The organism is Mucilaginibacter lacusdianchii (assembly GCF_009770985.1).
Classification (GTDB): Bacteria; Bacteroidota; Bacteroidia; order Sphingobacteriales; family Sphingobacteriaceae; genus Mucilaginibacter; species Mucilaginibacter lacusdianchii.
In genome coordinates, this window is sequence record NZ_WSRW01000004.1 from 57,672 (window position 1) to 115,342 (window position 57,671).

The following is a 57,671-nucleotide window of genomic DNA, read 5'->3' on the forward strand; positions in this document are numbered from 1 at the left end:
CACCTGCTAACAGCAGCACCAAAATAATAGAGCTGGCTAAAGAAATGCCCTCACCGGTATAGTACGAGGTTGGGTGGAAGGTGAATTCTATTTTGTGATTACCCACCGGTATTTGTGCGGCACGTAAAACGTAATCTACTCTGAAGAAAGGTTGCTCTACACCATCAATGGTCATCTTCCAGCCTTTATCATAAAAAATTTCAGAAAACACTGCCGTTTGCTTGGCACGTGTGCCGGCTTCATAAACCAAATGTTCGGGGTTGTAGGTTACCAGCTTAATTGTTGCTGCATCATCAAAGTCAGTTGCCTTGGCATCAATTAAGTTAGTATAACGCTTGTCTACAATGGCTTCGTTTTTCGGGTCAAAGCTGCTGATGGCCTGCATCTCCTCGTCGGCGTTTTTAGCTACTTTTAAGCTTTTAACAAACCATGCATTACCGCAGGCGGTAGGGTTGGCTTGCATACGGGCCGATTGTGTTTTAGGGTCGGCAGTGATGATATACTTAGTGTTCAGCATATCTAATACATCCTGATTAACGCTTTTGCTGAATTGATTTTCAATCAATTCCTGGAAACGTTTAAGCTTGGCCGCATGGTAACCACCAACTGTTTTGTGGAAATAAGAAGCTGTAGCATCCGAGAAGGTTCCGCCACCCAAAGTGGTATCAAACACGCGGAAGTCAGGGTCAGTATCACGCATAATAAACTGATCAACCTCACGAGGTTTGAAGGGCTGCTCCAGGTCTTCTTTCGCAATAAAGTTGTCATCTTTTAGGTAGCGTTTATCAATGCCCCACATGTCAACCAAGGTAAGCGCAAACAGGATCACCGAAGCGATGGTAATGTTAATCTTTTGTTTAGTGTATGCCCAAAGTACTCCGAATGCTAATATGATAAATACTAAAGTCCTTATAGCATCAGTGCGTTCAAGGTTAGTTCGGTCTTTTACAATGGCGTTGGCTACATTGTTAGCTAATGTATTATCACCCTGAAAAGCTTGGGTCAAGTAGTTAATCCCTTCCTGTGAGTTTTGTGTTCTAAAACTCAATAATGCACTAGGTAAAACAATCATTAATAATGTAAGTCCTCCTGTGATGTAAAGTGACAATAAAAGCTTTTTTGTAATGGTTGTTCTGTCGGTAGCTGTTAACACTTCTTGTACAGCAAGGAAAGCTAATATGGGAAAGCATAGGCCTGCTATCACTAGAGTTGACTCAACTGCCCGGAATTTATTATAAAGTGGGAAATAATTAAAGAATAAGTCTGATATGAAAGGAAAATTCTTACCAAATGACAGGAATATGCTTAAAAGGGATGCTGCTAATAACCACCACTTAATCCGGTTTTTAACTATAAGTAATCCCAACACAAATAAAAAACATACAATTGCACCAAAGTACCATGGGCCTCCAGTGCCTGGTTTATCACCCCAGTAAGTAGAGAATCCTGGAATACTGCCGATTTGATTAGCATATGCAACAGCTTGATCTTCTGGTAGCTGCTTGTCTAAGAATACTTGTGCTGTTGCTGATGTTTTATCTAATCTTTCCGTACCACTACCGCCGCCGTAAGCATTTGGCACTAAAAAGGTAATACACTCGCCAACACCCTGGCTCCAGTTGTAGGCATAATCGCGGTCAACACCGGTTGATTGTGGTGCACCGGTAGTAGAATGCTGGGTTAAGTTAGATTTACCACGGATACTTTCTTGGCCATATTCATAAGTTGTCCACAGCATGGCAGCATTTACCGCAACGGCTAAAAGTGTAGCAGCGCTCAGGTAGCCAACTGATTTTAAAAAGCCGGCTGTTTGCTTGGCTTTGATAGCATGGTACAACTCGATACCTATAAAAATCAATATAGCCAACAACAGGTAATAGGTCATTTGGATGTGGTTTGACCGTATTTCCATCGACAAAAAGAACGCTGTTAGCGCAGTACCCAGCAAGTAGCGTCCGCGTAGCGTTAAAATGATGCTGGCAATAATAGGGGCAAAAAAGGCAATAGCGTATGCCTTGTTGCTGTGGCCGGCACCAATAATAATAAAATTGTATGATGAAAAAGCAAAGGCAATAGCACCTGCGGCAGCCAACCATGGGTTAAGCTTTAGTACGCAAAACAGCAGGTAGGCACCTAGTAAATAAAGTAAAACCGTATCTACCGGGTTAGGAAAAATGGTTTTCATCACATCAACAACATAAGTAGTGATGTTGTATTGATACTTAACCCATATTTGGTAAGATGGCATACCGCCAAACATACTGTTGGTCCATAAAGGAGCTTTGCCGGTTTTCTCCTTTACATCCATAATCTCTTTTTGCATGGCCCGGGCCTGCACCACATCACCCTGATACAAAGCCTGACCTTTGAATACAGGGGTGAAATAAACAAATGAGATTGCTACAAAAATCCCGATAATGGCCAAGTGAATGCCATTGCGCTTAAACCAGTTGCTCATTTAATTCTATTGGAGTCAAAAATATTTCCCCAAAAATAGAAAAATGGCCGATAATAGAAACGATTAGTTTATAAGGTGTTGGGTGTATTGCAATGCAATGCTGCCACGCCCAGCAAGTAGTATATAATGCCCAGCCCTAATATGCTTACTACGTAAATAACTTGTGTTTTACGTTCTGCAAATTCATCTAAGTTACGACGTATGGTAAAATAATTATAAGCTGCCAGTCCGGCCAGTATAACCCAAAAAAACCAATGAAGGCCTGTGCAAGATGAACACATTTGTACCCCGAGGGCAAAAACAATGTAATTGGAAATAATGATGGTGCTTAGCGCCTGTGTGCTGTAATTGCGGTCTTTAAAAACGTTTCCGGGTATCATGGCTGGTTATTTTACTTCTTCGTAATCAATAAAGTCGCCTTCAGAATCGGGTACGCTGTTCTTTTTAGTCGGCGGAATATAATCCACTTTAACTTTACCATCGGGCTGATTATAGCGCTGCTGGTATTGTTGACGACCTTGTTGTTGTTGTTGTTGCTGCTGTGCTTTGTTCACCATGTTTTGAAACAGCATGGGTAAAAAAATACGGGCCAGGCTGCGGATGATGTATAATACACAAATAGATATAATCAGAAAACGTATTAAAATCATGTATTTAAAAATTCTTTAGGCTACAAATATAATCTTATAACGATGAAAATGTTTGCTTATGATAGGGCTGCCTGTTAACTGGTTGTCACAAAAAAGTAGCCCGGTATGGAAAAAAAAGTCGTAAAGCGTCCTGAAATAAAAAGGCAATAGCCTATTTGCGTACATCTTATTATTAAATAATCTGAATTTATTGGGCTAACAGCTTTAAATTTTTATTACTTATTTTTTGATATCATGCTGATAATCAATATTCATTTGCAGAAAATGCTTAAAAAATAATATAGTGGCTTCTGGCTTAATAGCGGCACTACTTAATTGTTTACATATTGCATAGCGGTTTACAATCAACCGCTTAACCCAATTTAAACCAATACCAAAATTTTGTTTACAATGCCTTAATTACGGCGCCTGTTTCGCCGCGGTAGTAGCTGATTGTACAGGCAAAATACAAATGTGGTGCTGGTTATAAAAGCGATAAACTTAAAGTATGCGATTCAAATTTTTACATCTCTTACCATTTGTGCTGTTGGTATTTTGCTCAACCGCCTGCAAAAAGAGCGGCGTTGCAGAAACAACAGAAGTTACCAGTATCAATAAAGATATACCTGCCAATGCGGGCGACGGTGTTACTTTTATCAATTCGGGCAAATCGGCTATTTTTAACCTGTATGCACCGAGCAAAACTTCGGTTAGTTTAATTGGCGAGTTTAACAACTGGCAACCTGCTGCCATGAATAAAACGGCCGACGGAACCCGTTGGTGGATACAGGTAGATAATCTCGACCCCGCCAAAGAATATTCTTATCAGTATTACATCAACAATAGCATCAAAGTTGCCGACCCTTACACGGAGAAAGTGTTGGACCCGGATAACGATAAATATATTTCGTCGGATACTTACCCTAATTTGAAAGCTTACCCTACGGGTTCAACCACAGGTATTGTAAGCACAATGCAAGCCAATGCCGCTACTTACAACTGGAAAACTAGCACGTTTACTCGCCCCGAGCCTAAAAACTTAGTGGTTTATGAATTGCTGATTCGCGACTTTGTAGCTACCCATAATTATAAAACTTTAACCGATACGTTGAATTACCTGGTTAACTTAGGTGTCAATGCCGTTGAACTACTGCCGGTTAACGAATTTGAAGGAAATGAATCGTGGGGGTATAACACCAATTATGAGTTTGCACTGGACAAATACTACGGCACAAAAAACGAATACAAAGCCTTTATAGATGCATGCCATGCTAAAGGTATTGCCGTTATTCAGGATATTGTTTTGGAAGATCAGTTTGGCTCATCGCCTATGGTACAGATGTATGCTACAGCCGCAGGCAGCCCGGCTGCTGATAATCCTTGGTTTAATACGCAGAACATGCATCCTTATGCAGTTGGTTATCAGCTCAACCAACAATCGGCTGCCACGCAATATTATGTCAAAAATGTGCTAAAGTACTGGTTGCAGGAGTATCATATCGACGGATTTAGGTTTGATCAGTCAAAAGCATTTACGCAAGTCAATTCCACTACCGATGCAGCATGGTCGGCTTATGACGCCAGCAGGGTGACTATTCTGAAAAATTACAACAACTACATTAAAAGCATCGACCCTGGTGCTTACCTGATACTGGAGCATTTTGCCGTGAATCAGGAAGAGGCCGAACTGGCCAACCAAGGCATGATTATGTGGAGCAACATGAACTACAATGCTAACCAAGCCACCATGGGTTACAATACCGACTGGAACCTGGCCGGTTTATTCTACGACCAATATGGCTTTACGCAGCCCTATAACCGGATAGCTTACTTTGAAAGCCATGACGAAGAACGCCTGATGTTTAAAAATGAGCAGTACGGTAACAGCTACAACGGTTACAATGTAAAAGACCTGCCCACCGGTTTAGCCCGGCAAGAAATGGCAGCTGCTTTTCTGTTAACGCCTCCTGGTCCTAAAATGCTTTGGCAATTTGGTGAACGCGGTTATGATATCAGTATTGACAATGGCGGAAGGCTAGGCAATAAAGATCCGCATTGGGAATACATGAGCAATGCAAGCCGCAAGCATTTGTACAGTACCTATGCCAAGCTGATAAAAATGAAAATTAACAACCCGGTGTTTACGACCACTAATTTTAAATACAATTTAAATGGGAATGTCAAAACCATTCAATTGAGTGGCACGGATGGCACGCAGGTGCTGGTGGCCGGTAATTTTGATGTGGCTGCACAAACCGCTACTGTTACCATGCCATCAACTGGGGTTTGGTACGATTACCTGACGGGCGCTACTGTTAATGTTTCTGCAGCTAACTACAACTTATCCTTACAGCCCGGCGAGTTTCATATTTATAGCTCGGTTAAACTAAAATAACAGCGTTAATATAAGTGCACAAAAAAAGCGTGAACCACTCGGGTCACGCTTTCTTTTTTATATGTATACTGAAATTAAGGGCTTATTAAGATGCCTGACGCAGCAAGGTTTGTACCTTTTGTACCGGGCGGGCAATGCCACCACGCAAGCTTTGCGAATTTAGGCGTAATTGTTTTCTGAGGCGTGCGCGCATGTACAGTATCACACGTTCTTTTTGCACTTCTCCTTGTTCTTTTACTCTGGCTAGTAGTTTTAATGAAGCTAAAGCCATCAGCGCACCAATAATAAATAAAAAGCTCCAACTGTGGATGTTGATTAATTGCAGGGTATGCATGCCATTAATCCCTTTCAACTGAAAATCCCAAACCAATTGGTAAGTAGAAAAGAAGTCGGCCAGCAAGCCACCAATAATTGGTGATATAGCTGAGAAGAATGCCACTACCATGTTTAATGACGACATGTAAGCCATGGCCTCGCGGCGTGGAGCAAGCTTCATACCTATGTTGTTTAATGCTAATCCAATTCCGCCGGTAGCCATGCCGCTAACGGCACTAATTACAGCTAAAATAGCAATGCTATATATTTTGCTTTCGGGCATAGCTGCATAAGTCCAAGCCAAAATACAAACTACATAAATAGGGGCACAAATATGGATGATGGTTTTGTTGCTGTAGCGGTCGCTTAAACGGCCCAGTTTTTTAATGGTCAGGATGTTGGCCATCTGTGCTATCATGGTAAAGCCAATTACGTATGATAATGATAAGCCAATGGTTTTCATCAAAAATACGGTAAAGAAAGGTGTAGCTAAATTTAAAGCGAAGGCCCATGCTGCGTTAAATTTTAGCAGATGACGGAAGTTTTTATCTTTTAAAGGCTTTTTGAACTGAGCAAATACATTCTCATTTACGGTTAACGGCATCGGCTCTGATGCGCGTGATAACCAGTAAACGCCAACCAAGCCAACGATGCCGCCTAATACAAAAATAGCATAGTAAGTAAGCGTCAGGCTATCGGCATAATGGGCTTTTACATAATCAATAGTAAATGATACGCCTAAGCTTAAAATGGCACTTAATAAAGTAACCATACGGGTACGGTGCGAAAAGAAAGAACCAAGGTTTTTTTCCGGAATTAAGTCTTTTACCCAGGCATTCCAGCTGGCTCCGGCAATAGAACCGAAAAAATAGTGAACAAATAAAATAACCAACAGCAATTTTAAACCCATTGCTGTTGAAAACATAAATGGTAAAAACGCCGCAAACAACATTGGCAAGCGGCCTAAAAAAGAACCGATTACTGCTACTGCACGGCGGTTGTTATAACGCTGTACCAGCCATATAGATAACAACTGGAAAATATTAGTCAATATAGGTAAGCTGGCTAATAACCCAATTTGAAAATTGGATGCACCTAAATGCAAAGCCATGGCTGTGATAAATGCACCACCCGAAAGATTTACCATAGCCTCGCCAGCTAAACTATCTTTAAGGATATATTTTTGCCCCGATTGTATTTGTTTGTCGGTTAATAATTCAGAAGGGCGTAAGTTCATTATACTGATTATTTGAAAATATTTTAACTTTATTATAAAACTGGCACGATTTTATTTTTATTTATCGAAATCGTCAAGTTTTTATACTTGGCTCGCTTTGATATCTGCCTTTTTTACACTTATACTCGCTTTTTTCTTTAATGTTGCACAAAAGTAGAATTTTGTGACTGATATTTTATGCAAGGATTAAAATATTTTCATCTAAAAAATGTCATCTTAATTGTACAGTAATGTATGGTTAAGTGTACATGTGTTTTAAAATAGGTACAGCTTACAGTGTGGGAGTTTAAAATGCCAAGTTAATGTGTTTTAAGTCAGTAAGTTGGCGATTAAGCAGTAGTGTGTGGTAAGTTTTTCAGAAATGAAAAAGCCTGGCGAAGATTTTTCGTCAGGCTTTAATAAACATTAAATGCTGGTTTATTTTTCAGCCAACATTTTCTCGAGGGCAAACATTTCGTCGCGCAATTTAGCGGCCTGTAAAAAGTCCATGTCTTTGGCAGCAGCCAGCATATCTTTCTTGGTATTGTCGATAGCTTTTTTCAAGTCGGCTTTCGTCATATATTGCACAATCGGGTCGGCAGCAACGGTAATTTCTTCACTTTCGATGTATGGTTTCTGAACACCGCCTTTAAAGTCAACCACCGAGGTTTGCTCAATAATGGCTTCTTTGGTTTTGCCTACCGTTTTAGGAACAATGTCATGCTCTTCATTATAGGCAATCTGTTTTTCACGACGGCGGGTAGTTTCATCAATGGTGATACGCATAGATTCGGTAATAGTATCGGCATACATAATTACCCGGCCACGATCATTACGGGCTGCCCGACCGATGGTTTGAATCAACGAACGCTCCGAACGAAGGAAACCTTCTTTATCTGCATCTAATATAGCTACCAACGATACTTCAGGTAAGTCCAAACCTTCACGCAATAAGTTAATACCAATCAGTACATCAAATTCTCCTAAACGCAAACCGCGTAAAATCTCTACCCGTTCTAATGTTTTTACTTCAGAGTGAATGTAGCGGCATTTTATACCCAGGCGGTCCATGTATTTGGCCAGTTCTTCGCTCATGCGTTTGGTAAGGGTGGTTACCAGTATGCGGTCACCCATTTTGATGGTTTTATCTACCTCGTCCAGTAAATCATCCACCTGGTTAATTACCGGCCTGATCTCAATCAACGGATCCAGTAATCCGGTTGGGCGAATTACCTGTTCAACCACTACACCGCCCGATTTTTCCAATTCAAAGTCGCCGGGGGTAGCACTTACATAAATAGTTTGCGGCGCCAGTCGTTCAAACTCTTGGAAATTAAGAGGGCGGTTATCCATAGCAGCTGGTAGTCGGAAACCATATTCTACTAACGATACCTTGCGTGAGCGGTCTCCACCGTACATAGCCCGTATTTGCGGCACGGTCACGTGACTCTCGTCAATTACCATCAGGTAATCATCCGGAAAATAGTCCAGCAAACAGAAAGGACGCATGCCCGGCTTGCGGCCGTCAAAAAAGCGCGAGTAGTTTTCGATGCCGGAGCAGTAGCCTAGCTCGCGAATCATTTCTAAATCATAATTCACCCTCTCTTCCAGTCGCTTAGCTTCCAGAAAGCGTTGCTCGTCTATAAACTGCTTTTTGCGTATCTCTAGTTCTTCCTGAATGGCCCAGATAGATTGGGTAAACCTATCGCGTGGTGCTACATACAGGTTAGCCGGAAATAATACCATATTCGGGAACTTTTCAATGGTTTTACCGGTTTGCGGGTCAAAGCTGCTTAGCTCTTCAATATCATCGCCATAAAAAGAAATGCGGTAAGCATAATCCAGATAAGCCGGATAAATATCTACCGTATCGCCTTTTACCCTGAATGTACCGCGTTTAAAATCGGCTGTGGTGCGCGAGTATAAAATTTCGACCAGGCGGTGTAAAAAAGCATTACGGCTAATACGTGTGCCTACAGCAAACTTAAATACCGAGTTGGCAAAATCTTCGGGGTTACCCATACCGTAAATGCACGAGATAGACGAAACTACCACCACATCGCGCCGCCCCGACATTAATGACGAAGTTGTACGTAAACGCAGTTTTTCAATCTCGTCGTTTATCTGTAAGTCCTTTTCTATATAAGTATTGGTAGTAGGAATGAAAGCCTCGGGCTGGTAGTAATCGTAATACGATACAAAGTAGTTTACCGCGTTTTCCGGAAAAAACTGTTTAAACTCGCCGTATAACTGGGCGGCCAGCGTTTTGTTGTGACTTAATACCAAGGTAGGGCGTTGGGTTTGCTCAATTACGTTAGCAACAGTAAAAGTTTTACCTGAGCCCGTTACCCCCAATAAAGTCTGATATTGCTCACCAGCTTCAACGCCGGTAACCAGTTGCTCTATGGCTCCGGGCTGGTCGCCGGTAGGTTTATAATGAGAATTAAGTTTAAAATCCATCTATGTAAAAATACGAAAAATTTTAGCAAAATTAAAGATCCCGCCAGTTATCTTTCTATGTAGATTGTTGTTGCTGAGTAAAAACTACCAGCCAGTAAGTAACGTTTATTCAGAATAAATGGTTTAATTTACATGGTGTTAAAACAGATTTGCCGTTAACTGATTAAGTTATAAACCACAGCCAATATGCTTTTTATACTCAACGAAACCAATACCATCTGTAACCAGTTTTTAGCCGAGTTGCGCGACGCCGATTTGCAGCAAGACCGGATGCGGTTCCGCAAAAACCAGGAACGTATTGGCGAGGTGCTGGCTTACGAGATTAGCAAAAGTTTTGCTTATAAAGCTGTTGAGGTACAAACACCATTGGGTATTGCCCCTATTAACATACCCGATGAGCAGCCGGTATTAGGCACCATTTTGCGGGCTGGCTTACCCTTGCATCAGGGATTTATGAATGTCTTTGATCAATCACTATCGGCTTTTATTACCGCGCACCGTAAAGTGCATAAAACCGGCGACTTTATCATCGAAATTCAGCATATATCAGCACCCGATCTGGAAGGTAAAACTTTGATTTTGTGCGATACTATGCTAGCCACGGGGCAAAGCGTAGTGCAGGTTTGTAAGGAAATACTGGATCAGTACCAGCTAAAAGCTCTTCATATTGCTGCCGTGATTGCCAGTACTGAGGGTGTAGAACATGTGCGTGCGCATCTACCGATGGCTAACCTATGGATTGGTGCAGTAGATGAGGAAATGACCACCAAATCGTACATTGTACCCGGTTTGGGCGATGCAGGTGATCTGGCATTTGGAGATAAGATTTAGTGATATTGAACATCGAACTTATCTTTGTAGGAATATTTAAAAGTTTGTCATTGCAAGAAGGTACGACGAAGCAATTCCCTTGCGTTATTAGCAAGCGAAGGGATTGCCACACTATCGCTCGCAACGACAATAGTTTACATGCTGAATGAAAAAATACACCCACCTTTTCTTCGACCTTGACCATACCATTTGGGACTTTGATAAAAACGCAGAAGAGACCTTGCAAGAGTTATATGAACTGCACAACCTGCAGGCTTTAGGTGTGGCATCCGCCGTGGCGTTTATTGAAACCTATACCCGCAACAATCACCAGCTTTGGGCCGATTATCATTTAGGTAAAATTACTAAAGATGTGTTGCGGCATTTGCGTTTTAATAAAACCTTTACCGATTTAGGCATGCAGCCAGATTTGATACCCGCTGGTTTTGAGGATGCTTATGTACAACTGTGTCCTACCAAAACCAACCTGTTTCCGCACGCCCATGAAACGCTAAGTTATCTGCAATCTAAATATACCTTGCACCTTATCTCCAATGGTTTCCGGGAATCAACGGAAACTAAAGTAGCTGGTACTGATTTAGCCAAATATTTTGACAATGTTATTATTTCGGAAGTGGTAGGCGTAAACAAACCACACCCGGATATATTTAAACATGCGCTGGAATTGGCCGGTGCCATTAAAGAAGAGAGCCTGATGATTGGTGATAGTTTGGAAGCCGATATTTATGGTGCGCTTAATTTTGGAATGGATGCCATTTTCTTCAACCCGTTAAATGCGCCCAAACCGGATGACGTACCCATGCAGATACAAAGTTTAGACGAATTAACCCAAATGTTATGAGCCCAGCCGCCGAGCATAAAGCTATTAATACTGCCTTAGACGTATACCGCCAGCGCTTAGATGAAATATCGGAAGATCAGTTTACTGAAACACCGCCTGATGGCGGTTGGTCGTACGCCGAGGTGTATTCACATATCTTGCAGGCCGACTTGGGTTCGTCTATAGCAGCCGAAAAATGTTGTAATAAAACGGGTGTTTGTACCGATAAGGGCTTGAATTGGAAAGGGCGAATGGTTTTTCTGCTGGGCAGCATCCCGCCCGGCAAGCGCCAGGCACCGCCTGAAGTGGCCAGGCTCACCAAAAAGATATCTAAAGAAGAAGCCCGTAATCTGATTGTGCGCTTGCGCAAGCGGGTGGATGAAATTATGCCTTTGGTAAGCCATGCGCCGTCTAACTACAAAATCAGCCATCCGGGTTTGGGCATGTTAAATGCCGGGCAATGGATGAAGTTTTTACGCATGCATACCCAGCACCACATTAAGCAGCTCGATCGGATAAAAAAAAGTTTTCCACAAGTGTAATCCTTTGATATTTAATACAGTCTTAACGTTAAAATAATTTTTAACCACGACTTTTATCCAGTTATCAAAAATGAATATCGAGTTACCTTACCTGATTGTTTCGGGGTTGCTGGTACTGCTGGCCGCCTTCTACGTTAGTCCGTACGAACTGAGCGTTCTGGAAGACGACGATGATGAGTAGGCCTTAGGCTGGTTGTATCAGTTGCTTTGTATTTGTTTGGGCAGGCTCCGGTCTGTAATAACGCTGTATTTTTTAGCTAGTGAATGGCAAAGCGCGAAATTGATATACTGGTAATATCGGATGTGCATTTGGGTACTTATGGCTGTCATGCCCAGGAGTTGCTCCGTTACCTTAAAAGCATCCGTCCCAAAATTGTAGTCCTCAATGGCGATATTATCGACATCTGGCAGTTCAGTAAATCGTACTGGCCCGAGTCGCATATGAAAGTGGTGCGCCGCATCCTCAAATTTGTAACCGATGGCATACCGGTTTATTACCTTACCGGTAACCATGATGAGATGCTGCGCAAGTTTGCCGATTTTAACCTGGGCAAATTTCAACTCATCAATAAGCTTATATTAAATATCGACGGCAAAAAAGCATGGATTTTTCACGGCGACGTATTCGATGTTACTATGCAGCACTCCAAATGGCTGGCTAAGCTCGGTGCTGTGGGGTATGATACTTTAATTGTGCTTAACAGTTTTGTAAACTGGGGCCTTACGGCTATTGGTCGGCAAAAAATGAGCTTTTCGCAAAAAATAAAAGGTAAAGTAAAAGAAGCTGTTAAATTCATCAATCACTTTGAGCAAACCGCAGCCGATCTGGCTGTAGATAAGAAATACGATTATGTAATCTGCGGCCACATTCATCACGCCGACATCCGCGAAATCATTTCAACTGAACAGCAGGGTTCAGTACTTTATCTGAATTCGGGCGATTGGGTAGAAAGCCTAACTTCATTAGAATATGTAAACGGCAACTGGACCATCTTCAAATACCGCCCCGAAGATTTTGCCGCCGAGCTTGATGAGGAAGATTATGCTGATACAGAAGATCTAGATGCTAAATTGGATGTAAAGAATTTGTTAGAGAAGTTTAAGGTTGGGTAGTAGATGTGTTTTTAGTTTTCTTAAATTGTTAGTGCTTTGACTTTTGATTGTGCCTTGTTAGGATAAGGATGTGATTTAACCACAGCCAGTGGAAGTTACTTTTCTTTTTTACCGCAAAAAAGAAAAGTAACCAAAAGAAAAAGGCTCCCGGCCGCACCTTCTTTCTACTCAAGACAGTGCTTATACTTAGAGCAGTAGCTGCCGAAAGAAGCTGAATGCCGATTCTTTTTAGAGGGCTTGTTCTATCAATTCTTTAATTCGATAAATTCCGGTTCAGACAAAAAAAAGCGCAGAGGCCCGCTATCGCGCCCGGGACGGCGGCTGCCTGTAGCGTTGGGTAGGGATCGCGAGAGCTAGGCCTTTTTGGATACTTTTGTGGCTATGACAAAAGTATCTAGCCCCTGCGGCAATGAGCAGACGAAGTAAGTTAACAACCACTGAAGAAAGTTAAGCTAATAGCACTAACTTTATTAAACAGCAAAACCTAAGGCAAATAAATAAACGCCTAGATTGCTACAACATACCCACGCAATAAAAAAACCTTTTCACCATCCATTAATATACATTTAACAGTAAACTATTATTCAATATAAACGCTTTATACTAAAAGCCGTTTATATTTGCGCACCCACCATCTGCTATCTGTATGAAAATTTTGTTCGGTATTCAGGGAACAGGAAACGGTCATATCAGCCGTGCACGCGAAATTGTGCCTTTACTGCAACAATACGGTGAGGTGGATCTGTTGATTAGCGGTACTGAAGCCGAGGTGGGTTTGTCGCAACCGTTGGCCTACAAATTTCATGGCTTTAGCTTTGTGTTTGGTACCAAGGGTGGGGTAGATAAATGGCAAACCTTTAAGCGCATGAACTTGCGGCAGTTGAAGCGCGATATGCATAACCTGCCGCTCAAACAGTATGATTTAATTGTAAATGATTTTGAGCCGGTAAGTGCCTGGGCCTGCCGCCTGCAAAAGATTCCATCGGTATCATTGAGTCATCAGTGCTCGTTTGTGTCGCCCAATACGCCACGACCTGCCCGCTGGAATTATGCTGAATGGCTGTTCAAATACTATTCGCCAACTACCCATCACATCGGTTTCCATTTTGACCGGTATGATGATTTTATACATACACCGGTTATTCGTAGTGAAATACGCCAGTTAGAGCCATCCAATCAAGGACATTACGCGGTTTATTTACCGGCTTATCATGATAAAACACTGGTTAAATATTTGAGCCAGGTTAAAGAGGTTAAGTGGCAGATTTTTTCGAAGCGACAAAAAACACCGTACGAAACCGATAATATTCAAATATTTCCGGTTAACAACGAGGCTTTTAATCAAAGCCTGGCCGGATGCGAAGGTTTGCTGACCGGTGGGGGATTTGAAGGACCAGCCGAAGCGATGTATCTGCAAAAAAAGGTAATGATGATACCCATGTCCGACCAGTATGAGCAGCAATGTAATGCCCTGGCGGCATCCAAGCTTGGGGCCGAGGTGGTGCACGGTATCAACAGCAACTTTGTAAGCCGTTTAAAACAGTGGATTGCGGACGACCGCCGCATATTGGTTGACTTTCCGAATGAGACGGCGCAGATTGTAGATACTATGGTAAAACAGTATGCCCGCACACAGGCTGTATTAGCTTAAACATTTTGCGTAATATTGCCTCCTTGAAACTGCGGCAGGCATGATTAATATTTTTCGCAACTACAATCCGCTTACTATTTTCTGGTTGGTTATCCTGCTGTTCATCATGCGCACTGGTTACCTTATCTATGCACCCGAGAATGTTCAGCTGATGCTGGCCGAACCTTTTATGCGCTCTATACTGCCGGTTAGCTACGCCAAAAGCTTTTCGCCGGCTTTAAGCATGATGCTGGCTGGTATAGTAGTACTATCGCAGGCCTTACTTTTAAATTACCTGATTAATCAGCATAACCTGCTGGGTAAGCCCAGTTTTTTGCCGGCGCTTATGTATGTGGTAGTGTCGGGTATATTTACTTCGTTTTTGGTGCTAAGTGCGCCCCTGTTGTGTAACTATTTGGTTATATGGATGGTAGCTAAGCTGTTAAACTTGTACAAAGACGAAGACGCCAAGTCCACCGGCTTCGATTTGGGGATGATTGCCGCCGTTGGTACGCTTATCTATTTGCCGTTTGTATATCAGGTATTGGTGGTGTGGGCTGCATTGGTTGTTTTCAGACCGTTTGACTGGCGCGATTATGCAGCCAGCCTAATTGGCTATGCTACCGTTTTCTTTTTTATTGCGGTGTATTACTATTTGCATGATAGCCTGAATAACTTTCATAAAATATGGCTTCCGCTGGGCACCCCGTTAAAAGATTTTACGGCGTTTGATAAATACGATTATTTTTTGCTAATCCCGGTTGCCTTGATCTTAGTATTAGGCTTGTTCCGACTGCAGGAGAACTTTTTTAAAAGCTATGTGCTGGTGCGTAAAACTTTTCAGTTGCTGCTGCTTATATTTATCATAGCGGCGCTGTCATTTTATGTGCGGCCCGAGTTTGGCAGTACGCACTTTTTGCTGTGTGTTGTGCCTATCGCTATCTTTTTTGCTTATTATTTTTTGTACGCCGGCAAGCGGTGGTTTTACGAAACATTGTTTCTTTTACTGCTTGTAGGCATAATTTATTTTCAGTTTAACACTTTTTAACTTTTACATTCGTTCAGGTTCAAGGTGTTGTATTAGTTTTGTAACATGAAATTTGGTGTAGTAATTTTTCCCGGCTCCAACTGCGACGAAGACATTATTTACGTGCTTGAGCAAGTAATGGGGCAACAGGTGGTACGCCTGTGGCACAAAGACCATGATTTACAGGGTGTAGATGTTGTAATTCTGCCCGGTGGTTTTTCATTTGGCGATTACCTCCGTTCCGGAGCCATTGCCCGTTTTTCGCCTATTATGCAAGAGGTTATCCAGTTTGCAGGCAAAGGCGGTTATGTAATGGGTATTTGTAACGGTTTCCAAATACTGGCCGAGGCTGGCCTGGTACCGGGAGCGCTGCTGCATAACGAATCACGTAAATTTATTTGCCGCAACACCTTCATTAAGCCGCAAACCACCAACTCTCTGCTTACTTCGCAAATAGATGCTGATAAAGTATTAAAAATTCCTATCGCCCATGGCGAGGGTAATTACTTTGCCGATGCAGATACTTTGAAAGCGCTAAACGATAACGATCAGATTTTATTCCGCTACACCGACGAATCGGGCAATATCACCAATGAAGCCAACCCTAATGGTTCGGCCGAAAATATTGCAGGTGTGTGCAACATCAAACGCAATGTATTTGCCATGATGCCTCACCCAGAGCGTGCTGCTGATACCCTGCTGGCTAACGAAGATGGCTTGGCTATTTTCGAGTCTATCCTGAACATGGCTAAGGCCTGAGATGGCACAACTGGTAATTGATATTGGCAATACCTTTACTAAACTGGCCGTTTTTAATGGCAACGAATTAGTTTGGACCAACCATTATCAACAGGCAAGCAGTGATTTACTGTTGGAAATAGTTAGCAAACATGCTATACAAAAAGCCATCTTGTCATCTGTAAAAACAGAAAGTGAAGTTTGGCTGGCGGCTTTGGAAAAAAAGGTTAAGGTTGTTCACTTTAACCGCAATATGGCATCGGGCGTAAAAAACCATTACCGCACGCCGCATACTTTAGGGCTCGACAGGCTAATTGGGGTGATGGCAGTAAAACATTTATACCCTAATGGCTATAACCTGGTTATTGATGCCGGTACCTGTATTACTTATGATGGTATAGATGCTGATGGGAATTACCTGGGCGGCAGTATATCGCCAGGGCTAAGTATGCGTTACCGCGCGTTAAACCACTTTACCGCCGGCTTGCCGCTGGTACAAGCTAACCTGCAGTTTAACAACATGTATGGTGATGATACCACAACAGCTATACAATCGGGTGTGCAAAATGGTATCCGGTACGAAGTGCAGGGGTTTATACAAAGCTACTTAAATCAGGCTGTAAGCCTGAATATTATACTAACCGGCGGCGATACTGTTTTTTTGGATACTGTGCTGAAAAATAGCATCTTTGCCGGCTATATTAAACTGGAACCTTATCTGGTTCTTAAAGGATTAAACGCAGCTATACAAAAGCATAATGATTAAATATATCAGATCGGGTTTTACTTTTTTACTTACTTGCTTTGCGGTGGGGGCTTTTGCGCAAAGCACGGCCACCAGCAGTTCGCCGTACTCGCAGTTTGGTTTAGGGCTTTTTAATGATCCTTTATTGCCACAAACCCGGGCTATGGGAGGTATTGGTACAGCCATCAATAAAATAAATAATTTCAATACCATCAATGTGCTCAACCCTGCATCTTACGGTTATATAAATTTAACCACTATAGATATAGGTGCGTACACTGGCATATCAACCTTAAGTAATAGTACTACTACAGGTCAAACTAACGCTAACTTTCGTCTCAGTCACTTTGCCTTCGCCGCGCCGGTAAGTAAGCGCTCGGCCATAAGTTTTGGTTTAATGCCTTATACCGAGTTGGGTTATAACTACCGCCAAAGCGCTAAGGGCTTTGGTACTGGCAGCCCTGTTGATACCAATACAGTCAACTATATTTACAGCGGAGATGGTGGCTTATCAAAAGCTTATTTTGGCTACGGCTTTGGCATAGGCAAGCACTTAAGTTTTGGTGGTAATGTTTCGTATATATTTGGTAATCTGCACAAATACCAATCAACCGAGGTGCCTTATTTATATGGGGCCTTAGGTACCCGTTCAGAGCGTAGTAATTCGGTAGGCGGTTTAAATTATGATTTGGGTACACAGGTTTCATTTGATTTGGCCGAAGGTACGCACCTGGTATTTGGATATTCAGCAGCTTTAAGCACTAAGCTTAACTCAAAAATCAATAACTATACATCTCAGTATATGATTGATGCATCAGGTAATGAAGGTGTAGCGCTGGATACCTTGTATCGTCTGCAAGCACCAGATGGCAAAATTAAATTGCCGATGATGAACCACTTTGGCGTATCGCTGCAAAAAGACGGCAAATTTTTAGTAGGAGCCGATTATAGCACTACCAACTGGAATACGCTTACCATTGGTGATGCAAACCAAGGTTTGAAAAAAAGCGAAACTTATAATGTAGGCGGTCAGTTTACACCTAATGCCAACGCCTTGCATAGCTACTTTGCCCGCGTCGATTATCGCCTGGGTTTAAAATACGATAAAACTTATATCAACGTTAATAATACAGACATTAACCAATACGCAGTTACATTTGGTTTAGGCTTGCCTATTCCGCGTACCAATAACACCTTTTATAAAATTAATATTTCGGCAGAGTTGGGCCGCAGAGGTACACTTGAAAATAATTTGCTGCGCGAAAATTTTGTCAATATTCACTTAGGTTTTACGCTTAATGATCTTTGGTTTACAAAATACAGGTTTGATTAACACCCAAAAGGCATTATACCAAACAGCCCGTCACCCTATCAGGTACGGGCTGTTCATGTTTGGTTGCTTAAGCTTATTGGTGCTTTCTTCGTGCGAAAACAGCTTGAAACAAATTCGCGAAATATCAGACAAAGAGGTAACCAAACCTGTTCAGCGCACAGTTGGTGTAGAAATGATTTACAGTGACTCGGCCAAGGTAAAGGCACGTATGCTTACCCCCTTGTTGTTGCAGTATAAGCCAACTGACAGTGTGCAGAAATCATATGATGAAATGCCTAAAGGCGTAAAAATCATTTCTTTTGACAAAGGGTTGCAGCCCAATAGCACAATTACCTCCGAGTATGCCATTAGGCGGGAAAGTGAGCATTTAGTAGAGCTTCGCAAAAATGTAGTGGCAACTAACGCCAAAGGCGATGTGTTTAAATCAGATGAATTGATATGGAATAATGCTACCCAGAAAGTAACCTCAAGTAAGCCGGTAACCATTACCCTTACAGACGGTACGGTGATATATGGAGATGGGTTAGAAACCAATTCTAAGTTCGATCCATGGACAATTCCGAACACCACCGGAAAGTTCAATGTCAACTCAAACATTTCTCAACAATAAAGTGTTTAAGAGCGCAAATTTTTGTTTTACAGATTTTTAATAAAATTGTATCTTGCGCCCTCTTTTAAATAAGTAAAAATTTATTTTATAGATTATATGGGTATAATGGGTTTTTTGCGCGAAAGGATGGGGGTGATACTTGTGGTTATCATCGGTCTCGCGCTATTTGCTTTTATTGCCGGTGAGGTAATTACTTACGGCAGGTCATTTGTAAGCGGCGGTACTAATGATTTGGGCGAAGTGGCCGGTCAAAAAGTATCGTATGAAGATTTTAACGATAAGGTAAAACAAGGTACCGAAGCGTTTATGCAGCAGTCGGGCCAAACCAGCCTTACTCCGCAAATTACCGATTACATTCAGGAAAACACTTGGAATCAAATCATCAGCCAGGCTATCTTCAAAAAAGAGATGGACAAAGTGGGTATCGTTGTGGGTGCTGATGAAATACAATCGTTAACCAGCGGTAAAAACGTTAGTCCGCAAATTGCACAGTATTTTACCGACCCTAAAACCGGTCAGTTAAACAGAGCTGCCCTAAACGATGTACTTACCCGTTACAGAAATGCTAAACCCGGCGATCCGCTGGTTCAACAGTGGGATAAACTGGTTACCAGCATTATTGAGCAAAAACGTATCGAAAAATACTTTGCTTTATTGCACAACGGTTTATACGCAAACTCACTGGATGCTAAGGATGATTACGAAGCCAAAAACAAACTGGTTAAGTTTAAGTATGCCGAGCTGTCATACGCATCATTGGCCGATAACAAAGTAAGTGTAAGCGAAAGCGATTATGAAGATTATTATAACGAGCACAAAGGGCAGTTTAAAAACCCGCAAGAATCTCGCAGTTTGGAATACGTAACCTTTAACGGTGCTGCTACCAAAGCTGATTCTGCCGCCATTCGTGCACAGGTTGATAAACTGGTGCCTGCTTTTAGAACCAGCACCAACGATTCGTTATTTGTACAGATAAATGCCGAAACCAAAGCACCTTTAATCTATCAGCGCAAAGGCCAGCTGGATCCGGTGTTGGATTCTGTGATGTTCAACGCTGCTCCTGGCTTTATTTATGGTCCGTTTGTATCAGGCGGTGCTTATAAAGTAGCTAAACTGGTTGATTCTCGTGTTGGTCCTGATTCAGTAAAGGCACGTCATATTTTAATCAGTGCGGCAAAAGCCGGTGGCATCGATAAAGCTTTATCACGAGCCGACTCATTGAAAAAAGTGATTCAAGGTGGTAAATCATTTGCCGATTTAGCTAAAGTTTTCTCTGAAGATACACAATCAGCAGAAAAAGGCGGTGAGCTGGGTACTTTTGGCCGTGGTGCTATGGTACCATCTTTTGAAGAAGCTGCCTTCAATGGCAAACCAGGCGAATTCAAAGTGGTAACTTCTCAGTTCGGTGTTCACCTGATTGAAATTGAAAGCCAAACGGGTTCATCAAAAGTGGTAAAAGTAGCTACTGTTGATAAGCCGATAGTGGCAAGCAACAAAACGCAATCTGCTGCTTATGCACAAGCACAAGCTTTTTTGGGTGCTGTAAACGAAGACAATTTTGTTCAGCAGGCTAAACAAAACAAGCTTACTGTAAAAACTGCCGATGATGTAAGCGGCGTTTCATCAGGTCTGCCAGGTTTGGATAATGCTCGTGAACTGGTAAGATGGGCCTACAAAGCTGACAAAGGCGATATTGTAGACCAGGTTTATACATCTGGTGATCAATACATCGTAGCGCGCCTGTCTCAAATCAAAGAAAAAGGCCAGTTACCGTTAGACGCTGTTAAAAATCAAATTAAACCCGAGGTTATCAACTACGTAAAAGGCAAACAATTAAGCAGCAAGCTAGAATCGGCCCTTAATGGTTCATCAAGCATTGAGCAAGTTGCTCAAAAAGCTGGCGTAAGTGCTGTGCCGGTAGAGAATGTGGTATTTGCTAACCCGGTAATACCAGGCTTATCATTAGAGTACAAAGTGGTAGGTCAGATATTTGGTTCACCGGTTAAAAAGTTGTCTAAACCAATTGCCGGTCAGCATGGTGTTTATGTAGTACAGGTTGATAGCTTTACCAACCCACCTGCATTAACTAACCCTGTTCGCGAGAAACAGCAAATTGTTCAAACAATGCTGCAACGTGCCGATAACTTAATATTTGACGCACTGAAAGATAAGGCGAATGTAAAAGATAACAGAGCCAAATTCTTATAACAGAAATTAAAGTAATTTTGTATCCGGAAACAGCGTTATACCTGTTTCCGGATTTTTATTTTATAGCTATGGATATACAGGAAAACATCATTAATAAAGTTGCCCAAAGCGGACTGGTTACGCTTGATCCAGCCAACTTTTATCCACCCGGCGAGCGGGTAGTATACGATATCAAGGATAATCTGTTTCATGGCCTTATCCTGCGCGAAAAAGATTTCAGAGAATTTGTAAAAGGCCACGATTGGTCGCAGTATGCCGGTAAAAATGTAGGAATTACTTGCACCGCCGATGCCATTGTACCGGCCTGGGCTTACATGCTGTTGGCTAACCGTATGGCGCCATATGCCCGCGAGGTAGTATTTGGCAATGCCGAGGTGCTGGAAACAGTGTTGTTTGAAAAAGCTATGGCCAAAGCCGATTTTGAGCAGTATCGCGATCAACGTATTGTGTTAAAGGGTTGCGGCGATATTGACGTGCCAGTATCTGCTTATGTAGAGCTTACCAAGCGGCTTACGCCTGTGGCCAAAAGTTTAATGTTTGGCGAACCCTGTTCAACTGTACCTATTTACAAGCGCAAAGATTAATAATGCAATTGAAGGATAGTTTGTATGCAACAGTAGCTAGCAGTTTAAACCTTGCTGCAGATGTAATGTCTGTTTTAAAAGGTTTTTTCTTATCTCGTTACATGGCTAAGTATACTTTATTATCAATGCTTGTTGCATTTACCCTGCAAGCATCAGCGCAAAATTTACCGCAGTTGGATGAGCCTGCTTTTAAGGCTGGCGAAGAATTAAACTACCGGCTTAAGTATGGTTGGTTTACCGGTGCCGAAGCACATTTACGTATTGAAGATGCCGATACGCGTTTTGAAGGCAAACCGGCCTGGCACATCATAGCCGATGGTAAAACTGCCGGCAGCTTTGATGTTTTTTACAAAGTGCGTAACCGGTACGAAAGTTATATAGACAAGAACACCCTGTTGCCTTACCTGTACACAGAAGACCGGCGAGAGGGAAAGTATAAGCATAAGGATAGAGTAACGTTTGATCATCAGGAGAATAAAATAACGGCTGATAAAGGTATTTTTCCCTTTAAAGGTAAGGTGTTTGATTTTCCTTCGGCATATTACTTTGCCCGGTGCCTGGATGTGTCTAAATTAAAAATAGGTGATAGGTTTGATGTGCCTTATTTTTTAGAAGATGGCATACATACGCTGGGTATTACCTACATGGGTAAAGAAAAAGCCGATTGCCCGATGGGTACATTTAACTGCCTTAAATTTAATCCTACCATAATACCCGGTCGCATCTTTAAAAAAGACAGCAAACTGTATTTGTGGATAAGTGATGATAACAACCGTATTCCTATCAAAGCCAATGTTGGCCTGATAGTAGGAAGCGTAACTATGGAATTAACCAATGCAAAAGGACTAAAGCATCCGCTTAACCCCCTAAGCAAATAGATAAAAGAATGATGATTGAGGTTGGTAGCACATTAGTGCATGAAGATGTAATATCGGAGAATTTTGTTTGTAATTTAAGTAAGTGTAAGGGCGCTTGCTGCCTGGAAGGTGATTCGGGCGCACCATTGGCAGCCAATGAGCTGGATATATTGAAGGAGATTTATCCGAAAGTAAAGCCCTATATGACGGCTAAAGGCGTGGCTACCATAGAGCGGGAAGGTACCCATGTAACCGATTTTGAAGGCGATTATACCACTCCATGCGTAGATACGAACAAAGAGTGTGCTTATGTTACCTGGGAAAACGGTATTACCAAATGTGCTATTGAAAAAGCGTGGGAGGCAGGCGATGTAAATTGGCGTAAACCTATTTCGTGCCATTTGTACCCCATTCGTACTACCAACTACCCGGAGTTTGATGTATTGCATTATGATCGCTGGAACATCTGTAGTCCGGCCTGTTCATTTGGTAGCGAACTTAAGGTTCGAGTGTTTGAATTTTTGAAAGAGCCGCTGATTCGTAAATATGGTGCCGAATGGTACCAGGAATTAGAAGAAGCTGTTGCCAGTATGTAAACCTTTTTATATGTTTATAGCGTATAAGTTTATACGCTAACTAATTTACTACAGCTTTGAAAGGAATTATACTTGCCGGCGGTTCAGGAACCAGGCTACACCCGTTAACTTTAGCAGTAAGCAAACAGATGATGCCGGTTTACGATAAACCGATGATTTATTATCCATTATCGGTGCTAATGCTGGCAGGTATCCGTGAAATATTAATTATTTCAACGCCGCACGATATGCCGCAGTTTAAAAAGCTGTTGGGCGATGGTTCTAATTTAGGTTGCCGTTTTGAATATGCTATTCAGGAAAAACCCGATGGTTTGGCGCAAGCCTTTGTCATTGGTGCCGACTTTATCGGTTCGGATAAAGTAGCGCTTATTTTGGGCGATAACATTTTTTATGGTGACGGTCTTTCTAATCTATTACAGGAGTGCAGCAGCCCGGATGGTGGTGTGGTATTTGCCTACCAGGTAGCCGATCCGGAGCGTTATGGTGTGGTTGAGTTTGATAGCAACAATCAAGTTATTTCAATCGAAGAAAAACCAACCGAACCTAAATCTGACTTTGCCGTACCTGGATTGTATTTTTATGACAACGAAGTAGTAGAAATTGCTAAGAACATTCAGCCTTCGCCACGCGGAGAGTATGAAATTACTGATGTAAATAAAGAATACCTGCGCCGTGGTAAGCTTAAAGTAGGTATACTTAGCCGTGGTACGGCCTGGCTGGATACCGGTACATTTGCATCGTTAATGCAAGCCGGTCAGTTTGTACAGGTTATAGAAGAACGCCAAGGCATCAAAATAGCTTGTATCGAAGAAATTGCCTATCGTATGGGCTTTATCGACGAAGCTAAGCTGACTGAAATAGCTGCCCCACTTACCAAAAGCGGCTATGGCCAGTATTTGCTTAAAATGCTTAAAAACAAGAAAGCATAATATAGGGTAGCCTTTTTGGCGACATATAATCTTAAAATATATAATTACGCCCGGCTTGCCGGGCGTAATTTGTTTTATAGCAACTTGAAAGTTTTGCAGATTCCTCAAGTCTTTCAATAGAAAACTTTCAGCAACTGAAAATCCGCTGTTCAATCGGTTGCAAATAGGTATAATCCCTATTTTTAATCGGTATAAATAAGCAATTGATTATCGCCAAACAGGCTAAAAACCTTAGCTTGGTGTAAATTACACCATAACCTATGGAAGAACTGAACAACGGAGCATTGCCAGACGGGCAGGAGCAGCCCGCTGGTAATCCAAGAAGAAATTTCCTGAAGCAATCTACACTGTTAACCGCTGTTGCTTTAACGCCAGGTGTGGCTGTTAAAGCCGCCGAAAACCATGTGGATGAGCAGGTAGCAGCCGTATTTGAAAAGCTGCCGCTTAATATCGAAATTAACGGAACCAAACATAACTTACTTATCGAGCCCCGCGTTACCTTGCTGGATTTACTGCGCGAGCAACTGGACTTAACCGGCACCAAAAAAGGCTGTGACTACGGCCAGTGCGGTGCTTGCACGGTGCATGTTGACGGTCACCGTGTAAACTCATGCCTTACTTTGGCTATGATGGTGGATGGTAAAAAAGTAACCACCATTGAAGGCTTGGCCAAAGGTGACGAATTACACCCTATGCAAGAGGCTTTCATTAAGCACGATGGCTTCCAATGCGGCTATTGTACGCCTGGACAAATCATGTCGGCTGTGGCCTGTGTCCGTGAGGGGCATGCCAATTCAGAAATGGAAATCAGGGAATACATGAGTGGTAATATCTGTCGTTGTGGCGCTTACCCCAATATTGTAAACGCTATTTTAGAAGTAAAAGCAGGAGGGCAGCAGGTATGAAGCAGTTTCAGTACATACGCCCGTCCACGCAGCAAAGCGTTATCGCCGCGTTAAGTCAGCCCGGTACCAAAATTATAGCCGGTGGCAGTAACCTGGTTGATTTAATGAAGCACGGTGTGATGACGCCGGATAAACTGGTAGATATTAATAAACTGCCGCTACGTACCATTACGCCAATCAAAAATGGTTTGCATATCGGCGCTTTAGCGCTCAATAGCCAGGTGGCCGAAGATAAGCAGGTAATGGAGAAGTTTCCGCTGTTGTCGCAGGCACTGAATGCAGGCGCATCGGCCCAATTGCGTAACATGGCAACCGTAGGTGGTAACATGATGCAGCGCACCCGTTGTCCGTATTTTTATGATATAGCTTTGCCTTGCAACAAGCGCAATCCGGGCTCGGGCTGCGGCGCTTTGGAAGGCTTTAACCGTATGCATGCCATTTTTGGCATGAGTGATAAATGTATTGCCGTGCACCCGTCGGATATGGCTGTAGCCATGACTGCGCTGGATGCCACCGTTATCATAGCCGGTAAGAAAGGTGAGCGCCGTTTGCCTTTTGGCGAGTTTCACCGCCTGCCGGGCGATACGCCGCAACTGGACAATAATTTGGCTAAAGACGAACTGATTGTAGCGGTAGAGATCCCAACTAATAATTACGCTGCCCACAGCTATTATTTAAAAGTGCGCGACAGGGCATCATACGCCTTTGCGCTGGTATCGGTAGCTGCGGCTTTGGATATTGATAACGGAACTATCCGCTCAGCCCGTTTGGCTATGGGTGGTGTAGCACATAAGCCATGGCGCTTAACGGCAGCTGAAAAGGCGCTTGTAGGTAAACCAGCTACGGCAGCCAGTTTTGAGCAGGCTGCACAGTTAGCCATGCAAGGGGCAAAAGCATTTAAGGATAATGCCTTTAAACTGAAACTGGCACCGGCTACCATTGTAGAAGCGTTAACACATGCAGCAGGATTAGTTTAGTTATAGGTTGTGTGTGGCGAGTTGTCTGCAAAATGACATTTGCCAAAATTTATTTTATAACACACAACTAAAAACTGACACCGACAACACAAAACCACCATGAAACAACAAGAACTTTTAAATATACCGCCGTTTACCGAAGGCATAGACCGGGTAGATGGCAAATTAAAGGTTACCGGCGCAGCTAAATATGCGGCCGAGCACAACCTGCCTAATATGGCCTGGGCAGTGCTGGTGCCCAGCACCATCACCAAAGGCACTATCAAAACGATTGACACCAAAGCAGCCGAGCGTGCACCTGGTGTTTTAAAGGTGATCACTTATCAAAATGCCCCTAAACTGCCGGGGTATGATAGTGGTAAAGACCCCAGTAAACCACCAACCGGTGGTGGTCCGCTACGGTTATTTATAGACAATACGGTAAAGTTTAACGGCCATCCTATTGCTATGATAATTGCCGATAGCTTTGAACGGGCCACTTACGCAGCAGCGCAGGTAAAAGCTACCTATGCCGAAGAACCGTTTCAAACGGACACTTCAAAAAAACTGGATCAGGCACAAATGCCTAAAGGCCCGCGTTTTGAAGATTATAAGCGCGGTAACCCCGACGACTGGAAAAATGCACCGGTAAAAGTGGAAGAGGAATACATCATCCCTATCAACGTACACAACCCCATGGAGCTAAGCGCCATTGTGGCACACTGGACGGCGGATGATAAAGTTACTGTATACGACAAGACGCAAGGCGTAAAATCAACCCAGAATGCAATTGCCCAGGCGTTTAAGCTACCACCCGATAATGTGCAGGTAATAGCCAAGTTTGTGGGCGGCGCTTTTGGTAATGCCCTGCGTACCTGGCCGCACGAAACGGCTGCTGTAATGGCTGCTCAGTTGATAAAGCGACCGGTAAAGCTGGTGCTAACCCGCGAATTACAATTTAATTCGGTAGGCTATCGCCCATACACTTGGCAAAAAATAAGCGTAGGTGCTACTGCAGATGGAAAGCTGACCGGTTTGATCCACGAAGCTAAAGGGCAGACTTCTACCTTCGAGGAATTTACCGAGGGAACGGTTAACATGTCGCGCTTTATGTATGCCTGCCCAAGCGTAGGTACTATTTATAAAATTGCACCGGTTGATGTAAATACACCAACCTGGATGCGTGGCCCTGGCGAGGCTACCGGTGCTTTTGCGCTGGAGTCGGCTATTGACGAGTTGGCTTACAAACTGAACTTAGACCCTATCGAGTTGCGTGTACGCAACCATGCCGATACTGATCCGGAAACGGGCAAGCCATTTAGCACCAAGTACCTGAAAGAAGCTTATGAATTAGGTGCCGACAAGATTGGTTGGAAGAATCGTCCTGCTAAACCGGGCACACTCACCGAAGATGGCTGGCTGGTAGGCTACGGCATGGGGTCGGGCGTGTTTGGCGCAGGGCGTGGCCGTGCTACGGTAAAAGCAACTATGCTGGCCGATGGTATGCTGTTGGTGCAAACCGCTGTAACTGATATTGGCGTGGGCACAGGTACGGCCATGACACAGGTGGCCGCCGATGCTTTTGGCATACCGTCCAGCCGTATCAAATTTGAATGGGGTGATTCGTCTTTGCCCCCATCACCAACGCAGGGCGGTTCTATGATCACCTCAACGGTGGGTGGTGCGGTGCATGATGCCTGTACAGCGCTCAAAGAAAAGTTCCAGCAGCTGATAGGCAACGGCGGTACAGATAAGCCTGATTATATACAGGTGCTTAAAGATAAAGGCTTGCAGCAACTGGATGTAACAATTACTTCGTCCGGCTCGTCTGAGATGCGCAACTTTTCGAGTTACTCTTACTCGGTGCATTTTGTGCAGGTAAAGGTTCATCCTAAAACTGGTGTCATACGGGTAAACAAAGTAGTGTCGGTAGCAGATTCTGGTCATATCGTGAGCCCCAAAACGGCACGCAGCCAGGTAGTAGGTGGCGCTATAGGTGGTATTGGACAGGCTTTGATGGAGGAAGGTGTAATCGATCACCGTTATGGGCGGTATGTAAATGCCGATTTGGCCGGTTACCATGTGCCGGTACATGCTGATATTCCGCAAATTGATGCCTTGTTTGTAAACAAGCCTGATTATAAAGTGAACCCCATGGGTGCCAAAGGTATGGGCGAAATTGCTTTGATAGGAATGTCGGCCGCCGTAGCAAATGCGGTTTACAATGCTACCGGTAAACGCATCCGCCAGTTACCTATTACGCCTGATAAGGTAATGATGGGTTAATTGGCTCGTCTGGAATATATAAAACTAAGCAATCTTAAGCTATGTTATATTGATATAGATTGAGATTGCTTTCTTATTTAAATCATCAGTTTGAATATCCGCAGAAATTATATAGCCCTTGGTTTAATACTGGGTGTCGCTTTAGGCATTGCTACACGGCGGCTGGTTATTGGTATATGTATAGGGCTAGCTATTGGTGTGATGCTAAATGGCTTGCAAAACAGGCCGAGGAAGTAGTGTGCAGCTCTTGCGCTAAGTATGCTTTTGTATAATTTTCTTTGTATCAATTCACTCTCCTGCATTTTTACTTTATTTGCTATCTTGTAATACCACTGAAGCAGTTACCATAATGACCTATTGTTTAGGAATAAAAGTGAAGGAGGGCCTGATTGCCATTGCCGACACACGCATTACCTCGGGCACCGATACCACCATCAAAAAAAAGATCACCATTAAGCAAAAAGACAAGTTCTCGCTTTTTGTAATGACCAGCGGCCTGCGCTCTGTGCGCGATAAGGCAGTTACTTATTTTGAAGAAATACTGGAAACGCAAGAATTTGATAAGCTATACAAAGCTGTAAATGCCTTTGGCGAACAAGTACGCCGGGTAGCTAACGAGGATAGGGAAGTGCTTGAAAAAGCCGGTTTTAAGTTTGATTTAAATACGGTTATCGGCGGTCAGTTGAAAGACGACGAGGAGCATAAGCTTTATATGCTTTATCCGGAGGGTAACTGGGTAGAGCTTGGGCAGGGGGCGCCTTTTGTTATCATCGGTAATTCGGGCCCAGGCAGGGCCATGCTCAACCGGATGCTCAATGAAGACACGGATATGCGTTTGGCGCTTAAAGCAGGCTTCCTGTCGTTTGATTCAACCAGGGTAAGTACCAATAATGTAGATTTTCCTATTGATGTGGTTTTATATCCCAAAAACTCATTCTGTTTAGCCGAACAGCGTTACGAGCAACAGGATTTGCAAAAAATTTCCAGCCAATGGGCCGAAGAATTGAAAAATGCCCTGCAAAACGTATCGGATGACTGGATGGATAAAGCCTTTGATAAACTGCCTAAGCCGGTTAGTCATGAAATTTAACGTATCTACCAACTTACAGTATGATGTTGGACCGATAAGTACTTTAGTGCTCAACATTCATGCTTTGCGCACGCTGCATCAAACGGTGTTGAACGAAAGCTTGATTATTGATCCGTACCTAAAAGCGGAAGAAATAACTTCGGTAAACAGCGAAAGCCGTTTTGCGCGGATAGAAGTAACAGAAGCTGCCAGTCTGCATATTGCTTATTCGGCCACGGTAGATAATTGCTACAAAACGGTAGATGGTACCAATAAGCAAGAAGCACCCGTTGCTCATTTAGATAGCGCAGTATTACCTTACCTGTATCCCAGCCGTTATTGTCAGTCAGATAAGTTATATCGTCTGGCCAATAACCTGTTCGGGCAATATCAAAATCCATTTGAAAAAGTGATGGCCATTACTGATTGGATATACCAGCGGGTAGAATACTTGAGCGGCTCAACCAATTCGCAAACCTCTGCTTTTGATACAGTCACCGAGCAAGCTGGTGTATGTCGTGATTTTGCCCATCTGGGTATTGCATTGTGCCGGGCATCCACCATTCCGGCCCGTTACTTCACCGGCTATTCCTATAAACTGAACCCGCCCGATTTTCATGCGTGTTTTGAAGCTTATTTAGGTGGCGAGTGGGTGTTGTTTGATGCTACCAAATTGGTGCCGTTAAATGGTTTGGTTAAGATAGCTACCGGTCGTGATGCTGCGGATACAGCCATTGCCAACTTGTTCGGCAACATCAACTGTAAATATATTCAGGTGGATTGCCAGTTAGCTGAAGGTGAAAGCTTTGAGCCGTTATATTATCAGCCTGATAATCTGCAATTTATATATTATATGTAATGGCTGTTGTATTAACTACCGAGCGCTTGCTGCTGCGTGAATTTGACATGCAGGATGCTCCCTTTGTACTTGAACTGTGCAATACATCCACATGGCTCCAATACATTGGCGACCGCGGCGTAACCTCACTGGCCAATGCTATTAATTATATTATCAACGGCCCTTTGTACAGTTATAAAACTTACGGCTTTGGATTGTCAGTAATTGTACTGAAAGATACCGGCAAGCCCGTAGGTATGTGTGGCTTAATTAAGCGGGATACGTTAGAGGATATAGATATTGGCTATGCCTTGCTGCCACAGTATGAAGGCAAAGGATATGCTTATGAAATAGCAGCAGCAACAGTTAAGTATGCAGTTCATGATTTGAAACTTGCCCGCTTGGTAGCGCTTACAGGTTTGGATAACTATCGTTCTATGGCTTTGCTGCAAAAGCTGGGCTTTCATTACGAAAAGGATATTCAACTTACGCCGGACGATAAGTTATTAAAGCTTTTTACTTATAACGTTAGTTGATATCATGCTTAACCTAATTGCCTCTACAACTTACTATACCGGTTTTCGCATTACATAATCATTCATCCAGTAAGGCCCAATCGGAACATCTTCTTCATAAGCTATACTAAATCCCATTTTCTCATAAAAGCCCGTGGCCTGGTTGTAGCGGTTTACGTTAAGTTCCAGTATATGCTTGCCAGCCTGGCGCACTTTATCAGCCACAGCATTGATTAAAATTTTACCATAGCCTTTGCCTTGCGTTTGTGGCAGGCAATATAGTTTGTGCAGTTTGTATATTTCCTTGTCTTCTTCACGCGGCGAGTAAGAGGCAAAAGCAACGGGTTGTCCGTTTTCTTCCAAAATCAAAAACTCTTGTGTGGCATTTTCTATCTGCTGACTGATTTTATCTACATCGTAAATCACATTCAGCATGTATTGTATTTGCTCGGTTGCTAAAATTTCAGCATAGGTAGTCCACCAGGTTTTATTGGCTATGTCTACTATGGTTGCTGCATCAGCAGCTACGGCATTGCGTATTAAAAACATGTTCTTTTAAATTTAATACTTGTATCTGTTTCCCCAAAGTTTTCGCAGTTTCTCTCTGGCTTCATTTTCTCTGGCATTATTGCCTGGGTCATACAATTTAGTGCCTTTAATAGTGTCAGGTAAAAAGTCCTGATCGGTAAAATTGCCTTCGTAGCTGTGGGCATACTTGTAATTTTTACCGTAACCAATGTTTTTCATCAGTTTGGTAGGGGCATTGCGTAGGTGCAGCGGTACTGGTAAATCGCCGGTTTGCTTCACCAGCGCCATAGCTTCGTCAATGGCCATGTAGCTGGCGTTGCTTTTGGCAGATGTGGCTAAGTAAACGGCGGTTTGCGAAAGGATAATACGCGCCTCAGGCATACCAATTACGTTTACCGCCTCAAAACAGCTTTGGGCCAATAGCAAGGCATTGGGGTTGGCATTGCCAATATCTTCAGATGCCAGGATAAGCATCCGGCGGGCAATAAACAATGGGTCTTCGCCACCTACCAGCATCCGGGCCAGCCAGTATACCGCCCCATTTGGGTCACTGCCCCGCATGGATTTAATGAAGGCCGAAATAATATCATAATGCTGCTCGCCGGCTTTATCGTACAAGGCCATATTCTGCTGCACATTTTCCAGTACGGCCTCATTGGTAATGATGATCTCGGGACTGTCCATCGCATTTATCAGCAACTCAAATATGTTTAACAGTTTGCGTGCATCCCCACCCGACAAGCGTAACAATGCCTCATAATCCTGTATGCTGATGTTTTTTGCTTTCAAGGTTTCATCTTCGTGCATCGCCTTTTGCAATAGTTCAATCAAGGCATCTTCATGCAGATGCTGCAAAATATAAACCTGGCATCGCGACAGTAAAGCCGAGATCACCTCAAAAGACGGATTTTCGGTAGTAGCACCAATCAGCGTTACAATACCCCGTTCTACCGCACCAAGCAATGAATCTTGCTGCGATTTGGAAAAACGGTGAATCTCATCAATGAACAATACGGGTAATGTTTGCCCACCTTGTTTTAATAAAGATGCTTTTTCGATCACCTCGCGCACGTCTTTTACGCCTGAATTGATAGCACTCAGTGAAAAGAACGGACGCGATAAGGTCTGCGATATAATATAAGCCAGCGTTGTTTTGCCAACCCCCGGTGGTCCCCAAAAAATCATCGACGGCAGGTTGCCCGACTCGATGGCCTTACGCAACACGGCACCCGGACCTACCAGATGCTTTTGCCCAACATAATCATCCAGCGTACGCGGACGCATCCGTTCGGCTAAAGGCGGCAGATTGTTCATGCCGATAAAATTCGGGAAAGTTCGATTTAAATCCTAATGTTATTAGTAAAGGGAGGGGTGTTTGTTTGTTTGTTTGTTCGTTTCTGCTTTGTGCTGGTGCAGTGCCTTGTTAGGATAGGTTTATACTTTGACCACCGCCTGTGGAAGTCACTTTTCTTCTTTACCGCAAAAAAGAAAAGTAACCAAAAGAAAAAGGCTCTCGGCCGCACCTTCTTTCTACTCAAGGCAGTACTTGTACTTAAGTCAGTAGCTACCGAAAGAAGCTGAATGCCGATTCTTTTGTCGGTTATGTTCTGACTGTGCTTTACTTTGAACGAGGATAGAAAAAAAACAAAAAAAAGCGCAAAGGCCCGCTATCGCGCCCGGGCCAGCGATGTCCTTATGGGCAGACAGGTGATCGCGAGAGCTAGGCCTTTTTGGATACTTTTGTGGCTATGACAAAAGTATCTAGCCCCTGCGGCAATGAGCAGACGAAGTGAGTAAAAAATCACTGAAGAAAGTTAAATACGCATCAACAGAAAATAAATTAGCACAACACAAAACCATCTTAAAACGTTTAAAAATCAATTATGCTCACCACCTTCCATCAGCAAAACTACCACCAGCTATGCGATGAATTAGCTGGCATGGACGCTGATTTCAAAAACAGTATACAAAACTATGGCTACCCGCCATACTGGTCGCGTACGAATACATTTGAGTCATTGGTGCATATTATTCTGGAACAGCAGGTGTCGATGGCCTCGGCTCTATCAGCGTTAAATAAGCTAAAAGAAAGCGTACAAGAAATAACGCCTGCCCGTGTTTTGATGTTGACGGATGAGGAGTTGAAAGCTTGTTATTTTAGTCGGCAAAAAACAACTTATGTGAAATACTTAGCCGAGGCTTTATTAAGCGGACAAATAAACTTGCAAGTGTTAGAACAATTGCCGGATGATAAAGTACGAACGGAATTAACGAAGCTGAAAGGTATTGGCAACTGGACAGTCGACATTTACCTGTTGATGATATTACACCGAACAGACGTGTTTCCCATCGGCGATTTGGCTATAGTAAACGGAATGAAACGTTTAAAACGGTTACCTGCCAGTACCACAAAAGAAGAGCTTTTATACATGGCCGAAGCTTGGCGGCCGTATCGCAGTGTAGCAGCTATGTTATTGTGGCATTACTATTTAAACGACCGAAAGTAACATGAGATAGTCGATAATAATGTAATAGATAATTCATATTCCCATATTTTTAATTATCTTTCTGTCAAATAAACAAACAAAATTTTTTGAATTGAATTATCGGTGATATAATTGCCAACTGATAACTACCTGCACAAATGAAAATCGGCCTGCTGTTTGGTTCATTCAACCCTATACACATCGGACATTTAATTATTGCCAACTACATGGCCAATCATACTGAACTGGATAAGGTTTGGCTGGTAGTTACACCGCAAAATCCACTTAAAAAGTACGGTAGTTTAATTAATACTTATGACCGATTGGAAATGGCCCGATTGGCAACAGACAATGCCGACAATATTGAGGTAAGCGACGCGGAACTGAAACTGCCGCAACCCTCATACACTATTGACACCCTAACACACCTGAAAGAGAAATACCCGCAGCACGAGTTTGTGCTGATTATGGGTTCTGATAATCTGGCCAGCTTACACAAGTGGAAAAACTATAAACTTATTCTGCGTGATTATCGCATTTACGTATACCCGCGCCCTGGCTATGAGAACGCTGAACTGGCTTCGCACGAATCGGTAACCATAACCATGACGCCGTTGATGGAGCTATCTGCTACCTTTATCCGCACCGCATTGGCTGCTAAAAAGAATGTACAATATTTTGTGCCCGATGCCGTGCTACAGTTTATTGAAAGTAAGAATCTGTATCGTTAGATAAAGACTTGGTTATTGCACGTTATAAATCTTGAATCCTGATTCTATACTCTTGCATCTAAAACCCCTATCTTTGTAAGGTGAGCGAGAAAACTATCCTAAAACTGCAACTGCCAACCGATCCGCGCTGGGTAACTAACGTGGTAGAAAGCAATATTGAAGAAATTTTGACCGATCATGCTTTTTGCGAGCAGAAAGCGGCCAGTAATGCTATTACCCTTATTGTGCAAAATCCAAACCTGTCTGATTTGGTTCAGGAAATGGCATTACTGGTACAAGAGGAAATGGATCACTTTAAGCGCGTGCACGATATTATCTTGGCACGGGGTTACGTGCTGGGGCGTGAGCGAAAGGATGACTATGTGGGGGAGTTGTTGAAATTTATGAAAAAGGGTGGTAGTCGCGAAGAGCAGTTGATAGACCGCCTGCTATTTGCCGCCATGATTGAAGCCCGCAGCTGCGAGCGCTTTAAAGTATTATCCGAAAATATTAACGATGCCGAACTGGCTGCGTTCTACCATGAACTGATGATCAGCGAAGCCACTCATTATACAACCTTCATTCGCTTGGCTAAAAAATATGCCGGCAAAATAGATGTTGATAAACGCTGGACCGATTTCCTGGCTTATGAAGCGCAGGTGATTCAGAATTATGGTAAGCGAGAGACGATTCATGGGTAGGGTTGCTTTATTGTTAGTTAGTGCTTGTTGAACATCTTTCAGCATTTCATTAGGATAGAGATGTTCTTTGACCACAGCCTGTGGAAGTTAATTTTTCTTTTACCGGAAAAGAAAAAGTAACCAAAAAGAAACCTCTCGGCCGCACCTTCTTTCTACTTAGGTCAGTACTTGTACTTAAGTCAGTAGCTACCGAAAGAAGCTGAATGCCGATTCTTTTTTTGGAGGTATTGTTCTGGCAGTGCTTTTGTTGAATAAGGATAGAGAATGGAGATAGAAAAAGAAGGGCAAAGGCCCGCTGTTGCGCCCGGGCCGGCGATGGCCTTGCGGGCGGTGAGGTGATCGCAACAGCTAGGCTTTTTTNTGGAGATAGAAAAAGAAGGGCAAAGGCCCGCTGTTGCGCCCGGGCCGGCGATGGCCTTGCGGGCGGTGAGGTGATCGCAACAGCTAGGCTTTTTTGGTTCTTTTGTAGCTATGACAAAAGAACTAGCCCCTGCGGCAATGAGCAGACGATGTAAGTTTAGTAGCATCAAAGAAAGTTAAGCTCCAAGCACAAACCCAAGCTAGCAGCACAGCCTACATCAACGTAGGAAAATTATTTGATTGCTTCCACATCACCGTTTTTCCCAACGATGAGAAAATCATTGCCTCGCTAGATCATTATTCGCAACCACCCCAACTACATTCTGCAAATAATTATCCATCATCTCAATATTCACAATGTCGTTGATAAGCCCAATGTGCATATCCGGTCGAATGATCAGTGCTTTAGTTTGCCCTTCGCGAATACCAAAGGCATCAAACACCTGCTGGTTTTTTACGGATGGCGGTAAATGGAAAAAGTTGAGGAGACCTGAGTAGCATTGGGTAATCCATCGGGCGAGGGTGAACAAAAACATTTCGGGCAAATCGCCTAGGGTAATTAAGGTGAAACCGGGCTTGCTGCACCAGGCATGTAAATCCGTTAATTGCAGTTTCTTTTCATCATATACTGGCAGGTAGGGCAAACGGTCTCCGGCCCTAATACTAGTTAACTGACTTAAATGTAAAGATAAGGTACTATGTGGATAGCTAATGCCGGTTTGTGATATTCGCTTAAAAAATTCAAAACGCAGTTTTTCATTTTTCCATGCCCGTTTAAGCACTATGGGCAGCAGCCATTTTTTGAAAGTGTTTGCCAAAAAGCTTTGCGACATGATAATTTTAAAGGCCCGGTCGGTAGTTTTAAGCAGTTCGCGGGCTACCGGCATGCGCTCGGTGGCATAGGTATTTAATATGCCGGGCTGTAATTGCCGTTTGATAACACCCGCCAGTTTCCATGACAGGTTATAAGCATCCTGCAAACCCGTATTCATGCCCTGTCCACCCACGGGCGAGTGGATGTGTGCCGCATCGCCAATTAAAAAGCACCGGCCCTGATTGAATTTATCCGCCATACGGTGATGCAGGCGATAGGTGGTAAACCAGTTGCACTGTTTAATTTGAACTGTTGCTTTTACCTTTTCGTTGATGTGTGGTAATACTTCATCCAGTTTCAAATCTGGTTTATCAGCTAAGCTGGCCGGTAAATTACCCACCACCCGAAAAGCATTTGCCTCGGGCATCGGGAAAAAGCCGGTAAAGCCATTATTGGTTAAATATAGATTTACAAAATCATCCGTATGATCGAGTACCACATCGGCCAGATAAAATGAACTGGGATAGGTGTCGCCGGTGAAAGGTATATTCAATTGATGCCTTACCGTGCTATGTGCACCATCAGCGCCGATGAGCCAGTTGCAGGTTAGGTTTAACTCTGTATTATCAGTTTTAAGCCTTATGGCTATCTGGTTAGTTAGCTGTTTTAAATCAACTAAACTAGTGTTCCAGTAAACCGGGCAGCTGTTGTTGGTTAGATAGCTAAGCAGTGCCCGCTCATTTTTGCTTTGCTGATAAACAAATACGTAAGGATAAGGCGTGTATCCGCTACCTGCGTCATTGATAGGAAAGGCAGCCAGTTGGGTGCCTGAGTGGTAAAAGTGCAATCCCTGGGCTTGCTTGCCACCTTTAAGCACTTCATCAACAATCCCTAGTTGGCGATAAATCTCCAGCGATCTGGCTTGTACTGCTAATGCTTTGGATTGGTGGGTAGGGCCTTGGCGGCTGTCAATAATTATGGGTTGGATGCCATACCGCAGCAACTGGGCGGCCATCATTAGGCCCGAGGGGCCAGCGCCTACAATCAGTACTTCGGTATGTTGATTGTTCAGGCGCATATATCAGGCGTGAAAAAGTAAAAATATAGTTGGCTTTTTATGTAGATCAGGCGTTTGCTTTTTCCAATTGGCAACGGTTTGTGTTTTCACCAGTTCGTCTGCCGCTGTTAAGTTGCAGGCAATACACAAGCGCGTATTAGGCTTACAGGTTTTCAATATTTCTTCGAGCAACTGATTATTGCGAAACGGCGTTTCAATAAAAAGCTGAGTTTGTTTAAAGCGCTCGGCGGCACCTTCCAAATCTTTAATTCGTTTGCTGCGCTGCGCTTTATCAATAGGCAAGTAGCCGTGAAAAGTAAAGCTTTGCCCGTTAAAGCCCGATGCCATTAGTGCCAGCAAAATAGAGCTGGGGCCAACCAACGGCACTACTTTGATGCCTTTACGGTGTGCTTCGGCTACTATATCCGCGCCGGGGTCGGCTATACCGGGGCAGCCAGCCTCGCTCATCAACCCTGCGTCTTTACCGGCTATCAAACCCGTGAAAAAGCTATTGATATCATTGTCGCGCTGGTGCTTGCCATAGTCATGAATAACAAGCTGGCTTTGCGGAATGGTTAGGCCGGCCAGTTTCAAAAATTTTCGGGCGGTCTTTTCATTCTCAACAATATACTCGCTAATCTGGTTAATAGTATGTACCAGATAAGGCGTGAAGGATTGGGCCGCAGCATCATCTGCAAGCGGAACCGGGATTAAATAAAGTGTTCCGGCGGGCATATTGCAAATGTGAAGTTTTTATTTTTAAATTAGGTAAAAGCAAAGGAGTTAAATATGAAATCATTAGGTGTAAACTGGTTTATTGAGGGCGCAATTGATTTTGAATACAAAAAGTATGTGCTTTTAGACTATCTGCAGGAAATTAACCGCCACTTTGATAAAAGCCGCCTATACCCTAACCTTACCGATCTGATATTCCATTACAATAATTTACTGAGCTTTAAAAAAGACAAATCGGTATTGCAGCAGGCTTTTCCGCAAAGGCTAACCCAGGCAGACATTGAAGCCGTAAAGCTGACTTATCAAAAAATGGTGCAGGATGATACTACCATGCACGAAATTGAACGCATCATTGCTTATGCCCTATGCAAAATGGACCCGGCTCTGCAAACCGGCCGGGAAATATATGATTTTGTAGAAAGCCGACTGGCTATTGACCCGGTAGGGGTAGTCCCCTTAACGCCGTTTTACGGTTACTTTAATTTGCGCAACGGCAAAGAAACCACCAACTGGATTTATGAATACCAGATCACCATTTTTGAAAGTCAGGATGATAAGTACCGGGGCATCAATATATCGCTGGTAGATACTTACGAGCAAAGCTTAGCAAACACTCTTGAATCTATCAAACAAAAACTCATCAAAAAGCGAAAACACCTGCCTAACCCGGCCATGTATTATGTACATAGCGATATCACTTTTCCGCTGGAGCAAACCTTGTTGCCTGTAGCCAAAAGGAGCTTAGTGAAGTATATATCTAATGCAGCTTGATCGGTTACCAGTGTTGAGGTTCGAGTGACCAAAAATAAAAGCGCCATCTTGCACAATTGTGTAAGATGGCGCTTTTAAAAAATATTGCATATATCTCGTACCTGTCCACAGGGCACTCGTTACCGATTACTTCAATTTACTAAGCGCTTCTCTAATCCGCGGAATCATCGCCTGAATATCTTCTAGTGATGAAGTACCCACCGATGCGCGGAACCAGTTCACGTTGCCGTCAGTGCCAAAGGCTGAAAATGGTACCAGTGCTACTTTCGCTTCTTTAATCAGGTAAAAGTTGATATCGGCTGATGTATTCAGTACTTCGCCTTCTGGTGTGGTTTTACCGGTATAATCTGCTTTTACGGTTAAGTAGATAGCGCCCATCGGTTCAATAGCATCTACTGCAAAACCTTCAGATTTTAACTGCTGAAAGCCTTGGTACAAGGTGTTTAGGCACTCCTGGATGCGAGACTTAAAAATATTCAGATAATTATGAACCTGCTCGCTGTTTTGAATGTATTTGGCTGTAGCTACCTGCTCGGCTTTAGGTGCCCAGGCACCCATATGGCCTACAATAGAACGCATTTTGGCAATCACTTTCTCCGGACCAAAGCCCCAGCCTACGCGTACGCCAGTAGCGGCTAAGCATTTGGAGATGCCATCGATATATATTACATAATCCTTTAATTTAGGGCGTAAAGTAACCGGATCAACATGCTTTTTACCGAAGGTAAGCATGGCGTAAATCTGGTCGTACATAATGTACAGCGGTTTTTCGCCTCGCTGACGACTCGCGTTTTCCGCAATCACCAAATCGCAAATCTCTTCCAGGTCAGATTGCTCGAACATAGTACCCGTAGGGTTTTGCGGCGAGCAAAGTGCCAGTAGGGTAGCCCCTTTTAAATGCGGTGCTACATCGGCCGCTTTAGGCAAAAAGTTATTTTCGGCAGTAGTTGGAATTTGGATTTCTTGAGCACCGGTAATATGACAATAGTGGTTGTTGTTCCAGGATGGTGCCGGATAGATCACTTTATCGCCCGGATCAACCAAAGCTAAAAATACTGAGTAAATCAACGGACGGGAGCCACTGGCAATCAAAATCTCATTCGGCGTAGCCTGAATGCGAAGCTCTCTTTCTAAAAATGCTGATACCTGTTTGCGCAACTCTAACATACCATCAGCCGGAGGGTAGTTGGTATGGTTAGCCTGGTAAGCTTCTATAATATCATCACGCAGTTCGCTGGGAATGGGATAGATGTTGGGGTCAAAATCGCCAATGGTTAAATTGGCAATGTTTTGCCCTTGTCTTTTCAGTTCGTTAATCTCGTTTCCTATTTTTATGATCTCAGAGCCTTTTAAGGTTTGAGCCAATACTGATACAGCCATAGTTTTATGTTTGAGCGGTAAAGATAGGGGTTTACAATCAAGAGCCAAGAATCAAGAAACAAGACAACAGTTTCATCATAGAATTGATACAAAACGAAAGTGGCCTAAATAAAAAAGCCGTTCAACTGAACGGCTTTTTGAGTATGTTAATTTTATATCGAGAAACTATACTACTGACGGTTTCCGTAATCTGATAATACGCATCCAGTGCATAGCCTTCATAACCGGGTATACCGGATCAACTTCAAACCAGCGTGCGCCAAAGTTGGGGCTGTTAGGGCGTTTGTGGTGATTGTTTTGAAACAATTCGCCTAGCATCAAAAAATCGAATGGGGTGGTGTTTTTTGATTTGTCGCCGTTGTCAAAGTTTGAATAGCCATATTTATGGCCGCACCAGTTTACAATAGCGCCATGTAACGGGCCCATAATAAATTGGATTGGTAACAAAAGCCATAACCACCATACGGTAGCAAACTTTAAGTAAAACAAAAAGTATAAAACGCCCCATGCAATGCGGGTAATATTCAATGATCCGTAATAGTCAATTAAGCGCCATTCGGGGTAGTTACCTTTAAATTGAGCGTCCGGTTCTTTAAGCCTTCTTTCATACACTCTGAAGCTGATAGCAGTACGGTACATCATCTGAAATACGTCTGTAAAGAAGTGCGGCGAGTGCGGATCCTTTTCCGTATCACTGTAGGCATGATGCTCGCGGTGCATAATAGCATATGCACGCGGATTTAAAAACGAGGAGCCCTGGCAAACAAAAGTTAATACGTGAAAAACACGCTCGGTAACCTTGTGTGTGGTAAACATTTTATGCGCTGCATAGCGATGCAAATAAAATGTCTGGAAAAATAACGACAAGAACCAATGGGCAAAAAAGAAAATAATAATAATCACGTTGACTGCTAATTAGATATTTTTTAAATATCGTACAAGTATAATTTGTTTTGCAAAAGTAATACTTTAATATCAGTTTGGTGTCACCCAAAAACAATAAAAGCCACCTCATTTTAGGTAGCTTTTATCATTGTTTGTTGTAAAACAAAGTTTTACGCTATAGCTTTTGTGTTATTGCTTACTCCTGAAAGATTAAATTGTTGTGCCAGTAATTGGTATGATTCTAACCGGTCGTCAAAATCTTCGGCAATGGTGATGGCAATCAATTCACCTACATTATAGGTGTTGGCCATGCGTGTCAGCTTATCTTTAATTTCATCGGGTGTACCGGTTACCACGCGATGGCGGTTAAAGCGTATGCGTTCTTGCTCGGCAGCGGTATACGTTACATTCTTGATGTCGTCAAAGCTGACCGGATTCAGATTGCCGCCGCGTTCCAGCTGGGTAAAGCGGTAATCCATCATGGCCTGGTGTTGCCTGATTTTTTCTTCATCTTCCGAACAGAATACAAACAGCGCCACGTTAACAATCGGGTTTTGTAAGTCTTCCGATGGTTGAAACTTGGCGCGGTATAATTCTACCGCCTGAGCACCACCCACCGGATTGATAAAATGGGCAAATGAAAAGCCGGTGCCAAAATGTGCGGCAAATAAACCGCTTTGGCCGCTACTGCTCAGCATCCACATTTCGGGTACGGTTTGCACCTGCGGTATAGCGCGTATTTTTGTTTGCACGGGGCCTTCTTCGGCGCGGTCATGAAAGTAGTTCTGTAAATCAAGCAGCTGCTCTACAAAATCCTGCTCCCTAAAATTGTTAGACGGATTCAGTACCGATGCCGTAATACGGTCGGTTCCCGGTGCGCGACCTAAGCCCAAATCTACCCGGCCCTGAAAAAGGGCTTCCAGCATCCGAAAGTTTTCGGCTACTTTAAGGGCGCTGTGGTTAGGCAGCATAATACCGCCCGAACCAATACGGATGTTTTGCGTTTGGCTGCCCAGATACGCCAGTAATACTTCGGGAGTAGACCCGGCCAGGCCGCCGGTGTTATGATGTTCAGATATCCAAAAGCGTGTGTATCCTAATTGATCGGTTAATTTTGCCAGCTCAACGGTTTCGCGTACGGCCTGCTCGGCAGTAACGCCTTTGCGTATCGGCGACTGGTCTAAAACACTTAAACGAATTTGATTCATAGCCATATCTGCACAATAATCAGACTATGCAATTGGTTTGGCAGTATCAATTTTATTTTATGGCGTTTGGATTATAAAAGCAAAACCATGCTTACTTCCTCAGATAATTTTTAATTTTATTGAACAAACCTTGTCCAATGATTCGTTTACTACTGCTTATCAATATTTTTATTACTAAACCGCAGGCTACCCTGCACTTGGCTGCCGACCTTAAAAAAGATAAAGCAATGCTGGCTGAGGAGCACGGCGGTTACTTTGGGCAGCCAAGTAAATATCACTTTGAAATATTTGAAAAATATACAAAGTTGAATATGAAAAGCTTTAAGCATTCAAAAAAGATTATTGGTAAGCACGTTATTAACTCTTGGAAATATGTACCTGCCCATTTAAAAATATTTGAGGTGTTAAGTGTAATTAAAGTTGATTCACTGTTTGAGTTTAGATATATAGATTCTATACACCAAGCGCCGAACCCTAAGTATCATATAAGGGCTACCTTTCATTATCATACCTATATCATCAGTGATGGTAAAAAACCTAAGCTTATTTATATAACTGAATTAAAAAACGGGCTTTCAGAGTACAAAGTGGGCGATGAAGTAACATCTCCTATATATGAAGATGTGCCCATCGGACAACAATATCCAGATTTAAAAGAAATCTTAAATATTATCAAGAAAGATAAACTGTAATTATTTGAGCAAGATGGCTTTAAATAATTTTCAAACCATTTGACAATTAATCAAATACTTGTATCTTTGCAGTCCCGAAATTACGGGGTATAGTAAACTGTTTAATAAATTTAATTTAAAGCAAGTGAATACGTTAAGTTACAAAACTGTCTCAGCCAACAAAAAGACCGTTAACAAGGAATGGGTAGTTGTTGACGCGGAAGGCGAGATTTTGGGGCGCTTGACCTCTAAGATCGCTTCGATCATCAGAGGAAAACACAAACCAGGCTTCACTCCAAACGTAGACTGCGGTGACAATGTAATTGTTATCAACGCAGACAAGGTAAAACTGACCGGAAACAAATTCAGCGCAAAGCAATATGTTTCTTACACCGGTTACCCAGGTGGTCAGCGTTTCATTTCTCCTAAGGAGTTAATGGCTAAGTTCCCTGAGCGTGTAATTGAAAAAGCCGTTCGTGGTATGTTACCTAAAAATCGTTTGGGCAGAGCAATCTACGGCAACCTGTATGTTTATGCTGGTTCACAGCATCCGCACGCTGCACAAAACCCAAAAACCATTTAACTTTTAATTTTTAAGGAGAAAAGAAATGCCAACAACTAACACTTCAGGCAGAAGAAAAACCGCTGTTGCCCGCGTTTACTTAAACGAAGGTAATGGTGCCCTTACCGTTAACGGTAAAGATTACAAAGAATACTTCCCTACCCTTCCATTGCAATACGTTGCTACCCAATCTTTACTGGTTTCTGGTTCAGAAGGTAAATTTGACGTAGTTGCTAACGTAGCCGGTGGTGGTGTAAAAGGACAGGCAGAAGCCGTTCGTTTAGCTATTGCTAAAGCTATTGTTGAACTTGATGCGGAGAAAAAACCTGCATTGCGCGCTAAAGGTTTAATGACTCGTGACCCACGTATGGTGGAACGTAAAAAACCAGGACGCCGTAAAGCACGTCGTAAATTCCAATTCAGCAAACGTTAATATTTTAAGGAGGACACAACAATGGCAAGAACAACATATCAGGATTTACTGGATGCAGGTGTACACTTTGGTCACCTTACCCGCAAATGGGATCCGAAAATGGCTCAGTACATTTTCATGGAGCGTAACGGTATCCACATTATCGATTTAAATAAAACATTAAATAAAGTTGAAGAGGCTGCTGCCGCTATCAAACAAATTGTAAAATCAGGCCGTAAAGTTTTGTTTGTTGCTACCAAGAAACAAGCAAAAGACATCGTAGCTGATTATGCAAAAACAGTAAACATGCCTTTCGTAACCGAACGTTGGTTAGGTGGTATGTTAACAAACTTTGCTACCGTACGCAAGTCAATCAAAAAGATGTCTAACATCGACAAGTTGACTAAAGACGGTACATACAGCAACCTTTCTAAAAAAGAGCGTCTGATGATTCAGCGTGAGCGTATAAAACTGGAAACTTTATTAGGCGGTATTTCTGACCTAAACCGTTTACCAGCTGCATTGTTCCTGATTGACGTTAAGAAAGAACACATCGCGGTTTCAGAAGCTTTGAAGTTGAACATTCCTACCTTTGCAATGGTAGATACCAACTCTGATCCTTCAAACATCGATTTCCCTATCCCTGCTAACGATGACGCTACCAAATCAATCTCTTTGATTACCGGTATCATTATCCAGGCTATCCAAGAAGGTTTAGACGAACGTAAACGCGAGAAAGAAGACGAAGCTGAAAAAGAAGCAGCAGCATCAAAAGCAAAAGCTGATGGTGGTGATGCTGAAGGCCGTCGCAGAAGAGGTGCAGTAGCTGCTGAAGCAGAAACTGAAGCACCAGCTGCTGAGTCTACTGAAGAGTAATATTTTATTGTGAGTTGCCGGTTGTGAATTGCCAGTATTAACGTACTGTAATTTGCAATTGGCAACTTTCAATTTATAAACAGATCATTAATTTTGCGGTGGATTGTCTGCCAACAGACAACTCACAACACACAACTCATAAAACAATGTCTACAGTACAAATTTCTGCATCAGACGTAAACAAACTGCGCCAGCAAACTGGTGCCGGTATGATGGATTGCAAAAAAGCTTTAACCGAAACTAACGGTGATTTTGAAGCAGCCATTGATTATTTAAGAAAAAAAGGTGCTAAAGTAGCTGCCAGCCGTCAAGACCGTGAGTCTAACGAAGGCGTAGTTATTGCCCGTGCTTCTGAAGATGGCAAACGTGGTGTAATTATCGAATTAAACTGCGAAACCGACTTCGTTGCTAAAAATGCTGAATTTATTGCCTTTGCTAACGCAATCGCTAACCAAGCTGTACAAATCTATCCTACTACTATCGAAGATTTGAACAATCTGGAAATTGATACTGAAACTTCTCGTGTTAAAATTGGTGAAGCGATCACTGATATGACCGGTAAAATCGGGGAGAAAATCGGCATCTCTAAATTTGCTGTATTAGAAGGCGAAAGAGTAGTTGCTTATATTCATGGTAACTTCCGTTTAGGTGTATTGGTTGGTTTAAGCTCAAATGTTGCTGGTGCTGATGAAGCTGGTAAAGACGTGGCTATGCAAATTGCTGCCATGAACCCGGTTGCTTTAGATAAAGGTGATGTTGACGCTACTACTATTGAGCGTGAGTTAGCTATTGCCAAAGATCAAATCCGTGCAGAAGGTAAACCAGAAGAAATGGTTGAAAAAATTGCACAAGGTAAACTGAACAAATTCTACAAAGACTCAACCCTGTTGAACCAAGAATTTGTTAAAGACCCATCTAAAACTATAACTCAATACCTAAGTGGTATCGAGAAAGGTTTAACTGTAACTGCGTTTAAGCGCATTGCTTTAGGAGCTTAATTATATTTAAAATCCCCGCCCCAAAAGGCGGGGATTTTTTTTGCCTTTATCTTTTCTATCATCTATGTTAACAGCTCTGTACAACACCCAAATTGTATCCAACGGTAACATAACCGAAGGTAAAGCCGTTATTATTCAAAATCATCACATTCATTCTATAGTTCCTGTTGATGCAATTCCGGCTGATGCTGAGCGGATAGATTTGCAGGAAGCTTACTTAGCACCAGGACTTATTGATCTGCAAATTTACGGAGCGGGCCGATATTTATTTGGCGGCAATCCGTCTGTAGCGGCGTTACAAGAAATGGAAGAGGTTTTACTGCAACAAGGCTGCACAGGCTTTTTCGCAACAGTAGCCACTAATAGCGATGATGTGGTAATAGCGGCTATTGAAGCAGCCAAAGCTTATCGCCCACATGCTATAGGTAGCTTTTTAGGTCTGCAATTGGAAGGCCCCTACCTTAACCCGATTCGTAAGGGAGCCCATCCTGAAAAATATATTAAGAAGGCAGCGTTGGCAGAGGTAAAGCACTGGGTAGAACTGGCGGAAGGCGAAATCAAGATGATTACGCTGGCACCTGAACTGCAGGATGCTGAAGTGCTTGCGTATTTGCATCAGCAAAATATCATTATTTCATCCGGGCACAGTAATGCCACTTATAACGAGGCTAAACAATTTTTGCATCGCCCTGTTCAGGCCATAACGCATTTATATAATGCTATGCAGCCTATGCACCACCGTGATCCGGGCGTTATTCCGGCTATATTTGAGGAAAGACCTTACACCAGCATCGTGCCGGATGGCATACATGTAGATTTTACTATGATTCGGCTAGCCAAGCGAGAACTAGGTGATAAGTTATTCTTTATTACTGATGCGGTTACGGAAGTAACGGAAGGTACGTACCCTCACCGATTAGAAGGTAATAAATACGTAATGCCAGACGGAACACTGTCGGGCTCGGCACTTACCATGCTGAAAGCGGTGCAAAATGCTGTTAATCATGTAGGTATTGCATTACCCGAAGCAATTAACATGGCTTCGCTGTACCCGGTGCAGCTGGCTGCACTACCTAATAAAGGAAAAGTTGAGGTGGGATATGACGCAGATTTAATTATTTTTGATGCCGAATTTAACACTCAGTTTACCTTATTTAAAGGTAAAACTTACAATCATAAAACGAACTAACAATACAATAACCACATATCTGCATGAAATACAAAAGAATTTTACTGAAACTGAGTGGCGAATCACTGATGGGCTCACGCCAGTATGGTATTGATAACAACCGCGTGCTGCAATACGCGCATGATATTAAGAACGTGAGCGATGCCGGCATCGAGATCGCCGTTGTTGTTGGTGGAGGTAATATTTTTAGAGGCTTAAGCGCCGAGAAATCGGGCATGGAGCGTGCACAGGCCGATTATATGGGTATGCTGGCTACGGTAATTAACTGTATGGCTTTGCAAAGTGCCCTGGAAGGCATCGGGGTAGAAACCCGTTTACAATCGGCCATTAAAATGGAGCAGATATGTGAACCCTATATCCGTCGCCGTGCAATGACACACCTGGAAAACAACCGTATTGTAATTTTTGGTGCGGGAACAGGTAATCCATACTTTACTACCGATACAGCTGCATCACTGCGGGCTATTGAAATTAAAGCCGATGTGGTGTTAAAAGGAACCCGCGTTGACGGTATTTACACTGCCGACCCTGAGAAAGATCCAAGTGCTACCCGCTATGATGAGGTAACTTTTCAGGAGGTATACGACAAAGGCCTGAACGTAATGGATATGACAGCCTTTACCCTGTGCCAGGAAAATAAACTGCCTATCATTGTATTTGATATGAATAAGGAAGGCAACTTCATGAAAGTAGCTAATGGCGAGCCAATTGGTACCTTAGTGAGATAGCGCATTTATGAAACTGAAATGTATTCTTGTTTTTTTTATTAGCTTCGCAAGCTGGCAAATCGCTTTTTCACAATATATTGAGTTTACGGTAAAAAGCCCTACTAACAAGAGTTTGCCTGGAGCATTGCTGTTAAGATTGAATAATATCGTGGCTATTAGTGATACTGCTGGCATTATTCGGTTAAGCAGTTCAGCTGATAATTTCAGATTACACTTAGCCGGGTATAGAGATACTATGGTATCTATAAGTTTGATAAATAAAAAGTTTGTTATGCAGCCGTCAGGACAAGCGGTTATACCTGTAAAGCTTGATACAGCAAGTAACTTACATGTTATCAATAGTGTAAAGTATAATGACCTAACAATCTTTTCAACAGATTATACCACACCTGCAGATAGTGTACTTGAAAAAGTTACACAAATATCTGTCAAGTGGCCATGTGTAATAGGTATATTTAAGCTGCCGGTATCAAGCTTTTATGCAAAGTACTATGAAGATTTTGAGATGGCGCTTTATGAAGATAAAGAGGGTAAGCCCGGAGCATCGTTACTTTCCCAAAGAATACCAGCTTATTTCTACAATAACACAATGATATTCAACTTGTTCGATTATCAAATATTCTTAAAGACGGGTTCTTATTTTATAGGTTACAGAAAAAAGGTGCATCACCAAACAGTAAAAAATACAACGGAAAAATTTTTGCCCAATTTGATTGACCTAAAAATTTCAAAAGGCGCTACAACGTATCGTAAAGTAAATAATACAGTATGGTTGCCTGTTTCAATGCCAAAATCAACAGAAACGAAACCTAAATATTATTCATTTGCTTATTCATTACAATTAGTTACTAATGAGAATTTAGACTAATTTCATAGCTTTGCAAAATATAAACTTAAAATAACAATGAGCGAACTCATTAAAAAACAACTGAATGACGCAAAGTCTTTAATGGAAAAGGCCATTGCTCATACGGATAACGAGTTATCTAAAATACGTGCCGGCAAAGCTAGTCCGGCTATGTTGGATGGACTGGTAGTGGATTACTACGGCACGCCAACGCCATTAACCCAAATTGGTAACGTAAATACACCTGATGCCCGTACGCTGGTAATTCAGCCTTGGGAAAAATCATTATTAGGTCCGATTGAAAAAGCCATCAAAGAATCTAACTTAGGTTTCAATCCGCAAAATGATGGTGTAATTATCCGCATTAACGTACCTCCGTTAACTGAAGAGCGTCGTCGCGATTTGGTTAAAAAGCTGAAAGCTGAGGCTGAAGGTGGTAAAGTAGCTATCCGTAATATCCGTAAAGATATCAACGATAAAATCAAAAAGTTGAAATCTGAAGGTGTATCGGAAGATGAAATGAAAGTAGGCGAAGCCGATGTTCAGAAGCTAACTGACGGCTATATTGTAAAAGTTGACCAGCTTTCTGAAGCTAAAGAAAAAGATATCATGACGGTTTAATCCTTAAGCCAATGTCAAATTAAAGGGAATGAGCACTTTGCTCCATTCCCTTTTTTATTTTTGTGCCTTTTCCATTTCATTACATATATGAAGTTACTTATATCTTACCTATCACGGCATCGTGGGCTGGTTATACTGGCGCTGGCGCTGGCCGCTTTCAATATTGGCTTTTCCCTGCTCGATCCATATATTACTGGTCACATCGTTGATAATTTTATAGAAAAGCGTAGTGCCTTACCTTACAACGATTATTTGTGGGGTGTGCTTAGCTGGGTTGGTTTGGCCATTGGCGCAGCAATGGTATCACGTATTGCCAAAAACTTTCAGGATTACTTTACCAGTATTATTGTACAAAAGGTAGGCGCCAAGATGTATGCTGATGGTTTGAAGCATTCGCTGGAACTTCCTTATCAAGTTTTTGAAGATCAGCGCAGCGGTGAAACTCTGGGCATTTTGCAGAAGGTACGACTGGATTCCGAAAAATTTATCACATCCTTTATTAGCATCTTGTTTGTCAGCTTAATTGGATTGGTATTCGTAACCGTGTATTCTATTAGCGTAAGTTATAAGGTAACGTTGGTTTACTTTGCTGCTATTCCTATCATTGCATTTGTAAGCACAGCCCTTAGTAAACGCATTAAAACCATTCAGCGCAAAATTATTGGCGAAACCACTGCATTGGCCGGTTCTACTACTGAGTCGTTGCGTAATATCGAGCTGGTAAAAAGTTTGGGCCTTGTTAATCAGGAAATAGACCGCCTGAATAAAACTACTTATAAGATATTAGACTTAGAACTGCGTAAAGTAAAGTTTGTACGCAGTATGAGCTTTGTACAAGGTACTACCGTTAACTTAGTGCGCAGTACCATGGTCGTGGTGTTACTATTGCTGATTTTCAAACAAACCATCTCTCCGGGACAGTATTTCAGCTTTTTGTTTTATTCCTTTTTCCTATTCAATCCTTTACAAGAATTAGGCAACGTGATTTTGTCGTGGCGCGAGGCGGAAGTATCATTAGGGAATTTCCAGAGCATACTAAATACACCGGTAGACAAAAAGCCTGAAAAACCGGTACTGCTCGAAAAAGTAAAGCAGCTAAATTTTGACAACGTTAGTTTTAAACATTTAACCGCTAACCGCAACGCGCTTAACAATATCAGTTTTGAAGTGAAAACTGGCGAAACCATTGCTTTTGTGGGGCCGTCTGGTTCAGGTAAAACTACATTGGTTAAGTTACTGGTAGGCCTGTATCAACCCATGCAAGGCGATGTGTTGTACAACGGGGTGATTAGTAATGAAATTGACTTGGATAAGCTACGTGAGCGTATTGGCTTTGTAACACAAGATACGCAACTCTTTTCGGGTACCATTCGTGAAAACCTGCAATTTGTTCGCCCCAATGCAACCGATGAAGAGTGTATGCACGTGTTACACCGTGCCGCTTGCCAAAGCCTGTTAGCCCGTGCCGATAAGGGTTTAGATTCGGTGATAGGCGAGGGTGGCGTAAAAGTATCCGGTGGCGAAAAACAGCGTTTATCTATTGCCCGGGCTTTGCTGCGCAGGCCGGATATTCTGGTATTCGATGAAGCTACATCAGCGCTGGACTCGTTAACGGAAGAAGAAATCACAGAAACGATTAAAGATGTGTCAGAACATCAAAATCATATCACCATACTTATTGCTCACCGCCTGAGTACCATAATGCATGCCGATCGTATTTACGTGCTTGAAAAAGGGCATATAGTAGAGTCGGGCGGGCATACCGAGCTGCTGTCGCAAAAAGGCTTGTATTATGCCATGTGGCGTCAGCAAATAGGGGAGAAGCATACGGCGGAGGTATAATAATTTTTTCGTTAGTATCTTATGTTGTGCTAGTATGTGTTGTAAACCCTTGTTAGGATAAGGATGTACTTTAACCACAACCTGTGGATGTTACTTTTTCTTTTGCCGGAAAAGAAAAAGGAACCAAAAAGAAAGCTCTCGGCCGCACCTTCTTTCTACTCAAGACAGTGCTTGTACTTAAGTCAGTAGCTACCGAAAGAAGCTGAATGCCGATTCTTTTTTTAGACTCGTTCTGCCAGTGCTTTACGTTGAATGAGAGTAGAAAAAGGAAGAGAAGAAGCGCAAAGGCCCGCTGTTGCGCCCGGGCCAGCGACGGCCTCGCGGGTGGACAGGTGATCGCAACAGCTAGGTTTTTATTCACTTTGTTGTTTTGCTTTTTAGTGGTGTTCATGAGATCGCTGCGCTAAGTTTTGGTTCTTTTGTAGCTATGACAAAAGAACTAGCCCCTGCGGCAATGAGCAGACTGCAATAAGTAAACGACTACTACAAGAAGTTCAAACTCCACAAGCCCAAACATCATTAGCAATTGCTGCACAGAAAATTAAAAGGCTAAGTATTGCGGATAAAATCAATACCTGGCCTTTTATCCCTTCTTATTCGGCGTACCAATATCAGCCAGCTTAGCCGGTATCAAACTCCTGGTTTTTAAAAATGTAAGGCTTACTACCAACAGCGTCATACATCCGCCAAAAATAACTGCAGGTACAGTGCCTAAAAGTTTAGCTGCAGTACCCGATTCAAACGCACCAATCTCATTAGACGATCCAATAAACATGGAATTTACGGCAGATACACGTCCACGCATATCATCCGGAGTAAGCAACTGCATAATAGTACTACGTATAATAACACTGATACTATCAAACGCGCCTTCAGTAAATAAGAATACCAGTGAAAGATAAAAGCTGCGAGATAAACCGAAACAAACGATAGAAAGGCCGAACCCGGTAACGGCGATAATTAAGTTACGCCAAGGCCGGTTCATGGGCGAAAATCGCGTCATGGCCAGCATGGTAAGTACGGCACCTAATGATGAGGTTGCCCGCATAATACCTAAGCCCTCTGAACCTACATGTAATATATCATTGGCAAATACCGGCAGCAAAGCTACTGCACCACCAAAAAACACCGAAAATAAATCTAAACTCATCGCCGCCACCATCATTTTGGTTTTAAACACAAAGTTGATACCGGCCCTTAGGCTTTCCCAAATACTTTCTTTAGGTGTATATATTGGTGGATAAGGTTTTAAAAAGTAAACCAATATCAGTGCAATAAGCATCAAGGCAACAATAATGCTAAAGGTTGGGGTAATACCATAAATGCCATAAACCAAACCACCTGCAGCCGGACCTAAAATAGTTGCAATCTGGAAAATAGAACTGCTCCAGGTGCTGCCATTGGGATACAATTCTTTAGGAATACTTTGTGCGTAAACAGCAAAGGTAGCCGGACCATAAAAGGCGCGGGCTATACCGTTTACAAATATCATTACGTAGATTATAGGTTCAATCCATCCGGTGTGTATATACCGGTTCAGGCTGTGCAGGGTAACGGTGAAAATAGTAAGCGATGCCAGCAGAACTGCCGAAAATATCATAAACAACATGCGGCGCTTTTCTGATTTATCAGCCACATAACCACCATACAAAGCAATGCCGATGGCTGGTATGGCTTCGCACAAGCCTACTAGTCCAAGTTTAAAAGCATCATGTGTAATCTGGTAAATGTAAAAGCCGATAACCACGGCCTGCATTTGGTAAGCGAAAGTAAAAAAGAAACGCATACCCAGGTATGCGCGAAAATCTTTATATCGTAAAGCGGCGAATGAATCTTGCTTTGTTATCGTTCCCTGTTCTTCTTCCACAAGCTAATACGGTTGGTATACTGCAAAGTTAACGCATTTGCTGGGGATAGGGTTTAGCTTATGTCAAAATTTAGTTAATGAGGGTGATGAATTGCCTTCAAATAAAGAGAGACACAATGTTTTGTGTCTCTCTTCAGTTTTAATAAGTATATCGCCAACAGTTTAAAAGTTTAACCCGTGCTGGTCAATCAAATAAATTAATGATGTAATGGTCGCAGCACCCAGTTCCAATTCGCGTTTGTTTACGTTTTCAAATACATCGTTAGGTGTGTGATGAATATCAAAGTACCGTTGCGAATCGGGGCGAAAGCCAATAAGATTAATGCCAGGGAAGCTGTCGCGCAAGGGGCCTATATCTGTACCGCTACCGCCAGCTACCAAACGATCAGCCTCGTAAGGTTCAAACAGTTTTTTCCACTGCTGGTTGATGCCTTTTAAAAATGCTGCGTTTGCACCTTCAAAGCTAAAACCGCGGGGTGTAAAACCACCTTCGTCGGTTTCAATGGCGGCTATGTGTTCTTCTTTGTCTTTTAAAGCCTGTTCAGCATATTTTAATCCACCCTTGTGACCGTTCTCTTCGTTCATGAAAAACACTGCGCGAATGTTGTTTTTAGGTTTATAACCTAAAGTTTTAAAAATGCGTAGCACTTCTACCGACTGCATTACACCTGTGCCGTCATCATGTGCGCCTTCGGCCAAATCCCATGAATCCAAATGGCCACCTACCGTAATGTATTTGTTGTTGTTGGCACTGCCTTTTATCTCGCCAATTACATTGTAGGATAATACATTGGGCAAGGTTTGGCAATTATCTTTCAAAAAGAATTTTACTTTGCCATTTTGCTTTAAAAGGTCACTTAACTTATTGGCTGCAATAGTAGATATGGCTGCAGCAGGTATCTTGGGGCTGGTACCATAGTTAGTGCCGCCGGTATGCGGATAATTATCCAGCGCTGAGGTAAGCGAACGGACAATAACAGCTACTGCACCATATTTAGCCGCCGCAGCCGGACCCGCATTGCGCTGATCGCCTGCGGTGCCGTAAGCCTCGCCAGCCTCAATAAAACGCTCATCAAATGGGCGGTTAAAGAAAACGATTTTACCTTTAATTTTGTCTTCACCTAATGATTGCAATTCCTGTAAGCTGTGCAGCTCAATCACTTCAGCAGTAATGCCTGTTTTAGGTGTGGCTACCGAGCCACCCAACGCAGCCAATGCTACCGGAACTTCTGTTTTGCCAACGATAATTTTACCTTGTTCCTTTTCGCCGCGTACCCAGTGTGGTACCATTACCTCTTGCAAATACACACGGTCGAACCCATAACTGTCCATGAGTTTTTTACTCCACGCTACCGCTTTTTGTGCACCGGCCGAGCCACTTAATCGTGGGCCAATTTGTTTACACAGGTAACGCAGGTTATCGTAACATTTACCGTTCACTAATGCTTCGTCAAAAATTTTACGCATCATTAATGAATCTTGTTGGGCATGGGCCGATAGCGACAGGGTGACGCCAGCTATTAGCGCAAGGGCAGCAGATTTTAATTTCATGAAAAGAATAACAGAGTTAAATACCGGTCTGAATATACAGATTACGAGATTTTATCCCAACTTAAACCTGCATTTTTTACTTGTTGGGCTTGGTGCAATACTTGATGCTCGGGCAAAACCAACTGCGGGTCGCGGGTAAAAACATCTTCCACTACTTTTCGGGCTTGTAGCAGCAGCTCCTGATCGGTAGCCAGGTTGGCCAGTTTTAAATCGAGGACGCCGCTTTGCTGGGTGCCTTCAATGTTGCCCGGGCCGCGTAATTGTAAGTCGATTTCAGAAATTTCAAAACCGTTGTTGGTTTTTACCATGGTATCAAGGCGTATACGGCCTTCACGGCTGAGCTTTTGGCTGCTCATCAGCAAACAGTACGATTGCTCGGCCCCACGCCCCACACGGCCGCGCAGCTGGTGTAGCTGAGACAGGCCAAAACGTTCTGCATTCTCAATAATCATCACCGAAGCATTGGGTACGTTTACGCCTACTTCAATTACGGTAGTGGCTACCATAATTTGTGTTTCGCCTTTTACAAAGCGCTGCATTTCAAAATCCTTATCAGCAGCTGACAGTTTGCCATGTACAATACTAATGCGGTACTGAGGTAGCGGGAACTCGTGCGATAAAGTATTTACGCCGTCTTCCAGGTTTTTCAAATCCAGTTTCTCACTTTCCTGTATCAATGGATAAACCACATACACCTGCCGGCCCAATGCAATTTGTTGCCGCATAAAGCCAAATACCACCAACCGCTGGCTCTCGTAAAAATGTTTGGTTTCGATAGGTTTACGGCCGGCTGGTAACTCGTCAATTACAGATACATCCAAATCGCCGTATAAGGTCATAGCCAGCGTACGTGGGATAGGGGTAGCAGTCATCACCAGTACATGCGGCGGCACGGTAGCTTTACGCCATAGCTTGGCCCGCTGTTCTACACCAAAACGGTGTTGTTCATCAATCACCACAAATCCCAGGTTTTGAAACTGTACGGCATCCTCAATTAGTGCATGTGTACCAATCAAAATTTTTAGTTTGCCGTTTTCTAAACCTTCATGGATAACCTTTCGTGCTTTTTTAGGCGTAGAACCGGTGAGCAGTTCAATCTCTACAAAATCATCACCCACCAAACTTTTTAATGAAATGTAATGCTGGTTGGCCAGAATCTCGGTAGGGGCCATCATACAGGCCTGAAAGCCGTTATCAATAGCCAGCAGCATACTCATCAAGGCTACTACCGTTTTGCCACTACCTACATCACCTTGCAGCAGGCGGTTCATTTGTACGCCGCGTTGGGTGTCTATCCGTATTTCTTTAATTACCCGCTTTTGCGCGTTGGTAAGCGGGAAAGGTATTTTGTGCTGATAGAAGGTGTTAAAGTAATCGCCAACTTTATCAAAAATATTGCCTCTAAACTTCTGCGTGCGTAAAAGTTTGTTTTTGAGTAGCTTTAGCTGGATCAGAAACAACTCCTCAAATTTAAGGCGATGTTCAGCTTCATAAAGCTGAGTTGCGTTTTCGGGAAAATGAATGTTGCGATATGCCTCGGCCCGGCTCATCAGCTTAAACTGTTGAGTAATGTAGGCAGGCAGGTTTTCGTGAATATCCTTACTATGCTGCTCAAGCAATTGGGCGGTAAGCTTTTGAATTCCCTTGCTATCCAGCGAGAATTGCTTAAGTTTTTCAGTAGAATTATAAACCGGCTGCAAGGTAAGGTTACCCTTTTTCTTCAGAGCTTCGGGCGAATATTGTTCCAGCTCGGGGTGTGACATTTGCGGCTTGCTGTTAAACATGCCCGGCTTGCCAAAAATAATATAGGCTTTACCTACAATCAGGTATTTTTCAACCCACTTGATACCTTGAAACCATACCAGTTCCATTACGCCGGTATCGTCCTGTACATGGGCCACCAGGCGTTTGGTTCGTTTTTCGCCAACCAGTTCTTTGTGCGTTAGGCGGGCAATTACCTGTACATGGGGCAACTCGGCATTGATATCGCGTATTTTATAGTACTTGGTACGATCAATATACTTGAACGGGAAATGACGGAGCAAATCCTCAAAAGTAAAAATGCCGAGGTCTTTCTTCAAAACTTCGGCCCGGCTAGTGCCTGTACCTTTCAGGTAATCAATGGGTGTTTGAAATACTTGCGCGTTCAAATCCGTTTTTAAAAACTAATTAACCCTTGTAGGCAATAACAGAAATTTCTACGTCTACATTTTTAGGCAATGCGGCTACCTGTACCGTTTCGCGTGCCGGGAAATTGCCGGTAAAATAGGAGCCGTACACTTCGTTCACCTGTGTAAAAGTACCCATATCTTTTAAAAAGATGCTGGTTTTTACCACCGCGCTAAAATCTAATCCGGCTGCTGTTAAAATAGCTTTCAAATTTTCCATCACCTGGGTGGTTTGTGCTTCAATGGTGTCCATCACCAGTTCGCCGGTTGCAGGGTTAGCTGGTATTTGGCCAGATACAAAAACCATGTTGCCGGCTGCTACAGCCTGGCTGTACGGCCCGATAGGAGCAGGCGCATTTTGTGTATTAATAATATTGCTCATTATTTTCTTAAGATAAACCAATCAATTAGCTTCCAGATGATGCCCAGCAAAAACATAATAATGGCGGTTGCATTAATGATGTGCATCACCTTTAAGTTAAAGTTTTGAGGCCGGTTCGGATCCTTTTTACGGAAGAAATACATACTGCAAAGATAACAAAAAAGGGCTCCGGTTATCCGGAGCCCTTTTATTTCAAATACTAATTTGTGAGTTTGAAATTATTTTTGTTGAAATTCAACACGACGGTTTTGTACGCGTCCTTCTTCAGTTGAATTGTCAGCAATTGGGTTAGTTTCGCCTAAACCTTTTACTTTAACACGACGAGCTTCAACACCTGAGTTAACTAAGTAAGTTTTTACTGAGTTAGCGCGGTCTTTTGATAAGCGCATGTTGTGAGCAGCAGTACCTTCAGATGAAGCATAACCGTTCAAAGTAACAGTTTTGCTAGTGTTAGAACGCATATCAGCAGATACTGCGTCTAATACACTGTAAGATGAAGTACGTAATACTGAGCTATCGAAGTCAAACTGGATGTTTGAGTAAGCAGCAGCACCACCAGTAGTAGCAACAGTGTCAGGGAATTTGATTGGGCAACCAGCACCGTCAACCACTGTACCAGCAGGAGTGTTAGGGCATTTGTCGAATTGATCAGATACACCGTCACCGTCAGAATCTTTTTTCAAGTCGTTAACTGCGTTTTCAACGTTAGTAACACGG

56 protein-coding genes (2 of these 56 cut by a window edge) are annotated in these 57,671 nt (G+C 42.8%); 37 read left to right on the forward strand and 19 right to left on the reverse strand.

The features are described from left to right. The 3 genes from GPM24_RS18845 to GPM24_RS18855 form a co-directional block, all read right to left on the reverse strand. On the reverse strand, window positions 1-2,458 hold the 5' portion of the coding sequence (locus tag GPM24_RS18845; protein WP_158828707.1) for a YfhO family protein. The gene continues 53 nt to the left of window position 1, outside the view; 2,458 of the gene's 2,511 nt are visible here — the first part of the coding sequence; its start codon is at window positions 2,456-2,458; the stop codon falls past the left edge of the window. 68 nt (window positions 2,459-2,526) lie between these two features. Continuing rightward, complete coding sequence (locus GPM24_RS18850; protein WP_158828708.1) at window positions 2,527-2,838, reverse strand: hypothetical protein; 312 nt, start codon at window positions 2,836-2,838, stop codon at window positions 2,527-2,529. A 6-nt stretch (window positions 2,839-2,844) separates the two neighbouring features. Beyond that, window positions 2,845-3,108, reverse strand: coding sequence for a DUF4834 family protein (locus GPM24_RS18855; RefSeq protein WP_158828709.1), 264 nt, complete (start codon window positions 3,106-3,108; stop codon window positions 2,845-2,847). Between the two features lie 487 nt (window positions 3,109-3,595). On the opposite strand from GPM24_RS18855, the gene GPM24_RS18860 reads away from it, so the two are divergent. Then, a complete protein-coding gene (locus tag GPM24_RS18860; RefSeq protein ID WP_158828710.1) occupies window positions 3,596-5,482 on the forward strand; it encodes an alpha-amylase family glycosyl hydrolase in 1,887 nt (628 codons plus the stop codon). Window positions 5,483-5,567: 85 nt separating this feature from the next. Here the strand turns inward: GPM24_RS18860 and GPM24_RS18865 are convergent, their stop codons facing one another. Then, on the reverse strand, window positions 5,568-7,034 hold the full coding sequence (locus GPM24_RS18865) for an MFS transporter (protein ID WP_158828711.1): 1,467 nt from the start codon (window positions 7,032-7,034) through the stop codon (window positions 5,568-5,570). 417 nt (window positions 7,035-7,451) lie between these two features. Beyond that, the gene (uvrB, locus tag GPM24_RS18870; RefSeq protein ID WP_158828712.1) at window positions 7,452-9,473 is read right to left on the reverse strand and encodes an excinuclease ABC subunit UvrB; all 2,022 of its coding nucleotides are present in this window, start codon (window positions 9,471-9,473) and stop codon (window positions 7,452-7,454) included. Window positions 9,474-9,659: 186 nt separating this feature from the next. Here uvrB and upp point away from each other — a divergent pair, with 186 nt between their 5' ends. The 22 genes from upp to GPM24_RS18975 all read left to right on the forward strand — a co-directional run bounded on the left by upp (window position 9,660) and on the right by GPM24_RS18975 (window position 30,626). Then, window positions 9,660-10,304 carry a uracil phosphoribosyltransferase gene (upp, locus tag GPM24_RS18875; protein WP_158828713.1) on the forward strand — a complete coding sequence of 215 codons (645 nt, stop codon included), beginning with the start codon at window positions 9,660-9,662 and terminating at the stop codon, window positions 10,302-10,304. A gap of 145 nt (window positions 10,305-10,449) precedes the next feature. Then, window positions 10,450-11,145, forward strand: coding sequence for a YjjG family noncanonical pyrimidine nucleotidase (locus GPM24_RS18880; RefSeq protein WP_158828714.1), 696 nt, complete (start codon window positions 10,450-10,452; stop codon window positions 11,143-11,145). Next, window positions 11,142-11,666: a DinB family protein gene (locus tag GPM24_RS18885; protein ID WP_158828715.1), complete on the forward strand. Its 525-nt coding sequence runs from the start codon at window positions 11,142-11,144 to the stop codon at window positions 11,664-11,666. Before GPM24_RS18880 ends, GPM24_RS18885 begins: the two co-directional genes overlap by 4 nt. 264 nt (window positions 11,667-11,930) lie before the next feature. Next, window positions 11,931-12,779, forward strand: coding sequence for a UDP-2,3-diacylglucosamine diphosphatase (locus GPM24_RS18890; protein WP_158828716.1), 849 nt, complete (start codon window positions 11,931-11,933; stop codon window positions 12,777-12,779). A gap of 646 nt (window positions 12,780-13,425) precedes the next feature. Beyond that, window positions 13,426-14,430 carry a glycosyltransferase family protein gene (locus GPM24_RS18895; protein WP_158828717.1) on the forward strand — a complete coding sequence of 335 codons (1,005 nt, stop codon included), beginning with the start codon at window positions 13,426-13,428 and terminating at the stop codon, window positions 14,428-14,430. Between the two features lie 40 nt (window positions 14,431-14,470). Continuing rightward, window positions 14,471-15,457, forward strand: a complete 987-nt coding sequence (locus tag GPM24_RS18900; RefSeq protein ID WP_158828718.1) for a DUF6427 family protein — start codon at window positions 14,471-14,473, stop codon at window positions 15,455-15,457. Between the two features lie 45 nt (window positions 15,458-15,502). Further along, window positions 15,503-16,195, forward strand: coding sequence for a phosphoribosylformylglycinamidine synthase subunit PurQ (purQ, locus tag GPM24_RS18905; protein WP_158828719.1), 693 nt, complete (start codon window positions 15,503-15,505; stop codon window positions 16,193-16,195). A 1-nt stretch (window position 16,196) separates the two neighbouring features. Further along, on the forward strand, window positions 16,197-16,940 hold the full coding sequence (locus tag GPM24_RS18910; RefSeq protein WP_158828720.1) for a type III pantothenate kinase: 744 nt from the start codon (window positions 16,197-16,199) through the stop codon (window positions 16,938-16,940). Continuing rightward, complete coding sequence (gene bamG / locus GPM24_RS18915) at window positions 16,933-18,252, forward strand: BamG family beta-barrel-assembly machinery protein (RefSeq protein ID WP_158828721.1); 1,320 nt, start codon at window positions 16,933-16,935, stop codon at window positions 18,250-18,252. The genes GPM24_RS18910 and bamG overlap by 8 nt, the downstream gene beginning before the upstream one ends. Then, a complete protein-coding gene (lptC, locus tag GPM24_RS18920) occupies window positions 18,218-18,862 on the forward strand; it encodes an LPS export ABC transporter periplasmic protein LptC (protein WP_158828722.1) in 645 nt (214 codons plus the stop codon). The genes bamG and lptC overlap by 35 nt, the downstream gene beginning before the upstream one ends. Before the next feature lie 96 nt (window positions 18,863-18,958). Beyond that, complete coding sequence (locus GPM24_RS18925; RefSeq protein WP_158828723.1) at window positions 18,959-21,070, forward strand: peptidylprolyl isomerase; 2,112 nt, start codon at window positions 18,959-18,961, stop codon at window positions 21,068-21,070. 68 nt (window positions 21,071-21,138) lie between these two features. Beyond that, complete coding sequence (locus tag GPM24_RS18930) at window positions 21,139-21,654, forward strand: DUF2480 family protein (protein WP_158828724.1); 516 nt, start codon at window positions 21,139-21,141, stop codon at window positions 21,652-21,654. Window positions 21,655-21,656: 2 nt separating this feature from the next. Then, window positions 21,657-22,532 carry a DUF3108 domain-containing protein gene (locus GPM24_RS18935; protein ID WP_233268905.1) on the forward strand — a complete coding sequence of 292 codons (876 nt, stop codon included), beginning with the start codon at window positions 21,657-21,659 and terminating at the stop codon, window positions 22,530-22,532. A gap of 11 nt (window positions 22,533-22,543) precedes the next feature. Continuing rightward, window positions 22,544-23,107 (forward strand): DUF3109 family protein, encoded by a 564-nt coding sequence (locus GPM24_RS18940; protein ID WP_158828945.1) that lies wholly within the window; start codon window positions 22,544-22,546, stop codon window positions 23,105-23,107. A gap of 56 nt (window positions 23,108-23,163) precedes the next feature. Then, window positions 23,164-24,036 (forward strand): glucose-1-phosphate thymidylyltransferase RfbA, encoded by an 873-nt coding sequence (gene rfbA / locus GPM24_RS18945; protein ID WP_158828725.1) that lies wholly within the window; start codon window positions 23,164-23,166, stop codon window positions 24,034-24,036. A gap of 260 nt (window positions 24,037-24,296) precedes the next feature. Further along, window positions 24,297-24,941: a (2Fe-2S)-binding protein gene (locus GPM24_RS18950; protein WP_158828726.1), complete on the forward strand. Its 645-nt coding sequence runs from the start codon at window positions 24,297-24,299 to the stop codon at window positions 24,939-24,941. Beyond that, window positions 24,938-25,918: an FAD binding domain-containing protein gene (locus tag GPM24_RS18955; RefSeq protein ID WP_158828727.1), complete on the forward strand. Its 981-nt coding sequence runs from the start codon at window positions 24,938-24,940 to the stop codon at window positions 25,916-25,918. The genes GPM24_RS18950 and GPM24_RS18955 overlap by 4 nt, the downstream gene beginning before the upstream one ends. Window positions 25,919-26,017: 99 nt before the next feature. After that, window positions 26,018-28,183 (forward strand): xanthine dehydrogenase family protein molybdopterin-binding subunit, encoded by a 2,166-nt coding sequence (locus GPM24_RS18960; protein ID WP_158828728.1) that lies wholly within the window; start codon window positions 26,018-26,020, stop codon window positions 28,181-28,183. 90 nt (window positions 28,184-28,273) lie between these two features. Then, window positions 28,274-28,420 (forward strand): glycine zipper domain-containing protein, encoded by a 147-nt coding sequence (locus GPM24_RS22435; RefSeq protein WP_500784480.1) that lies wholly within the window; start codon window positions 28,274-28,276, stop codon window positions 28,418-28,420. 112 nt (window positions 28,421-28,532) lie between these two features. After that, on the forward strand, window positions 28,533-29,273 hold the full coding sequence (locus tag GPM24_RS18965) for a proteasome-type protease (RefSeq protein ID WP_158828729.1): 741 nt from the start codon (window positions 28,533-28,535) through the stop codon (window positions 29,271-29,273). Next, complete coding sequence (locus tag GPM24_RS18970; RefSeq protein WP_158828730.1) at window positions 29,263-30,111, forward strand: transglutaminase-like domain-containing protein; 849 nt, start codon at window positions 29,263-29,265, stop codon at window positions 30,109-30,111. The genes GPM24_RS18965 and GPM24_RS18970 overlap by 11 nt, the downstream gene beginning before the upstream one ends. Next, entirely contained in the window at window positions 30,111-30,626 is a 516-nt protein-coding gene (locus GPM24_RS18975; RefSeq protein ID WP_158828731.1) for a GNAT family N-acetyltransferase, read from the forward strand. The genes GPM24_RS18970 and GPM24_RS18975 overlap by 1 nt, the downstream gene beginning before the upstream one ends. Window positions 30,627-30,659: 33 nt before the next feature. Here GPM24_RS18975 and GPM24_RS18980 read toward each other — a convergent pair whose 3' ends face one another. Continuing rightward, window positions 30,660-31,154 (reverse strand): GNAT family N-acetyltransferase, encoded by a 495-nt coding sequence (locus GPM24_RS18980; RefSeq protein ID WP_158828732.1) that lies wholly within the window; start codon window positions 31,152-31,154, stop codon window positions 30,660-30,662. A gap of 12 nt (window positions 31,155-31,166) precedes the next feature. Continuing rightward, window positions 31,167-32,447 carry a replication-associated recombination protein A gene (locus tag GPM24_RS18985; RefSeq protein WP_158828733.1) on the reverse strand — a complete coding sequence of 427 codons (1,281 nt, stop codon included), beginning with the start codon at window positions 32,445-32,447 and terminating at the stop codon, window positions 31,167-31,169. 569 nt (window positions 32,448-33,016) lie between these two features. Between GPM24_RS18985 and GPM24_RS18990 the strand changes: the two genes are divergently transcribed. From GPM24_RS18990 to GPM24_RS19000, 3 genes are all read left to right on the forward strand, one after another. Next, window positions 33,017-33,640, forward strand: coding sequence for a DNA-3-methyladenine glycosylase family protein (locus GPM24_RS18990; protein ID WP_158828734.1), 624 nt, complete (start codon window positions 33,017-33,019; stop codon window positions 33,638-33,640). Between the two features lie 137 nt (window positions 33,641-33,777). After that, complete coding sequence (gene nadD / locus GPM24_RS18995; RefSeq protein ID WP_158828735.1) at window positions 33,778-34,350, forward strand: nicotinate (nicotinamide) nucleotide adenylyltransferase; 573 nt, start codon at window positions 33,778-33,780, stop codon at window positions 34,348-34,350. A gap of 80 nt (window positions 34,351-34,430) precedes the next feature. Further along, the gene (locus GPM24_RS19000) at window positions 34,431-35,030 is read left to right on the forward strand and encodes a MiaE family protein (protein ID WP_158828736.1); all 600 of its coding nucleotides are present in this window, start codon (window positions 34,431-34,433) and stop codon (window positions 35,028-35,030) included. 638 nt (window positions 35,031-35,668) lie between these two features. Here the strand turns inward: GPM24_RS19000 and GPM24_RS19005 are convergent. Together GPM24_RS19005 and GPM24_RS19010 are read right to left on the reverse strand one after the other, a co-directional pair. Then, a complete protein-coding gene (locus GPM24_RS19005; protein WP_158828737.1) occupies window positions 35,669-37,282 on the reverse strand; it encodes an FAD-dependent monooxygenase in 1,614 nt (537 codons plus the stop codon). A gap of 3 nt (window positions 37,283-37,285) precedes the next feature. Next, window positions 37,286-37,996 carry an SAM-dependent methyltransferase gene (locus GPM24_RS19010; RefSeq protein ID WP_158828738.1) on the reverse strand — a complete coding sequence of 237 codons (711 nt, stop codon included), beginning with the start codon at window positions 37,994-37,996 and terminating at the stop codon, window positions 37,286-37,288. 54 nt (window positions 37,997-38,050) lie between these two features. On the opposite strand from GPM24_RS19010, the gene GPM24_RS19015 reads away from it, so the two are divergent. Beyond that, window positions 38,051-38,767 (forward strand): hypothetical protein, encoded by a 717-nt coding sequence (locus GPM24_RS19015; protein ID WP_158828739.1) that lies wholly within the window; start codon window positions 38,051-38,053, stop codon window positions 38,765-38,767. A 126-nt stretch (window positions 38,768-38,893) separates the two neighbouring features. Here GPM24_RS19015 and GPM24_RS19020 read toward each other — a convergent pair whose 3' ends face one another. From GPM24_RS19020 to GPM24_RS19030, 3 genes are all read right to left on the reverse strand, one after another. Continuing rightward, window positions 38,894-40,147, reverse strand: a complete 1,254-nt coding sequence (locus GPM24_RS19020) for a pyridoxal phosphate-dependent aminotransferase (RefSeq protein WP_158828740.1) — start codon at window positions 40,145-40,147, stop codon at window positions 38,894-38,896. A gap of 165 nt (window positions 40,148-40,312) precedes the next feature. Next, complete coding sequence (locus GPM24_RS19025; RefSeq protein WP_158828741.1) at window positions 40,313-41,050, reverse strand: acyl-CoA desaturase; 738 nt, start codon at window positions 41,048-41,050, stop codon at window positions 40,313-40,315. 152 nt (window positions 41,051-41,202) lie between these two features. Then, window positions 41,203-42,246, reverse strand: coding sequence for an LLM class flavin-dependent oxidoreductase (locus tag GPM24_RS19030; protein ID WP_233268906.1), 1,044 nt, complete (start codon window positions 42,244-42,246; stop codon window positions 41,203-41,205). A 131-nt stretch (window positions 42,247-42,377) separates the two neighbouring features. Here GPM24_RS19030 and GPM24_RS19035 point away from each other — a divergent pair, with 131 nt between their 5' ends. The 10 genes from GPM24_RS19035 (at window position 42,378) to GPM24_RS19080 (ending at window position 50,986) form a co-directional block, all read left to right on the forward strand. Then, complete coding sequence (locus tag GPM24_RS19035) at window positions 42,378-42,932, forward strand: hypothetical protein (RefSeq protein ID WP_158828742.1); 555 nt, start codon at window positions 42,378-42,380, stop codon at window positions 42,930-42,932. Between the two features lie 124 nt (window positions 42,933-43,056). Next, on the forward strand, window positions 43,057-43,494 hold the full coding sequence (gene rplM, locus GPM24_RS19040) for a 50S ribosomal protein L13 (RefSeq protein WP_158828743.1): 438 nt from the start codon (window positions 43,057-43,059) through the stop codon (window positions 43,492-43,494). A 25-nt stretch (window positions 43,495-43,519) separates the two neighbouring features. Then, window positions 43,520-43,906 (forward strand): 30S ribosomal protein S9, encoded by a 387-nt coding sequence (rpsI, locus tag GPM24_RS19045; protein ID WP_158828744.1) that lies wholly within the window; start codon window positions 43,520-43,522, stop codon window positions 43,904-43,906. A gap of 21 nt (window positions 43,907-43,927) precedes the next feature. Then, the gene (rpsB, locus tag GPM24_RS19050) at window positions 43,928-44,761 is read left to right on the forward strand and encodes a 30S ribosomal protein S2 (RefSeq protein ID WP_158828745.1); all 834 of its coding nucleotides are present in this window, start codon (window positions 43,928-43,930) and stop codon (window positions 44,759-44,761) included. Window positions 44,762-44,907: 146 nt separating this feature from the next. Beyond that, window positions 44,908-45,759 carry a translation elongation factor Ts gene (tsf, locus tag GPM24_RS19055; RefSeq protein ID WP_158828746.1) on the forward strand — a complete coding sequence of 284 codons (852 nt, stop codon included), beginning with the start codon at window positions 44,908-44,910 and terminating at the stop codon, window positions 45,757-45,759. 64 nt (window positions 45,760-45,823) lie between these two features. Next, window positions 45,824-46,948 (forward strand): N-acetylglucosamine-6-phosphate deacetylase, encoded by a 1,125-nt coding sequence (gene nagA, locus GPM24_RS19060; RefSeq protein WP_158828747.1) that lies wholly within the window; start codon window positions 45,824-45,826, stop codon window positions 46,946-46,948. A gap of 23 nt (window positions 46,949-46,971) precedes the next feature. After that, complete coding sequence (gene pyrH, locus GPM24_RS19065; protein ID WP_158828748.1) at window positions 46,972-47,676, forward strand: UMP kinase; 705 nt, start codon at window positions 46,972-46,974, stop codon at window positions 47,674-47,676. Window positions 47,677-47,683: 7 nt separating this feature from the next. Next, complete coding sequence (locus GPM24_RS19070; protein WP_158828749.1) at window positions 47,684-48,544, forward strand: hypothetical protein; 861 nt, start codon at window positions 47,684-47,686, stop codon at window positions 48,542-48,544. A gap of 36 nt (window positions 48,545-48,580) precedes the next feature. Continuing rightward, window positions 48,581-49,144: a ribosome recycling factor gene (gene frr, locus GPM24_RS19075; RefSeq protein ID WP_158828750.1), complete on the forward strand. Its 564-nt coding sequence runs from the start codon at window positions 48,581-48,583 to the stop codon at window positions 49,142-49,144. 87 nt (window positions 49,145-49,231) lie between these two features. Beyond that, window positions 49,232-50,986, forward strand: coding sequence for an ABC transporter ATP-binding protein (locus tag GPM24_RS19080; RefSeq protein ID WP_158828751.1), 1,755 nt, complete (start codon window positions 49,232-49,234; stop codon window positions 50,984-50,986). A gap of 70 nt (window positions 50,987-51,056) precedes the next feature. Here the strand turns inward: GPM24_RS19080 and GPM24_RS19085 are convergent, their stop codons facing one another. The 7 genes from GPM24_RS19085 to GPM24_RS19110 all read right to left on the reverse strand — a co-directional run. After that, window positions 51,057-51,377, reverse strand: coding sequence for a hypothetical protein (locus GPM24_RS19085; protein WP_158828752.1), 321 nt, complete (start codon window positions 51,375-51,377; stop codon window positions 51,057-51,059). A gap of 192 nt (window positions 51,378-51,569) precedes the next feature. Next, window positions 51,570-52,853: an MFS transporter gene (locus tag GPM24_RS19090; RefSeq protein WP_158828753.1), complete on the reverse strand. Its 1,284-nt coding sequence runs from the start codon at window positions 52,851-52,853 to the stop codon at window positions 51,570-51,572. 162 nt (window positions 52,854-53,015) lie between these two features. Then, complete coding sequence (locus tag GPM24_RS19095; RefSeq protein ID WP_158828754.1) at window positions 53,016-54,404, reverse strand: M20/M25/M40 family metallo-hydrolase; 1,389 nt, start codon at window positions 54,402-54,404, stop codon at window positions 53,016-53,018. A gap of 41 nt (window positions 54,405-54,445) precedes the next feature. Further along, window positions 54,446-56,554: an ATP-dependent DNA helicase RecG gene (gene recG / locus GPM24_RS19100; RefSeq protein ID WP_158828756.1), complete on the reverse strand. Its 2,109-nt coding sequence runs from the start codon at window positions 56,552-56,554 to the stop codon at window positions 54,446-54,448. A 19-nt stretch (window positions 56,555-56,573) separates the two neighbouring features. After that, window positions 56,574-56,954 (reverse strand): RidA family protein, encoded by a 381-nt coding sequence (locus tag GPM24_RS19105; RefSeq protein ID WP_158828758.1) that lies wholly within the window; start codon window positions 56,952-56,954, stop codon window positions 56,574-56,576. Further along, window positions 56,954-57,097 carry a DUF6728 family protein gene (locus GPM24_RS22155; protein WP_199269806.1) on the reverse strand — a complete coding sequence of 48 codons (144 nt, stop codon included), beginning with the start codon at window positions 57,095-57,097 and terminating at the stop codon, window positions 56,954-56,956. The genes GPM24_RS19105 and GPM24_RS22155 overlap by 1 nt, the downstream gene beginning before the upstream one ends. A 75-nt stretch (window positions 57,098-57,172) precedes the next feature. Then, window positions 57,173-57,671, reverse strand: partial view of an OmpA family protein gene (locus tag GPM24_RS19110; RefSeq protein ID WP_158828760.1) — the 3' portion only. 863 nt of this gene lie beyond the right edge of the window; the window shows 499 of its 1,362 coding nt (coding positions 864-1,362); its start codon lies off the right edge, out of view; it ends in the stop codon at window positions 57,173-57,175.

What these genes read in the sequence shown, in the direction of transcription:
- GPM24_RS18850 (WP_158828708.1), bottom strand. Translation starts at nt 2,838, where the DNA reads ATGATACCCGGAAACGTTTTTAAAGACCGCAATTACAGCACACAGGCG.
- GPM24_RS18855 (WP_158828709.1), bottom strand. Translation starts at nt 3,108, where the DNA reads ATGATTTTAATACGTTTTCTGATTATATCTATTTGTGTATTATACATC.
- GPM24_RS18860 (WP_158828710.1), top strand. Translation starts at nt 3,596, where the DNA reads ATGCGATTCAAATTTTTACATCTCTTACCATTTGTGCTGTTGGTATTT.
- GPM24_RS18865 (WP_158828711.1), bottom strand. Translation starts at nt 7,034, where the DNA reads ATGAACTTACGCCCTTCTGAATTATTAACCGACAAACAAATACAATCG.
- uvrB (WP_158828712.1), bottom strand. Translation starts at nt 9,473, where the DNA reads ATGGATTTTAAACTTAATTCTCATTATAAACCTACCGGCGACCAGCCC.
- upp (WP_158828713.1), top strand. Translation starts at nt 9,660, where the DNA reads ATGCTTTTTATACTCAACGAAACCAATACCATCTGTAACCAGTTTTTA.
- GPM24_RS18880 (WP_158828714.1), top strand. Translation starts at nt 10,450, where the DNA reads ATGAAAAAATACACCCACCTTTTCTTCGACCTTGACCATACCATTTGG.
- GPM24_RS18885 (WP_158828715.1), top strand. Translation starts at nt 11,142, where the DNA reads ATGAGCCCAGCCGCCGAGCATAAAGCTATTAATACTGCCTTAGACGTA.
- GPM24_RS18890 (WP_158828716.1), top strand. Translation starts at nt 11,931, where the DNA reads ATGGCAAAGCGCGAAATTGATATACTGGTAATATCGGATGTGCATTTG.
- GPM24_RS18895 (WP_158828717.1), top strand. Translation starts at nt 13,426, where the DNA reads ATGAAAATTTTGTTCGGTATTCAGGGAACAGGAAACGGTCATATCAGC.
- GPM24_RS18900 (WP_158828718.1), top strand. Translation starts at nt 14,471, where the DNA reads ATGATTAATATTTTTCGCAACTACAATCCGCTTACTATTTTCTGGTTG.
- purQ (WP_158828719.1), top strand. Translation starts at nt 15,503, where the DNA reads ATGAAATTTGGTGTAGTAATTTTTCCCGGCTCCAACTGCGACGAAGAC.
- GPM24_RS18910 (WP_158828720.1), top strand. Translation starts at nt 16,197, where the DNA reads ATGGCACAACTGGTAATTGATATTGGCAATACCTTTACTAAACTGGCC.
- bamG (WP_158828721.1), top strand. Translation starts at nt 16,933, where the DNA reads ATGATTAAATATATCAGATCGGGTTTTACTTTTTTACTTACTTGCTTT.
- lptC (WP_158828722.1), top strand. Translation starts at nt 18,218, where the DNA reads ATGATCTTTGGTTTACAAAATACAGGTTTGATTAACACCCAAAAGGCA.
- GPM24_RS18925 (WP_158828723.1), top strand. Translation starts at nt 18,959, where the DNA reads ATGGGTATAATGGGTTTTTTGCGCGAAAGGATGGGGGTGATACTTGTG.
- GPM24_RS18930 (WP_158828724.1), top strand. Translation starts at nt 21,139, where the DNA reads ATGGATATACAGGAAAACATCATTAATAAAGTTGCCCAAAGCGGACTG.
- GPM24_RS18935 (WP_233268905.1), top strand. Translation starts at nt 21,657, where the DNA reads ATGCAATTGAAGGATAGTTTGTATGCAACAGTAGCTAGCAGTTTAAAC.
- GPM24_RS18940 (WP_158828945.1), top strand. Translation starts at nt 22,544, where the DNA reads ATGATTGAGGTTGGTAGCACATTAGTGCATGAAGATGTAATATCGGAG.
- GPM24_RS18950 (WP_158828726.1), top strand. Translation starts at nt 24,297, where the DNA reads ATGGAAGAACTGAACAACGGAGCATTGCCAGACGGGCAGGAGCAGCCC.
- GPM24_RS18955 (WP_158828727.1), top strand. Translation starts at nt 24,938, where the DNA reads ATGAAGCAGTTTCAGTACATACGCCCGTCCACGCAGCAAAGCGTTATC.
- GPM24_RS18960 (WP_158828728.1), top strand. Translation starts at nt 26,018, where the DNA reads ATGAAACAACAAGAACTTTTAAATATACCGCCGTTTACCGAAGGCATA.
- GPM24_RS18965 (WP_158828729.1), top strand. Translation starts at nt 28,533, where the DNA reads ATGACCTATTGTTTAGGAATAAAAGTGAAGGAGGGCCTGATTGCCATT.
- GPM24_RS18970 (WP_158828730.1), top strand. Translation starts at nt 29,263, where the DNA reads ATGAAATTTAACGTATCTACCAACTTACAGTATGATGTTGGACCGATA.
- GPM24_RS18975 (WP_158828731.1), top strand. Translation starts at nt 30,111, where the DNA reads ATGGCTGTTGTATTAACTACCGAGCGCTTGCTGCTGCGTGAATTTGAC.
- GPM24_RS18980 (WP_158828732.1), bottom strand. Translation starts at nt 31,154, where the DNA reads ATGTTTTTAATACGCAATGCCGTAGCTGCTGATGCAGCAACCATAGTA.
- GPM24_RS18985 (WP_158828733.1), bottom strand. Translation starts at nt 32,447, where the DNA reads ATGAACAATCTGCCGCCTTTAGCCGAACGGATGCGTCCGCGTACGCTG.
- GPM24_RS18990 (WP_158828734.1), top strand. Translation starts at nt 33,017, where the DNA reads ATGCTCACCACCTTCCATCAGCAAAACTACCACCAGCTATGCGATGAA.
- nadD (WP_158828735.1), top strand. Translation starts at nt 33,778, where the DNA reads ATGAAAATCGGCCTGCTGTTTGGTTCATTCAACCCTATACACATCGGA.
- GPM24_RS19005 (WP_158828737.1), bottom strand. Translation starts at nt 37,282, where the DNA reads ATGCGCCTGAACAATCAACATACCGAAGTACTGATTGTAGGCGCTGGC.
- GPM24_RS19010 (WP_158828738.1), bottom strand. Translation starts at nt 37,996, where the DNA reads ATGCCCGCCGGAACACTTTATTTAATCCCGGTTCCGCTTGCAGATGAT.
- GPM24_RS19015 (WP_158828739.1), top strand. Translation starts at nt 38,051, where the DNA reads ATGAAATCATTAGGTGTAAACTGGTTTATTGAGGGCGCAATTGATTTT.
- GPM24_RS19020 (WP_158828740.1), bottom strand. Translation starts at nt 40,147, where the DNA reads ATGGCTGTATCAGTATTGGCTCAAACCTTAAAAGGCTCTGAGATCATA.
- GPM24_RS19030 (WP_233268906.1), bottom strand. Translation starts at nt 42,246, where the DNA reads ATGGCTATGAATCAAATTCGTTTAAGTGTTTTAGACCAGTCGCCGATA.
- GPM24_RS19035 (WP_158828742.1), top strand. Translation starts at nt 42,378, where the DNA reads ATGATTCGTTTACTACTGCTTATCAATATTTTTATTACTAAACCGCAG.
- rpsI (WP_158828744.1), top strand. Translation starts at nt 43,520, where the DNA reads ATGCCAACAACTAACACTTCAGGCAGAAGAAAAACCGCTGTTGCCCGC.
- rpsB (WP_158828745.1), top strand. Translation starts at nt 43,928, where the DNA reads ATGGCAAGAACAACATATCAGGATTTACTGGATGCAGGTGTACACTTT.
- tsf (WP_158828746.1), top strand. Translation starts at nt 44,908, where the DNA reads ATGTCTACAGTACAAATTTCTGCATCAGACGTAAACAAACTGCGCCAG.
- nagA (WP_158828747.1), top strand. Translation starts at nt 45,824, where the DNA reads ATGTTAACAGCTCTGTACAACACCCAAATTGTATCCAACGGTAACATA.
- pyrH (WP_158828748.1), top strand. Translation starts at nt 46,972, where the DNA reads ATGAAATACAAAAGAATTTTACTGAAACTGAGTGGCGAATCACTGATG.
- GPM24_RS19070 (WP_158828749.1), top strand. Translation starts at nt 47,684, where the DNA reads ATGAAACTGAAATGTATTCTTGTTTTTTTTATTAGCTTCGCAAGCTGG.
- frr (WP_158828750.1), top strand. Translation starts at nt 48,581, where the DNA reads ATGAGCGAACTCATTAAAAAACAACTGAATGACGCAAAGTCTTTAATG.
- GPM24_RS19080 (WP_158828751.1), top strand. Translation starts at nt 49,232, where the DNA reads ATGAAGTTACTTATATCTTACCTATCACGGCATCGTGGGCTGGTTATA.
- GPM24_RS19085 (WP_158828752.1), bottom strand. Translation starts at nt 51,377, where the DNA reads ATGAACACCACTAAAAAGCAAAACAACAAAGTGAATAAAAACCTAGCT.
- GPM24_RS19095 (WP_158828754.1), bottom strand. Translation starts at nt 54,404, where the DNA reads ATGAAATTAAAATCTGCTGCCCTTGCGCTAATAGCTGGCGTCACCCTG.
- GPM24_RS19105 (WP_158828758.1), bottom strand. Translation starts at nt 56,954, where the DNA reads ATGAGCAATATTATTAATACACAAAATGCGCCTGCTCCTATCGGGCCG.
- GPM24_RS22155 (WP_199269806.1), bottom strand. Translation starts at nt 57,097, where the DNA reads ATGTATTTCTTCCGTAAAAAGGATCCGAACCGGCCTCAAAACTTTAAC.